Below are 57,671 nucleotides of genomic sequence, written 5' to 3'. Positions count from 1 at the left end.
ATCGCTTCTATTGCTGTCCTTATCGGTCTCAAAATCGCTCAAAAGCCATCCGATTTGGACCATCCTTACGGTCATTGGAAATCAGAAACTGTTGCTTCGTTGGTTGCATCTTTTATAATGATGGCTGTTGGGCTTCAAGTTTTGTACACAGCAATCTCTTCTGTATTCCACGGAGGAAAAGAAGCACCAGATTTACTTGCAGCCTGGACAGGAATTTTTTGTGAAGTCGTGATGTATTTTGTTTTTCGTTATAACAGGAACTTGGCTCAGAAGATTAATAGTCAATCCGTTATGGCTGCCGCAAAGGATAATCTTTCTGATGCTTGGGTAAGTATAGGAACAGCAGTTGGTATTATCGGTTCTCAATTTAACCTTGCATGGCTTGACACAGTTGCAGCTGTTATCGTCGGTCTACTGATTTGCAAAACAGCTTGGGATATCTTTCGGGGTGCCTCTCATGATTTGACGGATGGTTTTGATGAGCAGTTGATAGGAGATTATAAAGATACAATTCTTAGCACCTTTGGTGTTAAAGGAGTTAAAGACATTAGAGCTAGGAATTACGGTAATTACGTTGTGGTGGATGCTGTTATACTTGTTAATTCTAATTTGGAATTACGAGATGCTCATGATATATCTACAAAAGTTGAAAATACATTAAAAAAAGAACACAATGTCTATGATGTTCACGTCCATGTCGAGCCGAATTAATGGGGGATATTGGGGAAAGTTACTTTCATAAGCACCTAAAAAAAAGAGACATATTACTGTCTCTTTATGTCCGTACTTAGATGAAAGAGAGGAACGCATTAACTTATTCGGTTGATAATAGGGCTATGCCTTACAAAGTTTTTGTAACTATTTTTATAAAAGAGCCAGTACTCCTCTGCCTCTTTCTGCTTAATGTCAAAGAAATGTGATGAATCATTTAGTGATTCTGTATAAAGTTTTCGGTTCGTCCGAAAATGTGTTGGCAAACCAACAAAGTTTTTTAAAAGGTACGGCGTTTTTTGATAATAAATATCTTCTCTAAATACCCGTCCATTAATGCTATAAATAGGGGCGCGAAACTTTTCTACCTGGAATCTACTCCTTTCTTGAATTACCTCCTGCCAAAATTAGGTTTTTTACTAAGCACCAATCATTAAGTAAATAGAATAATTTTAACTATCGCACCCGTTTTAGGAAAAACAACATCAATAAACAACTGGATAGCTTTTGAATAAGCAGAAAAGCGATTACTCAGGGTACTTATGTCACAGTTTCTTCGTACTCTTTTTGATCTTTAGTCAGTAAAGCATATCATATCGGATATTGTGGTTGAAAGAGCAGCACCATACTATTTCCTAACTTTCTTTTGATACGTATAGGGAAGAGACAAGCTTGGGGAACTTGTCTCTTTTTTGTTGTGACGTAATTTTTTTAACTATTTTATCGTTTTTTTATTCAGTGTCCTTCGTTCAATCTTGGACTTAAGATCATTCTCAATTCCTGCAATCTCCTGTAAAACCCAATCAAATGTTCTAATCTGATTAATATCATTAATTTGCTCTGCTTTATCTCTAGCTACTTGGACTCTTTCCTTTAAGATTTTTAATCTGTTCACTATAGACTTGCCTCCTTATTAATAATTTTCCTGTATTTCATTTACGTCATGATAAAAATGTATTACCAAATAATATGCGTTTTATGTAAAAATAATTTTATTTTTTTACACACTGCCTAGGTTCCATTTTAAAATCAGCGGTTCCAGCTGACCATAACCATTGGCTTTTTGATACACCACTTCTAATGTACATGCAATGGGTGAATGTTGGGGACCCATTTGAGTTTGCTAGAAACAGCATTGAAGCAGCACGGAAGCAGGTGTTTTCTAGGGTGCTATTTGGATGTTTGTAGAAAGTAACACAAAGGGCGCGTTTAATTGAGCTAGCTGTTCAATAAGACGAATATTGCGGCTCCATAAATTGCATCAATTTATTTAGATTCGAGTTAAACTGTACCTCATATACATTCAGTTGTCTCCCTCTTCTTGTACATTTATAAAAGGTTCCCCCCTAAATTGTTGAACACATATAATATTTTTTTAAAATACTGGGAATAATCCTTTGATTCAAATTAAACAGTGATAAATCAATGAAAGAGCAGTGCTAATTGCACCGCTCTTTTTATATTCCGTTTATTTTGTAATTTGCCCTGCGGGTACTCCAAACGAGAGTGACATCTTTTTTAAAACACAAACATTAATTGGTCCTTGCCGACTTTTTTATTGCTTGAATCAGTCAGTGCAATCTCTAACTTACTTTCCACCACTTCTTCTATCTCTGCAAACATCCTCAATCTCTTTTTATTTTCGCGTAGTTCGAGAAACTCCCTATTTCTTTTATGGATATCCTCAATGTATTCTCTTTCATAGGATGGTAGCTTCATATTGAAGGGAGGATATCCAAAACCTGGGTAGATCATCCATCCGTTTTTTTAATCTAATTGGAAAGAACTTCACTTGATAAATTAAAATAATTGGTTATCTTTCCGATGTAAAAAGTAAATAAATCGCACTATAACATTTCTATCTTGGAGGTCCTATGAATAATTTTGAACGCCGATTAAAAAAAATGGAGCTTGGATTAACCTCCTCCTCTACACCTATATTGATGGCTGACACCGGGCTGGTACTAGGGAGCCACCCTTTGTCTCAATTACTCGCTTCCGAATTTAACCATAATTTCGATGCGTATGATACTGCTATAGATTCTGTTTATAATGCCACCAGAATTGGTGGTTCGAACTATCATCATTTACTGGATGGGCAACATTCTTTATTAAGCTCAATCCACGCAGTAAAGGATGTAAAAGCGGATGATTCCTTCCTCACCGAGATAGCTCAGGCAAGTGAGCATTTGCTTAGGGACGTAGCTTCCGTTAGTGGTATAAATCCGTTTTTTACTTTAACCGGGGAACAGTTCAATTCAATCGCCTCATACTGCCAGGAGTTTGGAATCTCAAAGCCTTTTTTGGCTGATGCCCTGACACTAAATGGTCCGGAACTTATTGGTGGATGTCTAGCGTTAACCAGCAGCCTGATTATGGGAAAAAAAGCAGACCCTTCCCTTCTCTCAAATTTATCCGGTTCTTTTTTAGTATCGTCACTGGCTACAGCCAATCCCTTCCTATTGCCTGTAGCCGCGGGTGGAATGGCTTACTCGATTTATAAAGCTGAGGATAAAAAAGAAGCTCTTATTACAGCGGGAAAAGGTGCTATTGTATCAGGCTCTGCAATTGCAGTCGGAACAGTGATAGGCGGCCCTGTTTGGCTCGGATGTATGGTCGGTATCGGTACTGCGGTTGCTGTCAAATATGTACTCAATAATCCGGAAAAAGCCTTTACAAAAGTACAGGACCTTATTAAACCAGCTAATAGTATTTTCAGAAAAATTTCCTTACAAATTTCATAAAAGGAGCACCGGTATGGATATTACCCAACAAATTATCTCTTTGAGATCCTTTCAGGATGCGTTTAACAAAATGGCAGTTGAAGACCCTGAGATAGCTTTGAATATTTCCAGTTCACTTCAAAAAAGCGTCGATGAATTCCATAAGGTTTTATCCAATCCTTCCTCTACAGTTGCCGAGAAAAAGGTTGCCCTGCTTCAGGAACAAATCACAATCCAAGCTCAGGCAAGCAGATATTTAAATATCAGTGAGGAAATGGCCATTAAAGAAAGAAATTTACTTCAATATATACCCATGAGCACGCAGATATTTTTTGACGATTTATTCGATAAATTAGATAACTACTTTCATGAAAAAGGAGTGCTGATGCATAGGGAGATCGAGAGGGACGGTGAATGGTATTCAGGCATTCGCGATTCCGCAAAAAAGACAGGAACCATTTTAAATTGGGCCGTAAAAAAGGCGAATGATGTGGCTGTAGATTTAGGTGGCTCCAAGATTACCAGCAATGATAAGGTGATTGATGAACGTTCAATCGTGGAAAAAGTCATGGAAAAACATCTTTCCCCGAACAAGGTCGGAAATGAAGTCACAACCCTTTTAAATGAAGCGAGCAAAAGCTTTCAGGGAAATTGGGAAAAGATGATTAAAAGTCAGGTACCAAGCATGAATCGTTTATCTGCCTTTAGTCTTGCGAAACAAGCAAACAATACATTAACAATTGATTTTAAAATGGGAACTTCCGAACAAACTTTGGTAATCGGTATTGGTTCTGCGGTTGCCGGATCGATAGGATTGGCAATGGGCTGGCACACAATCACTTATGCATTGTTAAATGTATTTCCGCCCGTAGCACTATTTGCTGTTGTCGCATCCATTGCTGTTGGCTTTGCTACAAAACAAGAAGCTATCAAAAAGAGAAAAGAACAGATAACATCAGCCACCAGGCAATACCAGCAACAGTTTTTAACACAGTTCAATGTTACGCCTCTAAAGGAATTAAAGAATTTAACCCTGCAAAAGCACATGCTGATAATTAGCCAAAAAATAGTAACAGATACAATCAAGCAATGGGAGAAAAATTTATTTGGAAATTTGAATACCGAGCACTACCGATTGCTTGTAAGTGCCTTTACAAAGCACCTTCTCCTCATACAGGAGGAATTGGAATCGCTTGAAAATACATTAATTGTATAACTATTAACAATACGATCTATTTCTTCGTTTCAAGTGTCAATAACCCTTTAAATATCAAATAAAAAAACCTTCCGATTTTGAATTAACGGAAGGTTTTTTGCATGCTTATTGTTCGTTTGAAATGCAACATGCTGTACTGAATTAATTGAATTGTGCCCAGTATTAATCAATAATATATATCCCAACAGCATAAGTAGGAAAGAGCCACTTTCCAATAAGTAAAAGAAGGGAAAAGCAAATGCTGCTGCACATAAGGCACTGAAAATATAAATTGGGCGCCGACCAACTTTATCGGATAAGCTCCGAAGAAACCATGCATAGGAAAGGCTATTACGCAAGTAACCATGACTACCGCGAGCATCGTCTGTTTATCGATACCTATATCCAGTATCCAAACTTGTTAAAAAGCCCCAAAATGATACAGCGGAAATCTTGTCACCGTTACATAGTTTATAATATAAGAGAAGGAGACATAGACTGTCTCCTTCTTACCTTTATATTAAAAACCTCTTTTTTCTTGCGTATAGTAAAGCGAAACAATCTCTTTTATTATTTCTACAACTGAAGCTACAGACTTATCTGATATTCCATCCACAAAATTATGAGCTTTCCCAAATCCACCATCTCGGCAATCCAAAGCTGCGCATATTTTTATAAGCTCCACTTCATCATCAGGGTTATGAAGCATTTCTAGGTTTTCCATAACAAGTGCTAATGCGGCTGTAATACCGTAAGCTCCAATATTTGATACCGATGAAGGAAGCAAGTAGTCTGTAGCCATAACTGTTACCTTTTCATTAAAAGGAACAACTTTTTTAGTTTCATCATGGATTTTTCCAAACCCAATCTCGTTACCATTATCACCTACACCAATGGTCAGTTTATTGTTATCCCGCATTTTTGTTAACATTGATTCTAACGGAGCATCTTGGCCTGGACGAGTACCTCCAGTAGCAAAATGGTGATTCCCATCTTGGGCAGAACCTAATTTTTCTATAAAGATTCCACAATCTAATATTTCTGCTAACTTTTCATTATGTGCTACATCGGTTCTTGACAAAGAAAAGATATTTGCTGGGATTTGCAAATGTTTACATAGTTCTTCCATAATAGGAGCTACTTCTTTTTCCACACAATAGATTACTTCAGCTCCCCCAAGATGTAATGCTTTCCCAAGGGCGACGCAGCCAATAGGTCCATCATTTTCTCCATTAGGAAAATATTCCGGATGCCATACACCTGTAAATATGCCAATCTTACACTCTTCCTTCCCATCAAGTTTTTCCTTTAGAGCGCTGGCAATTTGATAGGTAATAGGTTCATTATGATCCTGTCTCACTGCGTCATACAGGGAAGCAACGACACCTCTGGGTAAATATTGTGACCTAATTTCTGTTGTAACCATTCTATCAAGATTTTCACAAATTACTTTCATGTTTTGTTCCTCCTATTTTTTAATTTATTATCATTACATATTTGAAGGTAGCCATAAAACTATTTGAGGGAATAGGATGATTAAAAGGGCTAAGAATAAGTACAGGAAAAAGTAGGGGATATTGCCTTTTATAATGTCAGTAAGTGGAGTCTTTTCCCCTGCAATACCCTGTAAGACGTATAAGTTTAAACCAACTGGTGGGGTGATCTGAGCAACCTCAATTAGTATGACTAACAAAATACCAAACCAGATAGGATCAAAACCCATCGCTTGCACTAAAGGCCAAAGTACCGGGAGAGTTAAAAAAATTAATGATAATCCATCTATTAGGCAGCCTAATATTAGGTACAAGAGGATGATTACGATTAAGAATAAAGCCGGTGAAGGATCAAGACTTACAACCCAGTCAGTTAGCCCTCTATTGATTCCTGACTTCACTATTAAATAGGAAAGAATTTGAGCTGCTACTACGATAAATAAAACCATACTGGTTGTTTTAACGGTACTAATTAATGATTGTTTGATATTTTCATAGGTTATTTTTTTATAAAATCCACAAATGATTAATGCAGCTACGACACCGAATCCTGCCGCTTCAGTTGGAGTGGTAAATCCTAAGTAGATCCCACTTGCGATTAACCCCACAAGGATAGTGAGCGGAAGAATACCCCCAATACTTTTGATTTTTTCACTCCATGTAGTTGGCTCCAAATCAGGAGTCAATTCCGGTTTGATTAAACACATAACAGCTATATAAATCATAAAGATTAGTGTTGCTACTAACCCAGGTACTATACCTGCAATAAATAATTTTGCAACCGATTCTTCAACCATTGAGCCATAAATAATTAAGGGTATACTAGGTGGAATCAGAATCCCAAGAGCTCCTCCTCCGCCTAACGAACCAAAAATCATTGGCCGGTTGTAACCTCTTTTTGTTAACTCAGGAACAGATACAGATCCTATAGCCGCTGCAGTCGCCAGGCTTGATCCACTAATTGCGGCGAAGAAAGAACAAGAAACTATATTCGTCTGTAACAGTCCACCTGGTAACTTTCTTAATAATACTGAAGCACTGTAATAGAATTTGTGACTAATACCACTTTTAAGTATGATGTCACCCATAAGAATAAATAAGGGGATTGAAGTTAATTCAAAATTATTAACACTATTCCAAGCTATAAATCCTAGTGCTTGGAACGAAGTAGGGTCACCAAGCAAATACAGGCCTACCAGCCCTGTTGCACCTAAGGCAAACGGTACCCAGGTTCCTAAACAAAGGAGTAACAGCAAGATTCCTACATAGCAAATAAATAACATATACCATTCCACATTTTTTCACTCCTTTCCCCTAATGCTCTTTTTTATCTTTTCTACATATAAAATCAGAATCTGAAGAACAAAAAACACAATGCCTATTACCATAACAAACTGGGGAATGTAAAGAGGTGTCCTGCTTATAAAGACTGATGTTGCCTTTCCAATAAAGGATTGATAGAATGTGGCCCAAATATAAACAAGAAGGACTAAGGTGAAAGCAATGGCAATTGTCATGCTGATTATATCTGCTATACTTTTCCATCTTGCTGAAAATCGATCATATAAAATCGTAATCTTTATCAATCCGTTTGACTTAAAGGTAAAAGATAGCCCCAAGAACAAAATGGCAACATTGAAGTATCCAGTCATCTCATCTGCGATTAATGTCGACTTATCAAGGAGCGAGCGGCTTACAATCTCTATAAATACTAGTATCGTCATTGCAATTAGTGCGATTATAGCCATTACAAGATTAAATTTTGTTAGTGATAATACAATTTTATTTATATAATTCCATGTTGTTTTCATTGTACTTATCCCCCCCATCGTTAAATTGGATGGAAAGCTGCCTTAAATTTGACTTAAAGCAGCTTCCTGCCACTATAGTTACTCTATTGAAGTTAAAACCTTATCCAGGGCTTCTTTCATAAGTGGAGTGGAACTCCATTTTTCCCAGTAAGGTCTAACGATTTCTTGAGCTTTAGCAAAATCTTCAGGCGAAGCCTTATAGATTTTTACTCCTTTATCAGTAAGTCCTTTTATGGCTGTATCTTCATACCCGATCGCTTCTGCGTTTCCTTTTTCTTCCCATTTTTTTGCTTCTTCCTCAACAATCGCCCTTGTTTCTTCTGGCAATTCAGCGAGTGCTGCGGAGTTTACAAGCATAAAAGCGCCAGAACCTGAAAACGGTAAATCATAACCCCAATCTAAAAATTCATCCCATTTGGCATCATGTGCTCCGGTCGCTCCAGTTATAGCGGCATCAATCACCCCTCTTTGGATTGCCGCTGGAACTTCCGAAAATGCTAGTGAGACAGGAATAGCTCCTAGTTTTTTCAAAAATTCCTGTTGTTCGGGTGCGAAAGTACGAATCTTTAATCCTTTCAAGTCTTCAAGCTTTTTAACCGGTTTTCCCTTACCCCATATTCGTTGAGGAGGATCCTGCAAGAAAAACAGCACTTCTATACCATGGTCTGCTAATTCCTTTTCCGCATAAGGCATTACAGCATCTACAGCTTTCTTAAATACATCCATATTTTCAGAGGCTAGGAATGGCCAAGTTGGAATAATGGCTGCTTTAACGTCCCCAGCAATATAACCTACCGGTGCATCAGCCATTTCAATAGACCTATCACCCACTACACGCACTGATTCCATGCCTTTATAAGGAAGTTCTCCAGGAGGACGAGGTACAATATCTAATTTACCGTTAGTCCTTTCTTTTACTGCCTTCGTAAATTCGGTCATATAAACCCCAGGTCCTTGATCTAAACCAACATGGAGGTTGAAATCCCATTCTATAGCTTCACTGGATTTTGTATTATTTTTATCAACACTAGCTCCATCCTTACTATTTGAAGAAGCGCCTCCTGCACAAGCAGATAAAGCAAGCATAGATATCATCAATAACGGAAAAAGTATTTTTTTCATATCTTAGAAATCATCCTCCTAAAATTTCTACAATGAACGAACCTACACCGTCTGCTTAATACTTATAGCTCTTACTTGATAGCAATTGCGTCAATTTCAACAAGGGAATCTTTTGGAAGTCTTGATACTTCGACACACACGCGAGCAGGATAATGACTTTTAAAATATTGCCCATACACTTCATTCATTTGTTCAAAATCATTCATATCTTTGATATATACTGTGGTCTTTACTACGTCATCCAATTTTAAATGGATATCACTTAGAATGGATTGTAAGTTTTCTATTGACTGTTTCGTTTGTTCTGCAACTTCATCAGGAATTTCGTTACTTTGAGGATTAATTGGCAGCTGTCCAGAGATAAAAACCAGTTCCCCCGCAACAACAGCATGTGAATAAGGACCGATTGCTTTTGAAGCACTCTTGCTGTTAACTATTTGTCTCATTCTTTATCACCCCTTAAAATTTTCAATGATAATAAATTATTATTATTATAATTTAATGTTATGAAGTGCATTTGATAAAAATGTTCAAAATATTTAAATAATTTAGACTCAACTTATTAGTGAAGATTAATAGTATTACTCTCAATGTAGAGTGCATAACATTTAGGATACTACTATTAGTCTTTTAACATTTCGGGGGTGTAATGCTTGTCGCAAGATAGTGCAAAGTTACAGAAATATAGTAAACTGGTCGATTTTTTAGCTGAAGTATTGGGCAAAAATCATGAAGTGGTTTTGCATGATTTAACAAATCTTGAAAATTCAATTATTGCCATAAGAAATAATCATATAAGTGGACGGCAGGTTGGTGGACCTGCAACTAACTTGGTATTAAATGTAGTGAAAAATAAAAATTTGCAAGAGTTAGATTTTGTAACTAATTACACAGGTCAATCCAAAAATTCAGACAAACTTCAATCTTCTACTTTCTTTATTAGAAATGATTTAAATAATATCATCGGGATGTTATGTATCAATTCTGATTTAAGTGCTTATCATCAGTTGATAGATTCAGTGAAACAAATAACTGAGCATAAAATAAAAGCTAGTCTAGATATAGATCAAATGAAAATAATGGAGAATTTAAGTTCATCAATTGAAGATTTAACAACGAGTTCTATTGATGCAATTCTAAGTACGAAAGCGGTTAAACCCGGTAGAATGACACAAGAGGAAAAAATTGATATCGTGTATGAATTGAATAAAAAGGGAGTTTTCTTACTTAAAGGCGCAGTTAATGAGGTAGCGAGGATTCTTAAGGTGTCAGAGGCAACGCTGTACAGATACTTGCAAAAAGTAAAGGAAAAAGATTAAAGATATAAAAAGATTAGTTTTTCACTGAGAAAGCCGTCATTAATTAGCAAGACAGCAAGTCGAAGTTTAAAATCTAAATTTACCCGGTAAATAAATTAATACGTTTGTTATAACGCAAAACAGTCACTCGTGCTTGAATTACTGTTTTTTTTGGACAGCATCTGTATTGTATAGAGATTTATAATTTGCCCACAACAAAAGCTCTCTTAATACCCGATTGTTTTACTTACATGATCAAACAGCATAACTTTCAGACAGCAGGAACCTATGAATCATACATCAATCATAGGATAATTCCTGCTCTTGGTCATACCGTGTTGTCATCATTAACTCCTATTCTTCTCCAAAACTATGTAAATGAGTTACATGATGAAGGTTTAGCTGGCTCAACTATCACAAAAATTTACAACATCATGAAGAGTTCTTTGGATTATGCAGTAAATATGGAACTCTTGCCTTCTAATCCGATTAAAACGATACAGTTACCAAGTGTAAAAAAGAAGAAGGATAATGTATGGGAAGTTGCTGAAATGAAAACTTTTCTAAATACAGCAAAGCAAGACCGCTTTTATTTAGCCTTTCACCTAACAATTATGACCGGAATGTGGCGGGGAGAAATACTGGGATTGCGTTGGAGAGATGTTGATCTTGAAAAGGGAGTATTATATGTTCGACAAACCCTTAGTAAGGACGGAAAACAATTTCTCACTGGCGCTAAAACTAATAGCGGTATAAGAGGTATTACACTACCTGAAGAAACTCTCTCTGCTTTACAGTCACAAAAGGTTAGCATAGCTAAAGAGAAGTTAAAGTGCGGGCCAGTTTATTTGGATAATGATCTAGTAGTTTGTACTACAAAAGGGACACCAGTTAATCCGAATAACCTAAAACGAACTTTTCTTCGACTGGTTAAAGAAGCAGGCGTCGCTGCCATTCGTTTTCATGATTTACGCCATTCGCATGTTACCATGCTTCTTGCAAAAGGTGTACACGCCAAAGTTATTTCAGAGCGTTTAGGACACAGCAACATTAAAACAACGCTTGATATATACTCCCACGTGTTACCAAGCATGCAAGAAGAAGCGGCAAATCAAATTGATGCTTTTGCTAAATCTAACTAACTTACTATGGCACCAAAATGGCACCACTCCCTCTAAGAGTGCCATTTTGAGTGCAGTCAGTAAAAAACAAAAAAGCCCCAAACCCTTTTATATCAAGGGATTGAGGCTTCTAAAAAGGATGACCTGTGACGGGCTCGAACCGCCGACCCCTACCCTGTCAAGGTAGTGCTCTCCCAGCTGAGCTAACAGATCGAAATATGGTCTAAATCGCGCTTACTAAGTAAGTGCCTGACTTAGAGTACATATTTAATTATATTGATTTGTTTAGAAAAGTCAATAGTTTATTTAACGTTCGTTTTTCAAGAATAGTATTCGGATTATGAAAGCTGCTGCAAGAATATATAGAACGGAAATTCCGGCATTGGTATAGAAAGTGGCATCCGGCTGGTAGTTGTCTCCCTTGGCAAGAGGATCTATCATGAACCCTTATTGGCGGCAGTGCCCATAGCAGCCATCCGAACACTGCTGGCAGCTTCTCGTGCAGCTGTTCATAGGCTAAGGAAACGGACAGAAATAGTATGGCAAGCGGCCAAACATATTTCTCTCGAGCTAATTTTGTCCCCATGAAGAGACTTCCGGCAAGTATGCCTAATAGCCCCATGAACAGATGGCTGAATAATGATAACCCATGATGCTCAAGCTCCAAGGTTCCCCTATAGCTCACAGTTATAATAGGAAGAAAATGGGCCAGCAAAAATAATGGGACAATAATGATGGCACTCGATATCCACTTTCCGTACAGGTAGCGGTCCTTCTTTTTCAAATGCAGGAGAAGCAAGTGTTTTTCTGTTTCTGTTTCAAGCTTGAATATGCCCATTGTGATCCATGCCATTATAAGATAGAGGACAAGGGCCGAGCTTCCGTAGCTGCTTAGGATAGGAACATTTTTATAGGCATACAATATAGCTACCCAAATGATAAAGGCCGCAGCTGGCGGAATGAATGTAAGCGAACGGATATAGTTTTTCAGCTGATAGCTGATAAAAGCTTTCATAGCTTTCCCCTCTTTTGCCTTACATCTCTAACGCTGCCTCCATTTTGAAGCAGCAGCAATAACAATTCATCTACATTTACTTCAGCCACCGTAAATTCGGATGCCCCGTTCTGTTTTTTCACAGTTGCCTGCAGATCTTTCCATAACGCCTCATTGATGTGGTCTGGCACCTTGGCACTTACGGTAAACATCTGCTCTTCAGACGTTGGGAACGCCCCGTCAATCCGCAGCCTGCCCCCTTCCAGTACGAAAACCCGGTCTGCCAGAAGGTCTGCTGTTTCCTTTTCATGTGCTGTAAATACAATGGTGTGTTCATTCTTAAGCTCTTTCAAAATATCCAGCAGTTCATTTTTCGAAGCAGGGTCAAGGCCTGTCAGTGGCTCGTCCAGAAGCAGCAATTCATTATCAGAAAGCAATGCCTGAATGATACCTGCCTTTTGCATCGTACCTTTGGAACACTTTTTGAGCGGGGTTTGAAGGAAAGATTTTATCTGAAACCGCTCGGCGTACACTGCTATTCTTCTATTTATTTCAGCACCGTTTATGCCGGATATTTGTCCCATCAATATTAAATATTCCTTCAGCTGAAAGCGAATTCCTTCCGGAAAATGTTCAGGTATGTACCCGCATGACTTAGGCTCGTTCAGCCTTCCCCGAGCTTGCTTCATATATTCCTGCAATCAGCTTCAGCATACTGCTCTTTCCTGAACCATTATGGCCAATAAGAGCGACCGCTTTATTCTGTTGCACTGTACAGCTAATTCCGCTTAATTTCACAGTTCCGTCTATTTTCTTTTCAGCATTTTCCGCCAACAATAAGTCCCGTTCCATACATCCACCCTTTACCATAATTTTACTAAAACTAATAAATTTTAAAGTATCAGGCATTTTATTCGTATTGACTTTGATCATGTTGATAAACTACAGAAAAGGAGATGTTTTCTATGTCATTAAAAATACGAATTTATTCTGATTATGTTTGACCGTTTTGTTATATAGCGGAGGCTCCGCTAAAGGATGCAATAAAAGGTAAAGATGTTGAAATTGAATGGATGCCGTTTGAATTGCGGCCCTATCCGGCTGAAACGGTTTCCCTGAAGGATCCCCGATACCGCCAAGGCTGGGAGCAATCCATTAAACCAATGGCCGAACGGTTCGGGGTAAAAATGAACATGCCGAAAGTTGATCCCTCTCCTCATACCCATCTAGCCCATGAAGGTTTCCGCTTCGCAAAGGAAACGGGAAAGGGCAATGAATATGTCGAGGCCGTACTCCGGGCTTACTGGGAGGATGGAAAGGATATCGGGAAAATTGATGTTCTGGCAGACATAGCCGAATCTGCTGGCGTGGACCGTAATGGGATCGTAGAAGCACTAAAGGAAAGAAGATATGAGCCGCATCACAAGCAGGCATTAAGGCATGCCTATTACGAAGCCTCTATTACTGCGGTGCCAACCTTCTTCATCGGAAGACGCCGAGTTCAGGGCCTTCATACGAAAGAATCGCTTGAAAAAATTATTAATGAAGAAACAGCAGCTAACGAAAGCTAAAGCAAATCTGCTTTTTGACTAGCCAATATTCCTTAATAAATCTTGCCTCACTTGAAACCCGGCTGGGCCACCGGCCGGGTTTTGGACTGTAATCTAGAAGGTTAAAAGCAGATTCAATCACAAATTTTAAAAAGGATTTTCATATTTACTATAGAATATTAATGAATTGAATAGTATCTTTCATTAAGAAAATGAGCTGCAATAAAATGCGAAAAATATGAAAAAAACAAGGAGCATACATATGACAGATTTCCAAAAACAATTAGAAAAGTACGCAGAGCTTGCGGTTAAGGTGGGCGTTAATATCCAGAAAGGCCAGACGCTTGTTGTCAATTCACTATTAGAAGGTGCTGAGCTTGCCCGCCTTATCGCAAAAAAGGCATATGAAGCGGGAGCAAGCAATGTAATCGTAAACTTTAGTGATGACACTCTTTCCCGCCTTAAATATGATATGGCTTCAGATGAAGTTTTTACAGAATATCCAGAACACCGTGCAAAGGAACAAATTGAACTTGCAGAAAAAGGAGCTGCTTTCCTTCATATTTTATCCTCAAGCCCAGCTTTGCTTAAAGGTGTAAAACCTGAGCGAATCGGCAGCTTCCAAAAAGCAGCAGGTGCAGCACTTAAGCAATACCGCCAAATGGTACAGTCAGATAAGGTCAGCTGGTCCATTATTGCGGTTCCTTCCCAGGCATGGGCAGATATGGTTTTCCCTGAAGAGCCTGCACAAAGCAGAGTTGACCTGCTATGGGAAGCTATCTTCAAGACAGTACGCATCGATAAAGAAAACCCGGTTGAAGCGTGGAAAACTCACAATGAAACACTGCACAAAAAGGTTGATTACCTAAACGGAAAACATTATAAAAAACTTCATTATCGTGCACCGGGAACTGATTTAACAATTGAGCTTCCTGAAAAACATATCTGGGTGGGTGCCGGAAGCGTCAACAAAAAAGGCATTGATTTCATGGCAAATATGCCAACTGAAGAAGTTTTCACTGTTCCATTAAAGACAGGTGTAAACGGTACAGTTTCCAGCACAAAGCCGCTCAGCTATGGCGGTAATATCATCGATCACTTTATGATCACGTTCAAGGACGGCCGGATAATCGATGTGAAAGCGGAAGAAGGCGAAGAAATTTTAAAGCAGCTTGTAGAGACAGATGAGGGTTCCCATTATCTTGGCGAGGTGGCGCTAGTGCCATTCAATTCACCCATTTCCCAGTCAAACATTCTTTTCTATAACACACTATTTGATGAGAATGCATCGAACCACCTGGCAATCGGAAGCTCTTACTCCTTCTGCCTTGAGGGCGGCAAGAAAATGTCACCTGAAGAGCTTGCTGAGCACGGCTTGAACGAAAGCTTGACGCATGTCGACTTCATGATTGGTTCTGCCGAAATGGACATCGACGGAATTAAAGAAGATGGCACAATTGAACCTGTATTTAAAAATGGTGATTGGGCGTTTTAACCAGCAGGATACAAAATTAAAAAGGGACTGCTCCTATAGTGATCTATAGAAGCAGTCCCATTTTTTACTTAGTGAAGAGGCTTTCATCTTATAATAGATCATCCCACTCCATTAAATCTTCCCGGTGTAATTCGTGAAGCCTGAGGTCTTTTTTGCTGTTTACAATTGCATGTTCTTTTTCTTCTTCAATCTCAGATGGAATTTTAAACAGCCTGTTCATGTCGGATGGAAGTGCTTGATGGGAAACTGTGATGGAAGGAATAGGTGTTTTGAGCTTTTTATGCGACGCAAGGTGGTAACCCCATAAACCAAAGGAAGGAACGGTAATATTGTATGCCTGCGTATGGAGTCCGGCTTTTTTCAGCGTTTCGCCTATGCTCCAAAATACCGTTGGTGTATCTTCGGGTGAATTTGACTGGCACACCATTACTCCTTTTTCGGATAGATGTTTTGCCACCTGGCTGAACAGCTCATGAGTGTATAATTTACTAATAAACTCGTTATCTGGATCAGGAAAGTCAATGATAATCACATCATACGGCTGATGATCTTCCATAATATATTGTTGGGCATCACGAACGTGTACTGTCACCTTTTCATTAAGCAGAGATCGGTTGTTGTGGGCGAGCATAACGGGGTGCGTTGTTGCAAGCTGGATTATAACAGGATCAATATCTACCAGATCCGCATGCTTTACACTCGGATATTTAAGAACTTCGCGCATGGCAAGCCCATCCCCTCCGCCCAAAATCAGGACTCGTTCAGGGGCAGCCGCCAATTCCATTGCCGGAAATACTAACGCTTCATGATAGTGCCGTTCATCCAGCGATGAAAACTGGAGTTCCTGATCTAAATAGAGCCGTAAGTCATTCGTTTCAACCAGCACAATCTCCTGAAATTCGCTTGCGCCCTTATAAAGCATTTTGTGTTTACTGTTCAATATTTCTTTTAACTGTTTTCTATCCCAATTATTGCCGCGACCGTTTGATAGCCGAAACACTTCTTTTGCTTCTGTTATGCTTGCTGCTCCTGCTTCTTCCCCTAGCTCCATATTCCTCAATGCAGGACCATTTTTTCCCTCACCGCGTGAAAGCTCACAGATCGAGGCACGTGTAGACTGAAATTCTTTTAGAAGTTCCTCTATGGCAGGCAAAAGTTCTTTATCCCCGCAAGTATAAAGATCAAGCGCTGCATAATTATGCTCAGGCCATGTATGAATGGATAGGTGGGAGGTTGAAAGCACAATAACCCCTGTGACTCCCTGAGGTGTAAAGGAATGAAAATACACAGACAAAATTTCCATACCTACATCATTAACCGTTTTTATTAGTAATTCCTTTAATCTGCCCTCATCATTAAGAATGTCCGCTTGACAGCCATACGCATCGATAACGAGATGTTGCCCTTTCGTATCCATCAATCCACTTCCCTCTTTATATAAAATTGTTGCTCCACTATATATTTGATACTTTATGTTCCTGTCCCATCATGGGTTTGTACTATTTCCCATTTTCTTAGTAAAAAAAAGCCCTTTTTACCTGTCCAGCATACCGGATTCCTGCAGTAGGCCTCTATCATACTAGTACAAATGTCTGTACAAGACATTCGTGGATTTTTCTATTTATAGGGAAAACGCTTAGGACAACTGTATTTATAGACTCATATAGATAGAGTACAAACAGTTACTAAAGACATTTGGAAGAGGTGATTTTTATTAGTACTGTAATAAAAGTCCAGGGCAGGTATAAGGTATGGCTCAATTGACTTCGCTTTTGACAATACTGTCATTTGTATTAACAATGATTTTTATATTTTGGAGACCAAAAGGGGTTAACGAAGCGATACCGGCGACGATTGGAGCTGTACTGATCTTTCTATGCGGGAGTGTCTCATTAGCGGACATTACTGATATAGGTTCGAAGGTAACAGGAGCTGCCGTAACAATTATGGCAACTATGGTAATGGCTATAGCTCTTGAAGGGATAGGCTTTTTTAACTGGGTTGCAGCAAGGATGCTTAAGGCAACAAAAGGATCTGGCATCCGGCTTTTTTGGCTCACGAACATGCTTTGCTTTCTAATGACCCTAGTTCTGAATAATGATGGAAGTATTCTGATCACAACCCCAATCCTGCTTTTAATCCTAAGGAATTTAGGATTGAAAAATCATCAAAAGCTTCCTTATCTCATTTCCGGTGCTTTAATTGCCACTGCATCCAGCGCACCAATTGGGGTTAGCAACATCGTGAACTTGATTTCCCTAGAAATTATCGGCATGGATCTTTATCTTCAAACAGCCATGATGTTTGTGCCAGGAACTCTCGGTTTGCTTTTTCTCACCTTTCTTTTGTATCTAATATTTAGTAGAGAAATGCCCAGGAAGATTCCCTACTTCCCTAAGCCAATAGATTATTCACAGTTATCAACCTTTCATCCGTTGCAGTCAGGGCCTGACCATCAAAAAATGCGAAAACAGACAAAATTAATGGTATCTGTACTTGCGTTCGTGCTGCTTGTCAGGATTTCTTTATTCATCGCATCCTACTACTCCATTTCAGTTTCATTGGTCTCAGTCGTCAGCTCCCTCATCCTATTAGGCTGGCGGTGGTGGTATTTAAAAATCAGCCCTTTTGATCTGCTGAAAAAGATTCCCTGGCACATTTTCATCTTTGCTTTTACGATGTATATCATAGTGTATGGCCTTAACAATATTGGTTTAACTGCCCTCTTAATCGACTATATTGAGCCGAGTGTCAGCTCTGGCCTGTTTAACGCAACTCTTGTAATGGGAACTCTTCTTTCAATACTGTCTAATCTTTTCAATAATCATCCCGCCCTGATGATAGGGACAATGGCGTTAACAGAAATGGGGCTTGATCCAATCACATTAAAAACGATCTATTTAGCCAATATTATCGGCAGTGATATAGGCTCCCTGTTATTGCCAACCGGTACATTGGCCACTCTTATATGGATGCATATTTTAAGGGGGAATCAGGTAAAAATTTCCTGGGGAAAATATATTGCAGTTACGATATTGGCCATCCCACTAACAGTAATCTTTACTCTAACCATTTTATATGTCTGGATCGAATTAGTATTCTACTAAAAACGCGGGTATACAACGATAGAAAAGAGGCTGACTCAGTGGACCCGACCTGAGCCAGCCTTCTATAGTGACAGGAATATTTTAGTTTCATAACCTGGCGCTCCGCATCCTAAAGCAGAACATGCAGGATCGACTGGGATATGAGCGAGTTGTGGAGTTGTGATGGCTCTTTATCACATCCAAGGCTGCAATGGCCATTGATGGCTCTACAGGGTTGCATTGGTTCTTTGATCACAACAAAAAGTTTGTGACAGTACTTGTCACAAACTCGAGGCCGACTAAAATCGCCACTGTAGTAGCTAATACTTTGTTACAACCTTCCTCCTGTGGCGAAATCGGCACTGGCACATCCTCACAAAGCTAACGTATTGTTTCGTGCGATGAATCGCTGCTGTATTGTTCCTTTTCCTGTATGCCGGGGCTTTAATTTCCTGCGGAAAAAAGTTACAGGGCGCTGGAGTGGGGGATAGATATACTACTTTCTTTATCCAATATTCCGAAATTTTTAATTTCCTTACACAGCAATAAAATCCCACATCTGGTTTCGAACCTTCTATTTTAATAAAATAACCTTTTTATAATAAAAAGGCCGCTACAGCGGGTCATGTTTATGCTCCATTGCGAACGGCCTGATTCCAGGATATGCATGTGATAATTTAATTTCAGGTTATGTTATGAACTGTTTTTAAATGCATCAGTTTCCAAAATAACGTCTTGCCTTCTGCATTTACAAGCTCGGCAATATTATTGTTAATATTTTTAAGGAGTCCGACTTTATTAGGATCATGGCCTAAATCAAAAACAAGTAAATGGCCTTCAAACTTTTTCAGCTGTTCCTCAAAGGATCGAGCCAGAGTCATACTGGCAGGAACCACTGGCAGATCGGCATTGCTTAGTGTATATGGTGTTAGATTATTGGTATAAGGGGTCAACCATTTCAGGTGCTGCATGGAGATACAAAGTGTTTTAAAAACTGGAGAGTAAAATACAATGTAATCGTTTAAAACACTCGTAATATAACCATGTATGGACATGTTCCCGGTTACGAAAATCTCCAGAAATTGGCCTTTTGCATTGTTTAGTATTTTTCTGTATGAAATGGATTCTTTTTCATTTTGAAAAGGCATGGTATTCGTCGGCTTTTGGGTTACTTCTTCAATCCCCTTGATTTCCCGCTTCTTAATATTGTGCAGGTGCAACAGCGGGATATAAAGATATTTCTCCCCATTAAATAAGACCAATATGTCCAGCCCAATGTCTATAAGTATCCCTGTAAAGAATGTTTTCCCTGAAATCTCCAGCTGCACATCCTTGCCCAGAAAGCTTTTTAATCCAGTCATTATCATCACTCCTTTCCTATTGGATGTTAGAATAATGGTGTATCAGCATAATCGCTAATACACCATTAGAAGGGTGTGCTATTTTACTTTCCGCTTGGTGCTTTACTGCAGATGCATCCAACATACCATGAAGTTAGTTTCTGGTTAATCTATAGGAGGAAGTTCTTTGTCTCCTTGCTGACCTTCTTGCATTTCCATTGTTATTATCGGAGCTATCATCCTGATATTGGTTGCTGCTGTTACTATTTTGGTTTTGATCTTGGTTTTGGTTTTGGTTTTGGTTTTGGTTTTGCATATTTTTAGCTGAACCTTTAGGTCCTGAGCTGATGCTTCGGATATGATAAGGGTGAATGCGGAGAACTTCTTGATTGCTCACCACTGTGAAATGGCCGCCAGAGTTCTCAACTAGTACACCTTCCATTGCTTCGGCTCCGCCGCGGTTAATCGATACCCAATTATGCTCCATATGCTTAAATACATCCTCAAATTTCGATGCACTTATTATATCTGGGTACACGACATTCTTTTGCTGATTCTTATCATTGTTTTGGATTATGCTCACACTTTTAACGTGATCAATATTAAAGTAGACTATGCCATCATCTTTAGTAAAAACAGCTATGAAATCACTTGTAGCTTCAAGCAGCATTCCCTTCTTCGATTCTGGGCCGCCTTGGTTGATTTTAACATTCTCATTCACCATCATGTTCAGCAATTCTGCAAAGCTGTCAGCTTCTAAATAATCAATCTGGCTGTTGCTGGATGGTAATTGCTGAGTGGAATTTGTTTTGGAATCTTCACTGACACTCTTAACATGCTGGGCTTGGTAATAGATAATTGAATCATTTTGTTTGTTGTTATTTTGATTATCATTATTGTTATTGTTATTGTTGTTTTGTATAGAGAGCGCAAAGTAATCTGATTTTACATCTACTAACATGCCCTTTTTGGATTCTGGACCCCCGCGGTAAACAGTTACTACTTTGCCTTTCAAAGCTCCAAGAAAAGAATGGTACGCTTGCACTTCGGATGCCATCTCAACAGTTTCATTAGCAGCATTAACTTCAGTTTCATTACTAACACTCACTGAATTTTCATTAGTACTCATTATTATCCTCCCTGTCCTTTATCCATATAGGTTATTTATAATGCATTATACGTATCCAGATTCTTTTTGACCTAGTCATTAGCCCATTTGTGGAGGTGCAGCTTTCAAATACCTAAGTCCAAGAATGCTTTTTCAAGAAAGAAATGCAGCCGCTACCTGTCTCCAAATCGGGCAAAAACATTGATATGCCGCAGTAAAATCCACAAAAAACCTGCGGACGCAATACATGTCCACAGGCGAAAGAAATTTATTATAATTTGAAAATTTTATACGCACGTCGATTACTTTCGGAAATCTTGTTTTGCATCATCTTTCTTCTAGAAGTAAATCCAATGCCCATCAACCTTTTTGCGGGACAGTCCCTGCGTTTTAGTTCGGAGCTCAATAAACTTTGTTAAAAAAGCAAGATTGATACTTGAAACCATTTGTTGTTCTGGCAAATCGGAATCAACCCTGTGAATGGCATATTCCAAAGCAGGAATTGCCCAATTATGGAGCGCCTCCCGGTACAATTTATCCCGGAATTTGTCCTCTTTTTCATGCAATGCGTTCCAAAAACCAATTTCTTCATCCAAATCTGCCAGCAGATCTTCATGCAGCATCTCCCGGACCCTTTCAGGAAGCAAGTATTTATTTTCGCGGGAAAGATTTAAATTGTACATCTTGTTAATCCCGATGTATCCATTTTCACTGTAGTTATCTCCGTATATAAGTTCCATAAACCGGTACCAGCGGTTTTTAGTCCCTTTTCGGACTTTTTTAGCCTTCTCCAGATACGGCTTGATCTGGGATTTCACCATATAAGCAATCATCTGCTCCGGCTCGGTTAACTCATATGGTACATAGTTTATGGAAAGCTGCGAAATGATCCGGTTAATAACCGTATCGTCATTAGTGGTTTGAAACTCCTTAATTGCCTCTCTAAAATCCATATTCTGCCCACACTTTCAATTTTGACATTAACCGGCTAAATAGGAAGAGTTCGGGAGTGTTCCTATCGTTAATGTTGCCTCGGTATTAAGCAGGGGTAGTCTAATTTCCCAAGCTTGTCCGGAGACACACAGTATATCTCTTTTTTTACCGGCAATCACTGTTGGCCGAAATATCCTCCCTAAATACCGGCCAGTAAGGATCCGCTTGTTATTTTGGTATCGTTTGTTAAGTGCATATAATTTGCGGTATTTTAAATTTATTAACACGGAGCTGAATCCTCAGAAGAAATCTGCCTTCACTTTGACATTTCTTAACCCTGCCCCCATATGGCCATCTTTCAATGAAAATACAAATGTCCAAGCACCTCAAAATATTAAATGCAATGCACATTGAAGGTGAAACGTACAAGAGACTATACAGCTTGTTTTACTGCTTTATTTTCAAAAAAAAAACGCCTTCCCGCAGGAAGACGCTCAAGATTTTAATAAATAACATTGGTGAATCAGCTGGTGAAAGTTTGTTCTGAAGTATTGGGTTTGTTTTTATCTTCCTTTTTAATAAAAATCTGCAAGGCAATCATTACCGCAAACAATATCAGTCCGGTAATATCAGAAATCCGTTCTGGATAAATCAGCAGTAAACCAGTAATAACCGCCAAAATCCGTTCAACTGCCATCATTCTCCGGAACCAATAGCCGATCATACCAGCGCCGATGGCAATCATTCCGCATATGGATGTAAAGACTACCCATGCAGTGCTGTACCAGGTTGTATCAATCATCAGCATTTCCGGTGACAATACGAACACATACGGAATGATAAATGCTGCAATAGCGAGCTTTGAAGAGATTATGCCGGTACGGATCGGCTCACCGCCTGAAACACCCGCAGCTGCAAAGGCAGCCAAGGCAACTGGCGGAGTGATGTCTGCAATGATACCGAAGTAAAATACGAATAAGTGGGCAGACAAATCAGGTACACCCAGCAGAATAATGGCAGGTGCAGCAATCGTTGAGGTAATTACGTAATTCGCAGTTGTTGGCGACCCCATACCGAGAATTAATGATGCAATCATCGTAAAGAACAACGTTAAGATCAATATACCTTTTGGTGAAGAAGTCATTCCTGCTGCAAGGTCAATCAGCCCGTTTGCCATTTTAAGGCCAAGGCCGGTTTTTGTTACAACACCTACGATGATTCCTGCCGCTGCTGTTGCCGCAGCAACACTTAGTGCTGTCCTCGCACCATCTACCAATGCTTCAATAAACCCGCTAATCCCAATGCGTGTTTCTTTGCGAATAGCACTGACAGCTACTGTTATTAAGATGGCCCATAGCGCCCCCCGCATAACGCTGATATCTGTCATAAGCAGCGCGACTATGGCGACAATCGGGATTAACAAGTATAGCTTTTTTAGCACTTCGTTGCGATCAGGAAGTTCTTCATCCTTCAGACCGCGTAGCCCGAGCCGTTTTGCTTCAAAATGAGTCATAATCCAAATTCCGGCAAAGTAAAGAATGGCAGGGATAGCCGCCGCTTTTGCAATATCCCAGTAGGTAATTCCCCCTCCGATGAATTCAACCATTAAAAAGGCTGCTGCTCCCATAATAGGCGGCATTAACTGTCCGCCTGTAGAAGCAGACGCTTCAACAGCTCCGGCAAATTCTTTTTTATAGCCAAGACGCTTCATCATTGGAATTGTAAAGGCTCCTGAGGTTACTACGTTAGCAACGGAACTCCCGCTAATCGTACCTTGAAGGGCACTTGAGAAAATAGCAACCTTTGCAGGGCCCCCAACTCTTTTCCCGGCAATCATGACAGCGAGGTCATTGAAATATTCTCCAACACCGGTTTTGATCAAAAATGCCCCGAATAAAAGAAACACAAAGATAAAGGTTGAAGACACACCAAGCGGAGTACCCAGTATACCCTCAGTGGTAAAGAACATCGTCTGAACCAGACGTTCCATAGTTAAGCCTCTGTGAGCCAAAAATCCAGGCATATAAGGTCCGTAGAGAGCATATGCCATGAATACGGCCGCGATAATGGTAATTGGCAAACCGACTGTTCTCCGGGTAGCCTCCAGCACCAGAAGGATCGCAACGATACCTACCGTGAAGTCCATTGGCGTAAGCCTTCCGACCCGCATGACCAGATCTTCCATCATGACCGGCCAATAAGCACCCACCCCGACTGCCAAAATGGCCAGAATCGCATCATACCATGCAACTCCGCCTTTTTTTCTTAGCTTCTTGCTTGCAGGAAACAGCAAAAAAATTAAAGAAAGGCCAAAACCAAGATGGACCGATCGCTGTAACTGAGCCATTAATGGCTTAATTGCAGCGGTGTACACCTGAAATATAGAAAAGGCGAGCAGTCCAAAAAAAGCAATTTTTGCCGAAATTCCGGTAAGTTTCCTTGTTCCGGCCTCCGGATCGTACTTTTCCATTAGTTCCTGCTGTTCTTCCTGTGTTAGTGATTGAAATTTATTTTCTTCCAAGGATATTCACTCCTCTCAATTGCTGCCATAAAGTAAGCTGTTTCCATTTAATCCTGACCCACGTGCCAGGCTCAATGCTGTCTTTCAGCGGAAATGAATGATTTTTGTATAAAAGCGTATGGTTCGCCCTTACTTTTCCAATCCGCAGATCAATTTGAGGAAAGACCCTATTCATATTTCCTATGTAATATTTGCCGTCTTTCTTCGTAAATGTCTCACCTTCACCTGCGTTTTCAGGCATTCCAATTCCGAAATCCTCGTACACCAATTCAACCTGCTGGATTTCTCCGGTATCCTTCAGCTTATAAGTTTCAACCACCTTGGAAAGATGGATCGAATGTGTATACATTATGCTGAACCTTTCTCCTTTTTTAATCGGGAGAAAAGCCAATACTTTGTCCGATTTTTCAAACTGGAAAACCAGTGCTGACCGATAAGGAACAAAAAGCGCCGCAAAAGAGAACAGCATAATAAGTAAAATGTATGCGTACCGCTTTTTCATTCCCGCTCGTTGTTCCCTGGCCATAACTGCTCCTTAACCAAAAGATAGACCGATTGCATGAACCGGTCTACCCGTTTTTTTAATTATTTAACGCCTTTTTCATCAAAGTATTTCTTTGCGCCAGGATGTACATCAATCCCTACACCGTTCAACGCGTTTTCAACCTTGATTAATTTGCCTTTTGCATGTGTTACTTTATCCATATTTTCATATAGAGCTTTTGTCATATCATAGACAAGCTGTTCATCAAGGTCATCCCTGACAACCAGCATTGCCTGTACGGCTACTGTCTTTACTTCTTCTTTAATCTTGTAAGTATTAGCAGGAACTTTATCTTCCGCATAATATGGATATTTCTCAATCAGCGCTTTAATTTTATCATCAGCAATCGGAACGATTACAACTTCCTGAGTAGCTGCCAAACCTTCAACTGCGCCCGTTGGAGCTCCTGCTGTGATAAATGCAGCATCAATTGTTCCATCCTGGATTCCACCTGTAGATTCATCGAATGATAAGTTTTGAGGCTTAATATCCTTCATTGTCATGCCATGAATCTCTAGGATTTGCTCAGCGTTCGCATATGTACCTGAACCTGGCGCACCTACGGAAACTGATTTACCCTTTAAATCTTCTACTTTCGTAATCTTTGATTTTGCTAAAGTCACGATTTGAACTGTTTCAGGATAAAGAGACGAAATAGCTTTCACATTTTCAACTGCTTTGCCTTCAAACATAAGCTTTCCTTCCGTTGCATAAGAAGCGATATCCGTTTGAGTAAAAGCAATATCAGCATCTCCCGCTTTGATTGCTTCCATGTTTTCAGCAGATGCACCTGAAGACTGGGCTGTTGTTTCAGCATTTGTGTTATCTGTAATGATATCAGCAAAAGTTCCGCCCAAAGGATAGTATGTACCGCCTGTTCCGCCTGTTACAAGGTTAAGGAATTGCTTTTTGCCGCTTTCGCCGCCTTCTTTACTTTCGCCGCCTTTTCCGGATGTTTCTTCCGACCCGCCTCCTCCGCATGCCGCCAAGATCATGGACAGAGCGAGCAAAAGGATCGCTGGAAAAATAAAACTCTTTTTTTTCATTCAATTTCCCCCTTTTTAATAGCATAAAAATGTACTATTTTATCTTACCATATTAATCCTTTTAGTTGTTGTACAATTCTAATTTTAACATTAATTTAGAACATTTTTACTAATTAATTCAAATTGTACCTCTTTTAGCAAATGTGAAAAACCGGCGGCCTCATTGGCGCCGGTTTTACTATTAGCCACATTTTTTCATTTTGACAAATGCGTTTTCAGAAAGGGCTTCCTCTTCATCTCGTAATCATTGGGTCCTCAGTTCTTCGCCCCATTGAAAATTTATACCTGCTGTAATTGATTGCCTAGTATATCCTTTAGTCTGCGGTCAAACATCTTTTGAATTCTATCTTTTCCTTGTACTTCCACTGGAGTTTCTATCTCTCTTCCATTTACGATTACTTGCTGGTCATAGCGGATTAACATGGCAGGAAGATACTCTTCATAAACTCTTCTGATTCTTTCGGCATGCTCCGGTTTTCTGGAGAATTGTTTCAGCATTCTTAGTCCAAATCCGACGTGACGCCCTTCGTCCCTTTTAATGTTTTTAAACGCCTCCCTTAAACCAGGCAGGAGATTATACTGTCCCCAAACTGCTTCATAGACATCATAGCCAACCATTGCCTGAACACCTTCAATAATCCCCTGATAGTGGGCCATTCCTTCTACCATCGCTGCTTCTCTTGACTCCGGGCCCTCTTCAATGGCTTGGATAAGCTGTTTGCCCCTTGGGTCGAGGGTATCATGGACAATATTCTGGACTTTATTTTCGCGATCCACTCCCAGCACTTCTTTAAAGTATCGTTCAAAAAACTCAGTATGCTTAAATTCCTCCACTAATTGTGTGCTTAAAAAAGCTTGTTGATGAGTTGTCGGCGCCACCATAACCCAGGGACAAAATTGGACAGCAACATTTTCCTCCGCATTCCAAAACCCCGTGCAAAAATGGATAAGGTAATCCCTTTTTTGTTGATCCATTGTGGCAAAATGCTTTTTGTCTTCTGTTAAATCGATCTCCTGCGGATCCCATGTCCCAAATCGTATTGCCATACGATAAAGAGAATAAGCAAGCTCATCAGCTTTTCTTCGATCTTCGTGGTTTAAATCCTGAATGTGTTCTAATTCTTTATCCACCTGTTCATAATTCAGACGATCTTGAGATATGCTCATACTTTCATCCTCCTGCAATATATTTTTTATTCAAAAGGAAAAATCCTTTCGGCTAACATACATTGGTTGGTGTCTTTCAGGTATCACAGCCAGCTGCGGAGTGTCTTGCTCCTCCTTATATCCTTAGAAAATGGTCGCGAGCAGCTGCTGAATTTCCTCGACTGATGCTTCACGCGGATTAAACTTCCACATTCCGCTCTTTATAGAGTCATGTGCAATTCCTTCCAGCTGATCTTCCTTGACATTTACATCCCGAAGCCTGGCTGGCAACAAGACGTCATTCCTTAATTGCCTTACTTCCTCTAAAACCTTTTCTGCAATAGACCTTTTTGATAGTTTATTATCTTCAAAAAGAACTCTTCCAATGTCTTGGTATCTTTCTATTGAAGTTTCCAAATTAAACTCCATCACTCTTGGCAATAAAAGTCCAATAGCTACTCCATGGCTAACATGTGCATGCCCGCTTATTGCACTTCCGATTGCATGGGCCAGCCCCAGATATGATTGATTAAAGGCAATCCCTGCCAACAGGCTGGCTTCAGCCATTTTCGTTCTTGCTTCTATATCCGTACCATCAAGAACTGCCCTCCGGAGATATTTATGGGCTGTTTTCATGGCTGACAGTGCCAGTGCATCACTCGTCGGCTGTGCTGCTTTTGAAACGAACGTTTCCGCAGCATGGGCAAAGGCATCAAACCCGGAAGCTGCTGTTATACTTGCAGGAGCGGTCATTGTTAATTCCGGATCAACAATGCTCAAATCTGGTGATAAGAAGGGACTTACCACTGTTACTTTTCTATTTTCTTCCCAGTCAGAAAATACAGCAAAAATGGTAACTTCACTTCCTGTACCGGAAGTAGTGGGTATCGCAATAAGCGGAATATTTGATGGCTCTTTAACAATATTGTTGCCTGCATAATCCCTGATCGACCCGCCATTTCCAGCCACTACCCGAATACCCTTTGCGGTATCAATTGGGCTGCCGCCTCCGACTGAGATGATCAGGTCACATTGAGATTCCTTAAACACATGAGCTGCTCTATCTACCGTTTCGACGCTTGGATCCGGTTCTACATCACTATAAACCTCATAAGAAATCCCCGTTGATTCTAACTGATTTATTATCCCCTCTAGAAGGCCTGCGTTCAGAACTCCTTTATCGGTTACAATAAACGCCCTGCTAGCTTGAAAGGGGAGATCTCTTAATACGTCTATTTTCCCAAAGCCAAAGTGGACTTTCGTCGGCAAATGAAAAGTAAATGATTGATTCATTCACAAAGCCTCCTTTTCTAATCTTCAAAATCAATATTGATATGCTTCGTTTCCGTGTATTCGAAAAGGCCTTCAAGCCCTCTTGTACGCCCTAAGCCGCTTTCTTTATATCCTCCAAATTCTGTTGAAGGGTAATTTTTGTTATACGTATTGATCCAGACTGTACCTGCATCAATTTTCTTTGAGACTCTCAAAGCCCTATTAATGTCCTTCGTCCATACACCGGCTGCCAGCCCAAAGATCGTTCCATTTGCAAGCTGTATCGCCTCTTCTTCATCCTTAAATGATTGGACGACTAGAACAGGGCCAAATATTTCTTCCTGGCAGATGGAGGATTCAAGCGGGACTTCATCAAAGATAGTCGGCTCCATAAAAAAGCCTTTATCATAATCGCCGCCTTTTAATTGGGTGCCGCCTGTTACAAGCTTTGCGACTCTTTTTCCCTCTTCGCAATAGGTAAGGACCCCCTTTAGCTGTGACTCTGAAATGACAGGTCCCATATCAACGGTTTCATCCATTCCGTTTCCTACCTTTATCTTTTCGGCCTCTATTTTTAACTGACTGACCACTTCTTTATGGATTGATTCGTGTACTAGCAATCTTGAGCCTGCAAAACACATTTGCCCGGCAGTTATAAAAATTGATTTTGCAATAACCGGTACAGCCTTCTGAATATCCGCATCCGGGAAGAGAATATTGGGAGATTTTCCGCCAAGTTCAAGTGCTAATTTTTTCACTTTATCGGCTGCAACCTTTGCCAGCTGTTTTCCAGTGGTTGTGTCTCCAGTGAAGCTAATAGCATGAACATCGGGACTTTTAGAGATTTCCTCGCCAATCAATGCTCCAGGTCCCGTAACAATGTTAACAACTCCTGGAGGAAACTCAGCAATTTCCTCAATTAGCCCAACTAAGGCCACACTTATTAAAGGTGTCCGGCTTGCCGGCTTTAGAATAACCGTATTGCCTGCAGCCAAGGCTGGTGCAACCTCTCGAATCATTAGCATAGCCGGCCAATTCCAAGGTGAAATGATTCCAACTACGCCAATTGGACTTTTATCTACAATTCCATAGGAGGATTCAGATAGATTAATAGACCGTCCAAAAACACTTCGTGCCATTCCAGCAAAATACTTAAGAGTATCTATACATGAACCTATTTCTATACGCGATTCTTTCAGCGGTTTACCATTCTCTTTTGTGAGGATAGTTGAGATTTTCTCTTTGTTTTCCTCTAATCTATTTGCCCACTTCATCAATGCGTCTGAACGTTTAACCGCATTGTATTTCCAATCACCCGTTTCAAATGCCTTTTTAGCGGATTGAATCGCTTTTTTAATATCCTCCAGGCCCGATTTCTGTGCAACACCTACTACCTCTCCTGTTGCCGGATTAATCGCTTTCATTGTCTCCCCTGTTTGTGATTCCTGCCATCTTCCATCAATAAAATTTTTTACCGCTTCCGTTGTTAGCAGCATGCCTTTTAATCTCCCTTCGTTATTTATTCAAAACCGATCCATCTTTCAAATTCAATTACCCTGATTCCATTTTGAAATTATGTCCACTTCATTGCTTCCCGTAACTTCAAAAACATCATTTTTCATTAAAGATATGTAATTCATTGAAGTCAAAAACATCTCTTTTAAAAGAGAGGGGGATTATCTTTCCCCCCTCTAATTGGCTACTTTAAATTTCCTTTTGTTTCCGGAATGATCAGGGAGCCAACTATATAAAGCAAGTAGAGGCCGATGAAGAAATACATCAGGGTATGAGGGATATTGCTGACATTTCCGCTTGCTAAAGTAACGAATGTCGGCATCATTCCTCCAACCGCAAACCCCATGTTCCAGGAAAGGCCGGTACCTGTTGACCGAATGGAGGTTGGAAATCTTTCATTTAGAAAAATTAATACAGGGGCATAGGAAGCATTCCCTAAAAATACAACGCCGATAGTATATAAATAAATTAAAGTAGTAGAGGTTGCGTCTGCTAGTGAGAGGTAAAAGAAGGGAAGTCCAATGATGTTTAAAACACCTATCACCAGGAAGGTCTTCTTTCTGCCGAATTTTTCACTGAGATGGCCCGCAATAAGGGCTGCAATAATGGTCACTATGCTTGAGACAATGAGAATTCCTGATTTAGTTCCTGGAGTTACTTCATTTACTACGCTTAAGAATGTTGGAATAAAACCGGAAGTCAGATAATAACTGGCACCGCCGCCGATAACAATCATTAAGTTAACCAACAATATGCCCCCGTAGACCGTAAATAAGGTTTTAACCGGCTTTTGTTCGATTGCTGGTTTGTTTGCATTCTTATCTTTTTTCTTCTCCTGGAGTTCCTTCCATAATGGTGATTCATCTAAATTGCGGAAAACAAACAATCCGGCAATTGATCCAAATATTCCAGTAAAGAACATGACTCTCCATCCCCATTCACTGAATGCTTCTCCGGGGAAAAGAGCGGATACAATGGCAAATGTGATAGAAGCGAATAAGGCGCCTAACCCTGCTCCGCCCCCACCAATAAGACCTGACATTAAGCCTCTTAGCTTTGGAGGAGCCGATTCTGTCCCAATGGTATGTGTTGAAGCAACAACACCACCAACAAATATCCCTTGTACAAGACGGAGAACCAAGAAAATGATTGCGGCAAATACACCAATTTGCGGTACAGTTGGCAAAAGTCCGAAAGCAGCTGTACTTAAACCCACCCCAACGATGGCAACTGTCATTGATTTCTTCCTTCCGTTCTTATCTGCGAAGGAACCAAAAATAGCTGAACCAAGCGGACGCATAAGCAATGTCACGGCAAAGGAAGCATAAACCGCCGCCAGAGAAAGTGTCGGATTATTGCTGGGAAAGAAAAGTGCACCAATTGTGGGCGTTACATATAAAAGAAGAAAAAGGTCATAAAGATCAAAAGACCAGCCTAATAATGAAGCCATAGTAGCCGATACTAATTGACGGTTATTCGTTGTTTCATTAGCAGCTTCTGAAACAACTTGCGGAATTGCCGTATTCGACATAAACGTTCCTCCTATCATCCTAATAATTCAAATATTTCTATTTCGGTTAACTTAATGTTAAATGTACAGGCCAAAGCTGTTTTAAACTGAAAGCGGTTACAATTTGTAATGAAGATGTTTTTATAAAGGATGACTAAATTTAAATATCACCTACTTTCTTTCATAAATACTAGCACCTTAAAAAATCTAACTTTTCTAAATATTAATATAACTGCCCTGTCCATGGTTTTAAATTTTTGCTTTTGTGTTTATAAAATATGTTTATTTAAAATCAGCTCTGCATTTCAATGTGTTGGTGTCATCCGAAACCCATCATCCAGAATCCGAATCATTTGATATTTTTTAAATAGCGGTATAAGACTTTTTCTTCTTGAATCACTTTCTTCATAATGTAAATATCCGCAGGAATAAAGGGTAGATGAATCTATCCTTTTTATATCAGTCAATACATGGTTTGACTTTTTACAGGCTTCTTAGCAAATGCTGTGATAGAGCCTTAAAACAAGACTCGAAAAAACCGGCAGCCTCTTGGCGCCGGTTTTTCTATTAAGCCGATCATTTCGTAAAATTTTACAAGTGTTTATCTCTTTCAAGGTGAACGGATTGAATCGATTTATCAGGATTGATATATTCTTCTAAATTGCACTCATTATAACCAGGTATTTGAACACGCAAGTATTGCATCGGTTCACTGTTTAATGGAACTGTACAGTCCAATCCCATCTTCGAGCCTACTCCATCTCGGGTAGACGGATCAAGCTTGGAACTCTGGGATTCATGAACCGTGACTAAATCTCTGTCCGCTTGAAAGCGGGTAGCGATGGCCCATTCTACCTCTTCCATATTGAAAATATCAACCTCTTCATCGGTAACTACAACATGTTTAATATCAAAACTGTTTGCAAGAGCAGCTAAAATTGCATTTTTCGCTTCTCCTTCATTTCGTTTTTTTATTGAAACAATCGCATGATAGCGACATGTACCACCAGGACTCATATGCACCGCTTTTACTGACGGAACGGTCTGGCGAATGCTTTGGAAAAGACTCGCCTCACGGGGAATTCCACCAAGCAAAAGGTGTTCATATCCCGCAGGAACAATCGTATAAAAAATGGGATTGTTCCGGTGAGTTACCGCTGTAATCTCAATTACCTCCTTGTCACTGCGAGGCCCATAATATTTTGGGAATTCTCCGAAAGGTCCTTCTGGCTCACGAACATGTGGAAGAATATTACCTTCTAATACAATTTCCGCATAAGCCGGGACATCAATATCAACCGTTTCACAACGAACCACTTCTAATGGTTCTCCCCGAAGAGCACTTGAGATTTCAAGTTCATCTATTCCAAAAGAAGTGCTTGCTTGTGATGCCAGTAAGGTGATCGGATCGACGCCAATTGCGATCGCACATTCCAGTGGTCTCCCCGCCTCTTCAGCCTGCTTATACAAATGAAAAGTATGGCGAGGCAAAATTAAGGCTCCTATCTTGTTTTCTCCGGAAATCTGGAGGCGGTGAATTGAAACATTCTGCTTGCGAGTAACTGGATCCCGAACAATAAATAATCCAGCTGTAATGTAATTACCCGAATCTTTCTCATGGTGAACCGGAATTGGAAACATCTTCATCAAATCGATATTTTCTAGAATAATATTTTCTTTAACAGGTGCTTCCTTTTCGTTAACTAGCAGACATGGTTCTGGAGCGGAGACTGCCTCTGTGAATTTGTTTATAACACCATATTGATCCACTTCCAAAGCTTCCGCAAAATCTTCACGTGTTGAACAAATTCCTGATACAACAGGAATTTGATAATCTTCTACGCTAGTAAAATAACTAGCTTTTTTTCCATCTAATTTTTTCGCAACAGCAGCAATCTCATAATCTAAACTGACATTTTTATCAATTGTCGCTAAACGCCCCGTTTTTTGCAGGTGGGTTAGCCATGTCCTAAATGTCTTTGATCTCATAAATGAATTCCTCCTTATTTTTAAGTATTCTTTTCTATTTGGCGATTGCACGCGGCTCTTTTTCAGAAACACTATTATTCTTGGTAAAGAAATGATCAAACAGCATGACAATTATAGGAGTAACCGCAGCGACATAGATATTATCTATTCCTAATGGATTACCGCCAAGATACCAGCCAGTTGTCAAAATTACGGAAAAAATCATTCCTAATACTGCTCCTCGTCCACTACTAAAACGCGGGAAATAGAACATCAAAACGACAATAACGGCTAAGGTGGTTCTTAGAGCTCTAGCAAAAAAGACAGTGCTCAATATTTCTGGTGCAAAAATCGCGAATGGAATTGGAATCAGTCCCATAACAATTGTTGCAATTCGTGCAAACCGCAGCGATTTCTTGTCAGAAGCATCTTTATTAAAAATGGGATTGTAGAAATCTTTTAGTAGAAGGGCAGCCGACCCAATAGTTGAAGCGGCAACTGTACCAAAGACAGCAGCAATTAATCCAGCTATAACCAGACCCGCAAGAAAAGGATTCATTAACGTTGTCATCATAGGGAAAGCTTCTGCTGGCGCAATGTTTGGAAATATGATTGAGGCAGTCATTCCAATTAGAGATGCAACGATACCAACGGGAATTACCAGGAAACCGGCATAAATGCTTGCTTTCTTGGCCTTAGCCTGGTCTTGTGTTGAAGATATCGCCTGGATTATATATTGAGTTGAAAAAATGGAACCGATATTTGCTATTGTCCAAGCAATGATTGTTGACACGCCGATCCCAGTCCAGTTCATCATCTCAGAATCCAGATTCAAGGATAACTCTGAAAATCCACCCGCCGCGGCCAAACCGAATGCAAGGGCCAATATTAAACCCATATACTTGAAAAAAGCATGAATTAAATTCGTATATGCAACAGCAAACATTCCGCCTAAAGAGACGTAGGCTACAGTTATCACCCCAACAATTATTGCCGCCATTTCATGCGGGACTTTCAAAATTGCTGATAATGTAGCCGCACCGCCAGCGTACATTGAAACATTAACTACTGCCAGGGCGTAGATCATAATTAGCGAGGTTATAATACGTGCACCATTCCCATACGTTGTGGCAATCGCTCCAGAAATTGTATACTCTCCACGTTCATGAAACTTTTTTGCCATAGTGTAAGCAAATAGCGCAAATGCCACTGCAAGTGTAATCAAATTCCATGATGCTGAAATCCCTGTGCTATAAGCAGTTTGGGCTGTTCCGATCGTTGAGCCGGTTCCAATAAACTCCGACATCATTAAAACTCCAATAATAACGGGCCCGAACGCCTTTCCGCCTGTCATATACTTGTCGGAACTTTTTGAGAATTTTTTTGTATAAAAACCAAAAAATGCAGTAAACAAAATATACACGACGACTATTCCTAGAATTAATATATTTCCATTAAACAGAGTAACACTCCTCCTTTTAATCAGGCTGCAAAAATCATGAATTAATCATGAATTCATTTTCATTTAGTCCTTTCCACCGTTCAAAGAGTTGGGCATCAATACCAAACTGATCTAACGCCTTCCCCACACTTTGATTAATGATATCGTCGATTGATTTTGGTTTATGATAAAAACTAGGAACTGGAGGGAGGATTATTCCGCCATTCTCTGTTACAGATTGCATAAGCCGCAAATGCCCTAAATGCAAAGGTGTTTCACGCAACATTAGTACCAATTTCCTTTTTTCTTTTAAAGTTACATCGGCCGCCCTAGTGAGTAAGTTATCATTAAAACTATTAGCAATCGATGATAGAGTTTTGATCGAACAGGGTGCAATAATCATTCCGTCAACTTGAAATGAACCACTTGAAATGCTTGCACCAATGTCTTTTATGTCATAAACAAAACTACACAGTGATATTACTTTTTCCACCGAGTAATCAGTTTCATATTCGATTGTTCTCTCAGCCGAAGAACTAAATACCACATGACTTTCTATTCCTAGTTTGTTTAAAGTTTCAAGGCACCTAATACCGTAAATAGCTCCACTGGCACCTGATATACCTACAACGATTTTTTTCATCCGCTTTTCCTCCCTTTTCCTCACCATTTTCGGGATAATTAACAAGCTGTCTTTGAACCAGAAATGGTAAATGTGTATGAATTTTTCCCGCCCCAAGCCTGCAGTAATGACGACGACAAATCCAACATTATAAGTGGATTGGGATTATGATCAATGATCGAACGAAAAATCCTTTTATAAGAAAGCAACGATTTAGGTTTTTAACCATTGGAATCTTTTCATAAAAATTTCTTTGTTTACACCTATCATCCAATTAATTCACATACAGTTTTTTGGAATTGCTCGCTTTATCTTGAAAGCCCCGGTCAAATGAGCCCCTACTTTATTGAAAGCGGTTACAATTAAAATTGAAAATGATATTATTTTGGAAGAATTACTAAACTGAATATCACCCTCTTTTTTCTTAAAAAACAGAAATCTAATTTTTCTAAATATTAATATAATTATTGTGCAGGTAGTTTTAAATTATTGCTTTTGTGTGTATAAAATATGTTTATTTGAAATTATCTCTGCATTGCCAATGTTTATGTTCAATCTGAAATGCCATTTTCAGTCAGAATCCAAACTTTTTCATACTTTTCAAAATGCGGCAGGAGATTATGTATCTCCTGATCACTTTCTTCGAAATTTAAATATCCCACGTAAAGTAGAGTATATGACTCTATCCTTTTTATATCTGTCAATACATGTATGACTTTTTTTCGTGCATCTTCTTTTGAGATGCTGTGATATTTACAAAAAGCCCACCATCTTTTGTTATCTGCTTCTACCATAAACATATGGTCTCGATTGTCCATATTCTCACTGCTTTCTATTTTTATTTAAGTGCATATTAGCCTTAGTGGAGATAGGAGCGGAATAGGCAAACCCCCACAGAACACTGTGGGGGTTATACCGGAAGCAATTCTTATCTGCCCGTAAAGTTTGGTTTCCGCTTTTGGTCGAAAGACTCAACGCCCTCTTTGAAATCCTCTGTGCCTCTCAACATTCCGTAGGCTCTTCCTTCGATTTCCAATCCAGCACTTAGCGGACCTTCTTCAGCGGCATTTAGCACTTCCTTACATACACGCTGAGCTAGAGGAGAGAATTTTGTTAATTCTTTTGCCAATTGTTCTACTTCCTGATCAAGATCAGCTTTTTTGACAACCTTTGTTAACAGGCCCCATTGGTATGCTTCATCTGCAGGAATTCTTCTTGCTCTCATGATCATATCTTTTGCTCGGGTAAGGCCAACCGCTCTTGCAACACGCTGTGTACCTCCGCTGCCTGGTATCATACCCAAATTCATTTCTGGAAGACCTAGAAGTGTATCATCAGCAGCGATCCTGAAATCACAAGCCATTGCAATTTCAAAACCTACACCAAAGGTATAGCCCTGAAGCTGTGCAATTACTGGTTTCGGAGAACGTTCCGGCGCCGCTACGTTCACTCTCAAGCGTGATAATTCCTCAGGGTGACTTTCCATGAACTGCTGAATGCTTCCGCCTGCGCTAAACGCTTTATCTCCGGCACCTTTAATGATGATTACACGTACATCATTATCTTTGTCCAGCTCAGTAAAAATTTCCGCAAATTGCTCCCGTGCTGTCATGCTGATGTAATTCATTTTCTCCGGACGATCAAAAATGATAGTTGCTGTTTTGTTCTCGGTATTTTTTTCAACGCGGATGTGATCTAAATTAGTTGCGATTGTCATTAGAAAATCCCCTTCCATTATCCGATTATTTTATTAGTATCCTGGTAAAACTCGTATTCTCCATCTCTAAGCTTCCGGCGAAGTATCTTGCCTACCGGGCTTTTCGGGATCTCGGCCACAAAAACATAATTGCGCGGCCTTTTAAAATTGGATAGCTTTGAGTGTTCCTTACAGTATTTGTCCAGTTCCTGAACCGTAAGAGCCGGATCATTCGGGACGATATATGCGGAGACAATCTGTCCCCAGCGCTCATCATCTTCACCAACAACGGCTACTTCTGAAACCATAGGGTGTTTTGCTAGAGCATCCTCTACTTCCAGAGGATGAATGTTTTCTCCTCCGGAAATGATCATATCATCAACTCTGCCGACAACAAACAGATCTCCTTCGTCATCAATAACACCCAGATCACCGGTAAAGTACCAGCCTTCCCTTATGGCTTTTTGGGTTGCCTCCGGCCGGTTCCAGTATCCTTTAAACGCTTCACTGGAAGTGAGATTAACAATAATTTCCCCTATCTCCCCCTTCCCGACAATATCAGATGGAAGCGAGTGGCCATCAGCATCTGCTTTTACGATTCTGATATTTTGCTGAAGCCCGGGCTTACCTGCGCAGCCTGGTTTCAGCCCAACATTAGGACAAATCGTAAATGTGTACACCTCGGTGCTGCCGTAATGGTTTACAAACACTTCCGGCTTTAAAAGATTTACACATTTTTCTGTCAGAGCTGATGTCATGGACGCTCCAGCATAGCCTATTTTTCGGAGGCTGCCTAAATGATAAGTATGGAATTCCGGATGACTTAGAATATCATGGTATAAAGTAGGCACTAAATAAAGCGATGTAATTTCCTCGTTGCTTAATAGATCAAGAGCATCCTTTGCATCAAAGTCTGGCAGCACAACATACTTTCCATTCAGGAACGCTATGGAAAGCAGCGAACGCATCCCCATCGTATGATATAAGGGCATTGTTCCTAATGTGCTTTCACCATCTGTATACTGATTTTGAATAATGTGCGCCATTGCAGCTGAATATTCATTCTTATGGCTTCTTGGCACTCCTTTCGGACGCCCAGTCGTTCCTGAAGTATAGAGCATAAGAGCAATATCTTCATCATGAATATCAGGTTTACTAAAGGAACCTACACTGCGTTCAACTAATTCATCGTAATAAATATCTGCTCCCTCTACCGCCCCAAGCCCTATCAATATAGGTTTCTCCTGAAAGGTAGCCTTCAGCACAGCATCCTGGCTTGAGCTTTCATAAACAACTGCTTTTGCTTCAGAATCATTTACACAATATTCGACTTCTTTAGCAGAGAGCCTGTGGTTTATAGGCGTGTAGACAGCACCAATTTTTTGTATAGCCCAATATAAAACAGCATTTTCAAGCCTGTTCTTTAAGACGATAACAACCCGGTCCCGCTGCTGGATTCCCATTCGTTGAAGGGAAGAAGCAACCTTAATAGCTTCCTTATTTAGCTGTGTATAAGTGTATCGTTTTGTTTCCTCCACTAAGGCTGTCCGGTTTGGATGACGTTCAACTGCAAAATCAAACATTGCTGACAGGTTCACATATTCAGCTCCCTTCTATTTATATGGCTTGTTTTTTGTCCTCCACCGTCTTCTCAATGGCTTTAATAATCCCATCATAGCCAGTACATCTGCAAAGATGGCCGGAGAGCATTTCTTTTATTTCCTTTGAGGATGGATCTGGATGCTTAGATAAGTAATCCTCTGTGGACATCAAAATCCCCGATGTACAAAACCCGCACTGCAATCCATGGCACTCCTTAAAGTTTTGCTGCAGCGGAGTAAGATTTCCATCCTCACTTAGTCCTTCAACCGTCCGGATTTCCTGTCCTTTTGCCTGAACAGCAAACATTAGGCAGCTTCTGACAGCTGAGCCGTTCACAATAACGGTACAAGAACCGCAGACTCCATGCTCACAGCCAACATGTGTTCCAGTTAGACCACATTTTTCGCGAATGAAATCACTTAATAGCATTCTGGACTCTGCTTCTTCACTATATGTTTTGCCATTGATGGTTACATCGATGATATGCATTCCCAACTTTATCAGCTCCTTGCTCGACTGTAGGCTGTTTGAATTGTTCTTTTTGAGAGAATCTTCGCCAAGTGTCTTCTATATTCCGCAGATGCATGTAAATCAGACTCCGGATCGACTGTATTCGCCACAATCTCCGCCACCTTATCCAGAAGAGTTTCAGACAGCTCTTCCCCAACCATTAACTCATTTGCCTCCTCAACCAATAGCGGAACGGCTTCTACTCCGCCTAGAGCGAGCCTTACCTTAGAGATCTTATTATAATCATCCAAAGTAAGCTGGCAGGCTGACGCAACTAGGGCAAAATCACCGTGGCGTCGGGAAATCTCATCAAAAGCATAGCCTGATCTGCCTTTCCAAATAGGTATATGGATTTGCGTTAACAGTTCAGTTGGCATAATATCCGTCGTTAAATACGTTACAAAAAATTCTTCAAGTGCAACGGCTCTTGTCTCCTCCTTAGAGGAAATGTGAACAGTTCCGCCAGAGGAAAGCAAGGCCAGAGGAATTTCTGCTGTTGGATCGGCATGAACAAGGCTTCCTCCAAATGTCCCTCTGTTTCTAGTTTGGACATGGCCGATAAATGGGACAGCTTCGCTTAATAATCCGCATTTTTCTTTAATAAGCAAAGAATGTTCTACTTCACTTTGTCTGGTTAAAGTGCCAATCTTTACATTATCATCATCAAAATCTATAAAATTAAGATCTTGTAAATGATTGATATCTATTAAGCAATCAGGTGCAGAAAGCCTCATATTCATGATTGGTACCAGGCTCTGTCCGCCGGCAATTATTTTTCCGTCGAATCCTGATTCCTCTAGCAAAGAAAGAGCATCCTCTACTGAAGCGGGACAATAGTAATCAAATTTTGCTGGCTTCATGGTTTATCCCCCCTTAGGCACTCGTTTCTATGCTTTTTAATTCCTTACTCAGCTTTTTGAAAAAATCCTGGATAATTAATTTAGCCACACCGCCAAGCATTCTTTGGCCAATCATTGCGACCTTGCCGCCAATTTCTGCTTCATAGGTATAAGAAAGCTGTGTTGTATTTTCATCAATGGGAGTCAGGTCGATAACCCCCGCAGCCTCAACATTTCCGGGTCCTCCTTCGCCTTTTACAATAAGCTTGTAGTGGCCCGGTCTTTCGATATCAGCTATCTCGATGGTTGATTCATATTTTCCTTTAACAGCTGCTATTCCAATTGATAAATCCGCATTATATTTGTTTTCTTCTACCAGTTCGAGCTTCTGGCAGCCCATAATGCATTTTTTCAATACATTGGGATCAAGTAAAACATCCCATGATTTTTCTATGCCTGCATCCAATTTCAAACTTCCGCTTCCATTCATTGTCCTTCACCTCTTTTAATAATTTCTAACCAATTGTTTAGAGAGTTTATCCCATATTTTATTAGGTGTTAAAGGGAGTGAATCAATTGTGATGTTATAGGGTCTTAATGCATCATTCACTGCATTGGCAATGGCCACTGGAGCGCTCATTGTATTTCCCTCGCCAAGCCCCTTTGCGCCTAATGGCGTAACCGGTGACGGTGTCTCGATGTGTTTAATCGTTACTTTTGGAATTTCAGGTGCTGTTGGACAAAGATAATCCATGAATGAACCTGTTAAAAACTGGCCTTTCTCGTCGTATGCAAGTTCTTCGAATAAAGCTCCTCCAAGACCATGTACTAATCCTCCATAAATCTGGCCATCAACGATCAGAGGATTTAGAAGTTTTCCGGCATCATGGACTGTAAAATAATCCAGGATGTTAACTTCTCCTGTATCAGGATTGATTTCAACAGTAACCATATCTGCAACAAAACCATAGGTAATGGATGAATTAATTAGATCATTTTCATCCGGCGGTTCAGCAATTTTTGCAGTATAGTAGTATGTTTCATAGATTCCAGGCTCCATGTCGTCCGGAAGGGATAGAGGATTCCAATGTGCTGATCCGGCAGCCCTCTTGATCGGATATTTTTTTGATGGATCCTTTACCGACTTAATGAGAGCGTTTTCAATTTCCAGTTCATCTTCCGGTACCTGCAATTGGTGTGCCGCTATTTTAATAAGTTTTTTCTTCACCTTGTGGGCTGCATAATATACAGCACTTGAACCTAAGGAAGCAAATCTGCTTGAGTAGCTTCCGGAGGCAATGGACCAGGCACTTGTTGAGGTGTCCAGCTCAGCAACCACATTAATCTGATGAACGGGGATTTGCAGCACATCCGCGACAATTTGTGCGGCTACTGTCTCATGCCCCTGCCCTGAAGGCGTGGTACTGATTCTTACATTTACACTGCCCGTAGGATCCATTGAAATCGTTGCTGCTTCAGCACAGCCGGATTTAGGCAGAGAGCCTGCTCTTTCTTCAGGCGTTAAGGCTACTGTAATATAACCCATGTTAGATCCTGAAGGTTCAACGATGCATGCAAGGCCTACGCCAAGTATCCTTCCCTCTTTTGCCGCCTGCTTTTGTTTCTCCCTGAATTCCTGATATTTGCCGGTATCCAGTGCAAGCTGAAATGCTTTTTCATAATCTCCGCTGTCATAAATGCCGCCCGAGGCCGTATGATAAGGGAATTTTTCCTTTTTTATCAGGTTCTTCTCGATCACTTCGGCTGGATCCAGCTGAAGTTCAAAGGCAATTTTCTGCATGAGCCGTTCAAGCGGGAAGTAAAGCTCCTGGCCCCCGTATCCCCTAATAAGGCCTGTTGGCAATTTATTGGTCATTACAACATAACCATCAATCATTAAATTGGGAATATCATAGGCTCCTGTAGAGTTCGCGTGTGTGCGATATAGACACGCTGGTTCTGGGGCCCGGATATAAGCTCCCACATTATCCATCATTCTCATCTTCAAACCGAGGACTTTTCCGTCATCATTGACGGCAGCTTCAATATATGTCACACGATCTGTACCGCTGGAGCTTGCAGAAAGATGTTCTTGCCGGTCTTCAATCCACTTAACTGGCACTCCTGCTATTCGGCTTGCTACTGCGCAAAGAACCATGTATGGGAAGGTTCCCGCTTTTATTCCGTAGCTTCCTCCTATATCCTTCGGGACAATGATTCTCAGACGGTTGCCGGGAACCTTCAAGGCTCCTGCCATTACAGCCTGAATGACAAATGGTCCGTGGAAATTCGCATGAATTGTGTACTGGTCCGAGCTGGATTCATAATGAGCAATCATTCCATAAGTCTCAACCGGAGTGGCTGAGTATTTCGGAAATAAAAATTTATCCTTGATAATCCGATCAGCGGATTCAAACGCATCGTTGCAGTCACCATAATGGAAGCTGCGGTGATTGGCTATGTTTGAACCTACATTTTCATGGAGCAGCGGAGCATCTTCCTCCATGGATTTTTCAATATCCACAACCGGCTGGAGCGGCTCATATTTCACCTTCACCAATTCGGCAGCATCTTCGGCAATGTATCTGTTTTTTGCAATTACCACCGCAACAGGTTCCCCAACATAACGGACTTTATCGATTGCAATTGGATAGTATTTTACTGGAGCACTTACCCCAACACTGAAAGGATTTATAAATTTCTCAACGTCTTTTCCGGTAATAACCGCTTTAACACCTGGAACCTTCCGAGCTTCATCCACATCTATAGATAAAATATTAGCATGCGGATACCCGCTCCTCACAATCGCTGCATGGGCAGTATTTGGCGGTGTGCCAATATCATCAATATACTTTCCTTGTCCCATTAGCAGCCTGGCATCTTCTACACGGCTGACCGGGGTTCCGATCATTTTGTCCATCTTGCAGACCTCCTTCCGAAGTAACTTTTGATAATCTTCCGGCGTATCGATATCTGAAGTGATTTTCTTGTCTATTACTGAATTACAAACTTCCTGCTGGTACTTTTTAATAATCGATCTGCCCCCTTCATCGCCTGAAATCTTCATAAGGCAGGAAAACAGCTTTCTATTAAATAAGACCGGATGCCCCTTTTGATTCTCATAGGATGCCTGAACGATTAATGGAGGTTTCTCCGGTTTACTATAATCCTGAATAACCCTGTTGATTTCCTCTGAGGCAATCAAAGGCTGGTCACCCACAAGAAACAGGGCTGCATCCACATTCTCAGGTACAGAAAGTATCCCGCATTTAACAGAAGAGGACATTCCCTGAACGGCATTCTCATTCAGTACCAGCCGATCTACCCCAGCATTTTTTGCTTCTTTTAAGAGTTCAGCATTGTCAGGATTGACTACTACGGTTAACCCGGATAAGTTAGACATCATGCTGTGATCTATAACGTGCCGCAAGATCGATTTTCCTTTAAAGGGGAGCAAAAGCTTTGCAGAACCCATTCTTCTGGAAAAACCTGCAGCGAGAATAATCCCCCAGACTCCTCTGTTAGCGTCTATAATAAAACCCCGCTCTCCCTGTTAATCATGGGCAGATTTGTCAGCTCAGTCAGCCTTAGGCCTGTGCCTCCACGGTACGTGATCATGATTTCGGCTATGATGCTAAACGCAATTTCCTCCGGGGTCTTTGAACCTATATCCAATCCTACAGGGCTATGAATCTCTCTGAGCATAGGGTTATTGAGCAGGTTTTTACTGGTGCTGATTATTTCGTTTGTTCTTTTTCGCGGTCCAAGCAAGCCGATATAGGCAGCCTCTGAGTGGATAATATCCTCAAGAATAGCTTGGTCCTGAATAAAGTTGTGAGTCATCAAAACAATGTAGGTATTTCTATTAATTTGAATATTGGGAACACTTCCGGCAGGGTAAACTATTAATTCATCTGCCTCAGGGAAATTTTCAGATGTTACAAAGGCTGGTCTGTAATCCAGCACTGTCACGTGCCAATTTAACGTCTTAGCCAGCCTGACCAGCGGTATTGCATCTGGCCCCGCTCCGAATATTGTTAGCTGGGGAATAGGAGCTGTATACTCATAAAAGACTTCAAGATTATGTTCCCCGCCAATGTAAGATAGCCTATTTTCCTGATTAAATCGGTTCTCTGTATAGTTTTTTTCAATTTCTTTAAAAGTAATTTGCTGCAAAATTGGTTCTTCTGGGTCAATAACCCACTTCAAACCAATTAGTGATTTTTTGGACGAATCTACAATAGTAATACTGTGGAGAGGTTTACGCAAAACATTCGAAAAGTATGAATCTATTTTTTCCGCTTTTTGCAAATCATCTCCAGGAATATACGGTTCCAGGAAAATATTCATTTTCCCATTACAGCCTAAGCCAAGACCCCAAACTAGATCGCCTTCATCCTGAAAATTGTAATGAACTGTTTGAGGTACTCCGGTGTTTAAGACTTCTTTTACATATTCCTTTAGGTCGCCTTCCACACAGCCTCCGCTTAAAAGTCCGGTTATTCTGCCATCCTCACCTATAAAGCATTTAGCCCCTGTTTTCTGATAAGTAGAACCTGACGTTGAGATTATTGTGCCGATTACGCCTTTTAAACCGTTTTGGCGATATTTCTGTATTTCCTTAGAAATGGCAAGCACCTTTTCACCTCCCGCTTTTCTCTGCTAAGGGCATCCCCACTTCCCAATGAAATTGATCCCGGTATTCGCTAGGGGTCTTTCCTACTATTTTTTTAAAAGCGGTTGCAAAATAACTCGAGTTTGCAAAGCCAGTGTTATTTGCAATCACTTCGATCGGAAGAGATGATAGCCTAAGCATGCTCTTGGCTTTCTGGACTCTCGTAAATGATAAATATTCAACAAAGGTCATGCCGGTTTCTTCTTTAAACAAGCGACTGAAATAAGAAGGGCTTAAATATACAAGTTCAGATATCCCTTTTAACGTCAGCGACTCCCCATAATTGATTTGAATATATTGTATTGCGCTTTCAATAGGATTTTTAATATCCGATATAAACTTTCCTGCCCTATTAAGCCCATGTTTGACCTCCGTACTAATTTCCGGAGCCAATACCCTATCAAAGGTTTCGATCAATTCATTTTTTGAAAGAGGTTTCAATAAATAGGAAGAAAATCCAGAGTTAATTGCCTCTTGTGCTAATTTAAACATCTTCAGCTGAGAGGCGACGATAATCGGTAATGAAGGGTACAACTGCAATGCTGTCCTGCCAAATGTAAGGCCATCCATATCTGGCAAGGAAAGATCGAGAATGAGTGCGCTTGGCTGACTCTGCTTGAGAAGAAGCAATCCTCGTTGTACGGTGCTTGATTCATAGATTGATAAGAAATGATATTTGCTTTCCCTTACAATATCGCAGATTTCTTTTCTTGCTTGTTGATCATTATCTACTATTAGCAGTTCCGACACTCTTTCTCCCCCTTAACTAAATATTAATCAAGTTGCCTGAAGAAAAGTTTCACTATTATGCTTAAATATTTTTAATATCATCTTATTTTCTGACTATTTTAAATACTATGGATAGTTTTCTTACTGAAGTTTCAATTTTTTGTTCTTCTTGTTTTAAATTTTTGTTCAGGTTAATAATATTCGTTTGTTTATAGTTCTTCAATATATCAAATGAAACCTGCATTTAAAATTTTGGATAAAAAGACATAAAGGATTGGCTTCATTATAAAGCTGTAACAATGATTTATCGTTTTCTAAAAATGCTGCTGTGTTCACTCCACACGGATCTTGTTTTTCTTTTTTCACATATTGCAGATTTATCCGATCATTTCTTCATTCTCTTTTATTTGCTTCTCTTTTTCAGAAAGAGCTTCCTGTTCATCTCTTAATCTATGGGCCAGCCTGGAAGCTGCGCTTGCAGCAATGCTTGCTACCATATCATCCAGGAAGGTATGAACTTTGTTTCCTTTTTTGGTATCCAAATCCCTGATGATTCCTATTTTGTTTTTGTCTAAGTGTCCAAACGTTGTAACGCCAATACTTCCATATCCCAGTACTGCTCCAAAGGCGATGGTTTCATCAACCCCAAATAGCCCTTCATCGGATTCAACAATGCTTTGGAGCGGCTCGGATAATTTCCCCTGTTCTGCCAGCATGTCCAATTCTACGCCAACCAGGATGGCATGCTGGATCTCCCTCTTCACCAGCACTTTTTCCACGCTTACTAAACATTCTTCCAGCGTTAAATCATTATTATAAGGAAATTGCATTTCATACACGATTTCAGCAATCGCTTCCAGAGATACACCACGCATTTCGAGCGCTTTCAATGCGGCTGCTGTAACCTCTTTGCTATGTACACGCCTATTAGCCATTCCTTCCATCTCCTTTAAAACAGCTTTTTCATTTAATTATATCATTTATGCTAGAATAGTTGGTGGTAAGCCCTTACAACTTTTTAAAGGGGGAAATAAAAATGAGCGTAGCTAAGGGGACAATTAAGGAGTACTCTTTGTTCAGCAAAGAGCTTGGAGAAGAAATGGAATTGCTGGTATATCTTCCTGCTTCTTTTTCTACATTATATAAATACAGTATTTTAATTGCACAGGACGGAAGAGATTATTTCCAGCTTGGCAGAATAGGGAGAACCGCTGACGCCCTTCTTCATGATGGCGAAATTGAAAATCTGATCATCGTAGGAATCCCTTATCGAAATGTGGATGACAGAAGAAGCAAGTACCATCCCGAAGGTGACAAACATCAGGCGTATATGCGCTTTCTCGCACACGAGCTTGTCCCGTACCTGGATCAAGAGTTTCCGGGCTATCATATGGGGATGGGCCGCGCGTTAATTGGCGATTCCTTAGGAGCCACCATTTCACTGCTGACTGCATTGCGTTACCCGCATACCTTTGGGAAGGTTGCGCTGCAGTCTCCTTATGTGGATGAACATATAATGGAAGCAGTCCGGAACTTTAAAGAACAGCAGCTGCTGGAGCTTTATCATGTGGTTGGAAAAAATGAAACCGAAGTGCCAACTACCGATGGAAAAACGAGGAATTTTATAGATCCTAACCGGGAATTGCAGGCATTATTCAAGTCAATGGGATATTCATGCTTTTATGATGAATTTGATGGTGAACATACTTGGAAATACTGGCAGCCTGATTTAAAAAGGGCATTAATGGAAATGTTTTAGGTAGGGTTACATCTGCTTTGGTTTTTAACATTACCTCGTTTTCCGAAAATTTGGTATAATAATGTAACACATGAATTACTTGCTTATTACTCAGGATACAGGAGGTTTACTTATGAAATATGGTGTTGCTATCTTTCCATCGAAAAAGCTTCAAGATCTTGCGAATTCTTATCGGAAACGGTACGATCCGCATTACGCCTTGATTCCTCCGCATGTTACAATAAAAGGTCCTTTTGAAGCAACCGATGACCGGATTAAAGAAATTGCCGCAAAGCTGGAAGAAATCACTAGCCAGTCAAAGCCATTTACGTTGAACGTACTTAAGGTTAGCTCATTTCAGCCGGTTAATAATACAATTTATTTTAAAATCGAAATGACAAAAGAATTGGAAACACTTCATAACAGCCTCCATGGAGAAGATTTCTTCAACGATGAATCGGAATACTCTTTTGTCCCTCACATCACGATCGGCCAAAAGCTATCCAACGATGAGCATTCTGATGTCTTCGGCCAGCTGAGAATGCTGGACCTTAGGCACGAAGAACAAGTTGACCGCATTCATTTGCTTTATCAGCTTGAGAATGGTTCATGGACTGTTTATGAAACGTTCAGGTTAGGAGAGGAATAGGAAAGTGAAGGTTAAAACTGTTGCCAGCCAAAAAGAGCTGGAGGACGCATTTATTGTTCGAAAAACTGTTTTTATACATGAACAAAATGTTCCCGAAGAAGAAGAAATCGATCAATATGAAAATGATGCCGCCCACTTCGTGCTTTATGACAGCAATAATTCTCCAATTGGGGCTGGACGGTTCCGCACACTGGATGGAATCGGAAAAGTAGAAAGAATTTGCGTTTTGTCTGACTCCAGGGTAAAAGGCGCCGGCAGGGCAATCATGGATCATATCGAGGAATATGCGAAAGAAAAAGGCGTTCAAAAGCTTAAGCTGAACGCACAAACTCACGCAATTCCTTTTTATGAAAAGCTTGGATATGACACAGTATCTGAAGAATTTCTTGATGCAGGGATCCCGCATAAAGCAATGGAAAAAAAGATCTAAAACAGTGAAAAGGAGGATTGCCGGAAAAGCCGGGTCCTCCTTTTTTATAATCAACCAGGGTAAAATGAAAAAACACGGGTCACTCGATTAGCGGGATCGGGCCGGTTTGGCATTTGGCTAAATAATTTAGAATTAAGATAGATTATTTTAGATTTTAATAGATTATTTTAGATTTTGATAGATTTTTTTAGGAATCGGATAATTCTCACTTCAAAAGTTTTTCTGATCTAGAAATAGCCTAGCCAAGTGCAGCCGGAACAGCATTCCGTCAAACTTCATTCATTTTCAGGTCGGTTCCTTAAGGAATTAAAAGAAATTTCACCCATATTTATTACGTTTGACTAAAATGAAAACAAAAAAACGACCAGTATCACCCTGATCGTCCATTTTGAATAGCATTGTTCTACCCTCGGCAGACTTGACTTTCGCCTTGACATTTTCCGAAACCATCCGTTTATCACGATTACACGACAGTATTAAAATTTCCGCCTTTACCGGTCATTTCCGCCGTAGTCCGGTAAATGATTTCTTTTGCTACCGATTTTTTGCTTTTGCCCTCGAACAAGTAATAATCTCGGACAGTTTCTTTTTTCTTCTCAATTTTCGCTTCAGCTTCTGTATCATCAATCTGCTCTTTAATATAGTGGTCGAACTTTACTGGCTGGATATTATGAATACCTTGCACCGGCCTATTGGTCCTTTGGTCGTTTTCTACACTTCGATTGGTGTATTGAATGTAATCATAATGCGTAAACGGTATTATGTATCCCATGGTATCCACCTCTCCCTTTTTAACGCGATTCGGGCAATACTGTTAATTTTTTTTACCCGATCTTCCGCCCAGATAAACACTATGAACATGTTCTTTTTGTTTATCATATGTTTTGATATGATAAATATTGACGAATTTTTACTACAACGAGGTTTTTTATCTATGAAAAAAGCTATTTATCAAAACAATACGGTTGATCTTGCCTATTTATGTCCGGAGCGTCTTCAGTCCCTGTACGAAAACGGGAAAAAGGGCGAGCTTTCCTGCCTGCATTGTAAAAGCCCTGTAAAGCTTTACCTCGGCATCCAAGAGGAACCGCATTTTTACCATATTTCTAAAACAGAAACGAATTGTAACGATTTTATTAAAGAAAGCTCTGCGCCTATAGCGGTTCATCCACAGGAAGATAGTTATGTGGAACAAGGTGGCTTTCGGATCCCGAAATCCCGTGCAATCATCAAGGAACAACAGGCAGCGGCTGCTGCATTTGCAAAAAGCCGTCCGATTGCTGGAAATCCGCCGCACATTGAAAAAAGCTCCGCAAGCATTTCTTCCCCGCCAAATTATTTGTCTGAGCTAAATAGCAGCGGCGTTACACTTGATGGACAGCAGCTTCTGGCAGCCTCGGCAATCGATGGACCTGTCCTGCTGGTATCGGGAGCAGGCAGCGGAAAAACACGGGTGCTGACTGTCCGGACTGCCTTTATGATCACTGAGCTGGGAATCGATCCGCGAAGCATCATGCTTGTTACCTTTACTGTGAAGGCTGCAAAGGAAATGAAAGAAAGGCTCCTTAGTTATCCCCAGGTTGATCCTTCAGCTGTTCAAAAAATAGTGTCCGGAACCTTTCATAGCATCTTCTTTAAAATCCTCATTCACCATGAGCCTGCAAAGTGGCGGAGAGATTTACTGCTAAGCCGCGATTGGGAGCGTCAGGCGATACTTCAGAAAGCTGGACGCGAACTGGAGCTTGATGAAAAGGAATTTGCTTATGACCAGGCACTGCAGCAAATTGGCCTTTGGAAAAATACATTGATATTCCCGAATGATGTAAAGCCTGAAACAGAATGGGAAGAAACTTGCAAGATCCTTTATGAGAGATATGAAGAGCATAAGCAGCAAACCGGATCCTATGATTTTGATGATATGCTGGTTGGCTGCCATAATCTTTTTAGGGATAACCCGCTGCTGCTTGAAAGATACCAAAACCGATTTTCTTATTTTTTAATTGATGAGTTCCAAGATATCAATAAAGTTCAATACGAGCTTATCCTTTCCCTTTCCAGGAAAAACAGGAATGTTTGTGTGGTCGGTGATGATGATCAGTCCATTTATTCTTTCCGCGGGAGCGACCCATCCTTTATCCAGAATTTCCCCAGTGACTTTCCGGGTGCAAAAGTGATCAAGCTTACTGAAAACTACCGCTCTTCCCATGAAATTGTTGCCACAGCCAACCGGATTATTAAGAGAAATCAAAACCGGTTGAGCAAAGCCATGCGCGCCCAGCATAATTTTGGTGCCCCGCCAATGCTGTTTTATCCTTATGATGAAGAACAGGAAGCAACCATGATTGTCACAGATATCCAAGAAAAAATTGCAGAAGGTGCACGCCCCGGTGACTTTGCCGTACTGTACAGAACCCATTCCATGTCCCGAGCCATGTTCGAACGGCTGGCAGTTTCAAATTTGCCGTTCAGAATTGAAAGTGATGCCGAATCCTTTTATAACCGGCGTATTGTAAAAGGAATGCTGGCTTTTCTGAGACTTAGCCTGGATCCGGATGATCCGAAAGCTGTTTCAGAGATTATTTCTGCTTTGTTCCTGAAACAGAGTGTGCTTCAGGAGATAAAAGCACAAAGTATTTTGCAGGATTGTAATTTGATTGAAGCATTCTCTTTTATTAAAACGGCTCATGCATTCCAGCAGAAAAAGCTGAAGGCTCTGCCAAAGCAAATTCAATCACTCCGCAGCCTTTCTCCTATAGTTGCCCTTGAGGTTATTGAAAAAGAGCTGGGATACCAGGAGTTTGTAAAGAAACGGGGTAATGAAGGCAACATCGAAAAAGGGTCCGATGATGTACGTGATCTGAAGGTGGCAGCAAAAAGATTCGAAACGATAGCTGCATTCCTGGAACACGCCGACCATATGAGAGCAATGAATTCCGAGGTTAAACAGCTTTCAAAGCATTTTAGCGATGCCATCCAGTTAACGACGATACACCGGGCTAAAGGTCTCGAATATAAAAACGTTTATGTACTGGGTGTTGTCGATGGTGGACTTCCTCATGATTATTCGCTGGAAGCCCTCCGCAAGGGTGACAGTTCAGCACTTGAAGAAGAACGCAGGCTTTTATATGTAGCAATGACACGCGCGGAGACTGAGCTTTACCTTTCCGTTCCGCAGACAAGGAGAGGCAAAACCGCACATCAATCCAGATTATTGAAGCTTTAATTTTTTTATTTACAGGCAAATGTAACAGCTGCCAAAAATGAAGGAGTCTGGCCCAAACTAAAGACAGACTCCCTCCTTTTTATTTCTTGTTCAGCATTTGTGATAATGTGCCAAAATCGAGCTGTTTGCCATCCTTAACAATGGTTTTAATAATTTTTTCTTCCATTTCTTTATTGACAGGTTTATTAGCGATTTTCGAAACACGCTGAATTATGCTTCTCACTGTTTTTTCATCTTTAAAATTGGCACCCTGCAGAGAATTAGCCAGGTCAAAAACGTCCTTCATATTGACACCGGTCTTCTTTTCCATATTCTTAAAAAAGTTGTTATCCATTCACGAACCCTCCTTCTCTGTATTGCCATCTTATGCAAAGAAGGAAAATATGTGATTGCAGCTTTCGAAATCCAGATTTTACAAAAACAAGGACCTTCAGTGAAGAAATTTACTTCAACCCCGTGAAAAATTTTTTATTCCAAGAAAACTTGTATGATTTCCATGAAAAAATTTATTATTCCGTGAAAACCGGCATGAATTCCGTGAAAAAATTTTTATTCCTCGAAAAACGGCTTGAATTCCGTATAACATCCACTATGTTATTAATAACTTTTAAACTTGGATGAACCCAGTGCAATTTCCCCCTGAAACCGGTATGATATAATTTTTCTCATTAAAAATTTCACCTGTCAGTTCTTTCATATGTATAAATAAATAACGGAATAGGGCCGGCAGCCCATTCCGTTACATTTGATTAGTAGCTGAAGGAAGCTCCAACGATAATTAAAAGAATAAACAGCACTACGATTAGAACAAAAGAACTGCCGTAGCCGCCGCCATAACCACCGTAACCATAACCGCAGCATCCCTGTCCGCCATATCCAAACATGCAATGTCACCTCGCTTTCGCTTAGTACACTGTTAAGATATGTAACGGCGAACCTCTATGTATGGGCGGTGTCCTATATACTCATGCCCAATTTCATGGCAAGCGTTTACGAGTACAATGTGGAGCGATTCACCGCCGTTATCCTTTCGGCCTGAATACAAGAGCCCCTATAAAACCAAAGACTATTGCTGCTGAGATACCAGAGCTTGTGACTTCGAACATTCCGGTCAACACACCCACCAGCCCATGCTTTTCAGCCTCCTGCATGGCTCCGTGAACAAGCGCATTGCCAAACGATGTGATTGGAACTGTTGCTCCAGCCCCTGCGAAATCCATAAGCGGTTCGTAAAGGTTCAATCCGTCCAATATTGCTCCGATTACGACCATTAAACTTAATGTATGTGCAGGAGTAAGCTTTGCCACATCAAATAAAAGCTGTCCAATTACACAGATCACACCTCCAACGATAAAAGCCCAGAAAAACATTGGGAACATTCCGCTTCCCTCCTATATATTTGAAATAAAAAACTCCATTGCGATTTCTAAATAATTTGAAGCCTCGGTCAGCTTTCAATTTACTCGACTGAAAAAAACGTGCAGTTTACTCAAATAGCTAGCAGAAATAAAGTAAAACTGCCAAAAGTAAAGGATTAGCCCTCCAAAACCGGTCCTCGCGGGCCGAAAGTGTATTTGAACCTCTTAGCCAGTTCATCAATTTCAATTTACTTGCGGAAGTAATGGAATTACTGTCCCAAAATACACTGTTACTTGCCGGGAATGAAAGATTTACTGTCCAAAACCTGTATTTTACTTTCCAAAGCTGTTTGAATACTATCTAAGGCAGTACCTCAGAATCAGTTACTCGCCAAATTTGATAATCACCCGTTAAACTTCCCGGCTAAAATTAAACGCCAAGTTTTCTAAAAGAAAGAATTATTCTTCCATCTGGTTTGTTCCAAATTCAATTGCTACTGCGTGCGCGATGGTCGGTATAGAGTCTTTTTGCTGGAAAGACAGCGGTGACAGCAGGGCACCTGTTGCTACGGCCAATATCCGCTTATATTTTCCTTGTTTCATTTGGTTGAAAATATGGCCGTAGAGTACAGTTGCCGAGCAGCCTGCACCGCTTCCTCCGGATTGGACTTCCTGATCCTCGTTATATATCATAAGCCCGCAATCGCGAAACTTATCTTTATGAAGAGTTAGCCCTTCTTTTTTCAGCAATTCATAGGCGGCTTCTCTTCCGATTGTAGCAAGATCCCCAGTGATCACTAAATCGTAATGGTCAGCTGACAGCTCTAAATCCTTGAAATGTGCAAGAATCGTATCGGCAGCCGCCGGGGCCATTGCTCCACCCATGTTAAAAGGATCCTTAAGCCCTTTGTCTACTACCCTGCCGATAGTTGCATGCGTTACCCGCAGCTGAGGCTCCGGATGGTTTTCTCCTGATGAAAGTAAAGCCATGCCAGCCCCTGTAATCGTCCATTGTGCTGTAGGCGGCTTCTGCCCGCCGTATTCAGTTGGGTACCTGAATTGCTTTTCTACAGCTGCATTGTGACTGGATGCTCCTGTCAGAACATATTTTGCTGCACCTGAATTAATGATCAGCGATGAAAGCGCTAGCCCTTCCATTGATGTAGAACATGCCCCGAATAAACCGAAATACGGAATTCCAGATGTACGCGCTGCAAATGAGGTAGGCGTAATTTGGTTAATCAAATCTCCGGCGAGGAAAAACTGTACATCCTGTTCAGTGACGCCGCCCTTTGCCAATGCTTTCTCCACCGCTTTTTCCACTAGCAGCCGGTGCGCCTTTTCATATGTATCCTGTTCCATCCAGAGATCGTCATAAAGAAAATCAAAATCATCCGCCAGCTTGCCATTCTTTTCGAACGGTCCACCGATAACTCCAGTAGAGACAATCAGCGGTTTATTATTAAAGTGCCATGTTTGCTTCCCTTTTAGCATCATTTACCCTCCAATCACCATCAGGACAATTGTTTTTATCAGTGCCACAACGAATGCAGAAAATACCCCAAAAACAATTACAGATCCTGCAAGTTTAAAAATGTTCCCGCCAACACCTAGTACCAGCCCTTCCGTACGATGCTCAATTGCAGCTGATATTACCGCGTTGCCAAATCCGGTGACCGGGACTGCACTGCCTGCGCCACCAATCTGTCCGAGGCGATCATAGACACCGAAGCCGGTTAACAGCAGGGCAATGAAAATTAAAGTTGCTGTTGTTGGATTTCCAGCCGTCTGCTCGGTAAAATTAAAAAAATAAATATAGAAATACATGATGGCCTGTCCAATCAAGCATATAGTTCCGCCGACTAGGAAGGCTCTGATACAGTTTTGCCACAACGGCCTTTTCAGCTCGTACTTTTTCTGAAGATCTTTATAATCCTGTTGGTTAATCTTTAAATTTTCCTTATTTTTATTTGCCATATTCAGAACCTCCTTTACTATGTTTGTTCCTTTTGTAATTTAATTATGCTCTTAAATTGATCGTTCGCTTTTTTCCTGGAATACTTCGGATTTTTTAATTTTTCGTTTAACTCTACAGCCTCGAGGAAAATTTTATAATCGCTGGAGACAATAAAATTTTCTTCAGGGTATTTTTTCTCAAGTTTTTTTGTTAGGGTGCTCTCAATCTTTTTCATCTTGAATCGCTTGAGATGGCGGACTTTATAAGCCACCAGGACTTCCTTTTTGCCTGTAATAATTGCAGCGTCGTAGATTTCCGGCTGCTTTAGAACCTCTTTATGAAGTTTCTCGGCAAATGCAAATTCCTCACTTTTTTCATCCAGTACAGCTGGGTGGGGATTCGTCGTCCTTAATAAAGACAATCGTGTTTCGGTACTCTTGCTCTTGCTTTGTTCAGAGCATCCTCCCACCGCAAAAAATAGCGCTATGGATATAGCCAGTTTGATAATACCGGACACATTCTTAACAACTGTGACTGCCATAATACACACACTCCTACATATATTCACTTTTTATATTGTTCTCCTTAAGATGGAATATATGCCCCAATATTTTTGAAACAAAAAGAGAAATAGGAGGAGTTCCTATTTCCCTTGTATGATTTATTTATACTTTTTCTTTTTGCCGCATCCGCAGCCTTTTTTCTTTCCGTCAGATTGCTGCTGCGGCTGAGACGTTGCTGATTTTTTTATTCTTTTTATCACGAAGCTCGCCTCCAATCGTGTTACCCCTACACTTTAGTTTATGTGCACGTACAAATGTTGTTTACACCCTAACCTATAAATTTCGGCACATTTTCTTATTCCTGTATCATATGGTGAACCGCAGTTTCAATTAGCGCCGCGAGTCCCGCTACAGCCAGAACAACTAGCACCGGACCGAAAAACCCAGGTATAAACAGGTACAAACCGTAGAAGATCATTGATACCCATATTCCTGTACACCAATAACAGCTTAATAGCCGACCAATAAATCCTCTTATCCCATTTTTTTTAGGCACGATATATATTTCCGTTTCGCCCTGCTTATTGATTTCTTCCTCCTCCTCAAAAAAAGGAGCCCTAAAAAACTCTGTTATGGAGTCAAACACAATTAATCTTGTCATTCGGAAACTTGCCAGTGAAAGCAAAAAGAAATCCAATACATTTTCGATCAAAATATCACCTCCATTTAATGATTAATAATCTTTCCACCTAATCCGTCCTGTGTAACAGAAAAAGGAATGCAATCTCCAAAGAACATCCCTTAATAAATCAAATTTAAAATAACCGAAATAGGTTTTTGACTAAAAATAGGCTATTTACCGATACCATTTATCACTGTTCAACATACTCTGTAAGTGACATAAGTCAATAAATTTTACAGGAGGAATTTTGAATGGGTTGCGGACACGATAAAGATACTAAAAACTGCGTATGTGATACACTGGCGGCAGTAGCAGCTGCTCAAGATATGGTTGATAATAATAACGGCTGTGATGCGAGCTGCGAAATCGCTATCGGTGAACTTAAAGGTGAAGTTCTTGGAGTAACAACACTTTTTGACACCATTCCTCTGCTGCTTACATGCGGCTGCGAGCCTTTTATGGCAACTGGTGCTTTAAGAGCCATGAACGATAACAATCACAAAAATAACATGGCGCTTTATGACGTATTCCAAAGCTTCTTATTCCGTGTAAATGAAGTAGACACAGACACTTGCTGTGCAACACTTGAACTACTTGATATTGACAACGGAAAAGGCGATGGCCGCGGCGGTCAAGGCGGTCAAGGCGGCGGCAAAAATAAATTTGGAGATTTCGAAAATTTCATTAAAGATCTTCAAAAAGCCGACATGATTGTTCGTACACGAATCTGCATAACTGTTGACTTAAATTGCTTCTGTGCTGTTACATGCCTGCCTCCAGTTGCTACAGTAAATCTATAAAGGAAATGAAAGAAAGGCTACTGCTCAAGTAGCCTTTCTTTATAGATTTAATATCGCGACTGTTTCAATTTGCCTAATATCACATTTAATCGGCCTCTTTCCATATCCCTGCTTTATAAAGACCATTTCTCCTGTCTTTTTTTCCAGCTGTCCCCGTATTACCTTACCATTAATTCTAAATTCACAATAAGGCTTCGGAACAATGGGCGGAAATTTTGCAAGATATTCAATCATTTCTCCCTTTGTCATCTCACTCATCTTTTTCTGCTTTTTCATCGGGACTTTATCGGATATTACCTTTCCTTGAGCACCCGATGTACTCAAGACTATTCCTTGATCTGAACCTTTAGAGGCTGTTTTCTCCTCATTGGTTGAGGCAGCTGAAGTCAGTCTTGCAAGAAAACTTTCCTTTAAAGCATTTTTATTACTTTCATTTTTCACAGATCCCTCATCTTGCTTCACACTTGCTTCCAATTCAACCTTTATAAGCGCTTCTTCCTCTTCCCTTGCCATTGCTTCCGTCTCAGCTTTTATTCGCGCTTCTTCTTCTGCTTCAGCTCTTAGCCGTGCTTCTTGAGCCCTCGCTTGAGCTTCTTCTTCCGCTTTTATTCGCGCTTCTTCTTCCGTCCTCGCCCTTGCTTCTGCTATCACTCTTAGCCGCGCTTCTTCTTCCGTTCTCGCCTGAGCTTCTTTCTCTACTCTTAACCGCGCTTCT

Annotated in this window: 56 protein-coding genes and 1 tRNA gene (1 of these 57 running past the window's edge); 14 read left to right on the top strand and 43 right to left on the bottom strand. The window is 40.5% G+C overall.

Going from position 1 to position 57,671, the window contains the following annotated elements; translation table 11 throughout:
• Nucleotides 1-711 carry the 3' portion of a cation diffusion facilitator family transporter gene (locus CVD28_RS18555; protein WP_180954219.1) on the top strand. Its footprint begins 129 nt before the window's first position, so 711 of the gene's 840 nt are visible here — the last part of the coding sequence; its start codon lies off the left edge, out of view; its stop codon occupies nt 709-711.
• Between the two features lie 715 nt (nt 712-1,426).
• Here CVD28_RS18555 and CVD28_RS18550 read toward each other — a convergent pair.
• Nucleotides 1,427-1,606, bottom strand: coding sequence for a hypothetical protein (locus tag CVD28_RS18550; protein ID WP_101594911.1), 180 nt, complete (start codon nt 1,604-1,606; stop codon nt 1,427-1,429).
• 125 nt (nt 1,607-1,731) lie between these two features.
• Between CVD28_RS18550 and CVD28_RS18545 the strand changes: the two genes are divergently transcribed.
• From CVD28_RS18545 to CVD28_RS18530, 3 genes are all read left to right on the top strand, one after another.
• Nucleotides 1,732-1,899 (top strand): DUF1259 domain-containing protein, encoded by a 168-nt coding sequence (locus CVD28_RS18545; RefSeq protein ID WP_101594906.1) that lies wholly within the window; start codon nt 1,732-1,734, stop codon nt 1,897-1,899.
• Between the two features lie 686 nt (nt 1,900-2,585).
• Nucleotides 2,586-3,455 (top strand): hypothetical protein, encoded by an 870-nt coding sequence (locus tag CVD28_RS18535; RefSeq protein ID WP_101594897.1) that lies wholly within the window; start codon nt 2,586-2,588, stop codon nt 3,453-3,455.
• Between the two features lie 13 nt (nt 3,456-3,468).
• Nucleotides 3,469-4,650: a hypothetical protein gene (locus CVD28_RS18530; protein ID WP_101594894.1), complete on the top strand. Its 1,182-nt coding sequence runs from the start codon at nt 3,469-3,471 to the stop codon at nt 4,648-4,650.
• A gap of 499 nt (nt 4,651-5,149) precedes the next feature.
• Here CVD28_RS18530 and CVD28_RS18520 read toward each other — a convergent pair whose 3' ends face one another.
• From CVD28_RS18520 to CVD28_RS18500, 5 genes are all read right to left on the bottom strand, one after another.
• Complete coding sequence (locus tag CVD28_RS18520) at nt 5,150-6,085, bottom strand: glutamate cyclase domain-containing protein (protein ID WP_101594891.1); 936 nt, start codon at nt 6,083-6,085, stop codon at nt 5,150-5,152.
• Between the two features lie 33 nt (nt 6,086-6,118).
• The gene (locus CVD28_RS18515; RefSeq protein ID WP_101594885.1) at nt 6,119-7,417 is read right to left on the bottom strand and encodes a TRAP transporter large permease; all 1,299 of its coding nucleotides are present in this window, start codon (nt 7,415-7,417) and stop codon (nt 6,119-6,121) included.
• Nucleotides 7,418-7,423: 6 nt separating this feature from the next.
• Nucleotides 7,424-7,933: a TRAP transporter small permease subunit gene (locus CVD28_RS18510; RefSeq protein WP_180954218.1), complete on the bottom strand. Its 510-nt coding sequence runs from the start codon at nt 7,931-7,933 to the stop codon at nt 7,424-7,426.
• A 78-nt stretch (nt 7,934-8,011) separates the two neighbouring features.
• Complete coding sequence (locus CVD28_RS18505) at nt 8,012-9,055, bottom strand: TRAP transporter substrate-binding protein (RefSeq protein WP_101594879.1); 1,044 nt, start codon at nt 9,053-9,055, stop codon at nt 8,012-8,014.
• A gap of 71 nt (nt 9,056-9,126) precedes the next feature.
• Nucleotides 9,127-9,501, bottom strand: coding sequence for a RidA family protein (locus tag CVD28_RS18500; protein WP_101594876.1), 375 nt, complete (start codon nt 9,499-9,501; stop codon nt 9,127-9,129).
• Nucleotides 9,502-9,708: 207 nt separating this feature from the next.
• Here CVD28_RS18500 and CVD28_RS18495 point away from each other — a divergent pair, with 207 nt between their 5' ends.
• Both CVD28_RS18495 and CVD28_RS18490 read left to right on the top strand, forming a co-directional pair.
• Nucleotides 9,709-10,374 carry a helix-turn-helix transcriptional regulator gene (locus tag CVD28_RS18495; RefSeq protein ID WP_101594873.1) on the top strand — a complete coding sequence of 222 codons (666 nt, stop codon included), beginning with the start codon at nt 9,709-9,711 and terminating at the stop codon, nt 10,372-10,374.
• A 185-nt stretch (nt 10,375-10,559) separates the two neighbouring features.
• Nucleotides 10,560-11,495, top strand: coding sequence for a tyrosine-type recombinase/integrase (locus tag CVD28_RS18490; RefSeq protein WP_257985914.1), 936 nt, complete (start codon nt 10,560-10,562; stop codon nt 11,493-11,495).
• Between the two features lie 119 nt (nt 11,496-11,614).
• Here the strand turns inward: CVD28_RS18490 and CVD28_RS18485 are convergent.
• From CVD28_RS18485 to CVD28_RS29120, 4 genes are all read right to left on the bottom strand, one after another.
• Nucleotides 11,615-11,687: transfer RNA gene (locus tag CVD28_RS18485), tRNA-Val, on the bottom strand.
• A 58-nt stretch (nt 11,688-11,745) separates the two neighbouring features.
• On the bottom strand, nt 11,746-12,489 hold the full coding sequence (locus CVD28_RS18480) for a hypothetical protein (protein ID WP_101594869.1): 744 nt from the start codon (nt 12,487-12,489) through the stop codon (nt 11,746-11,748).
• Complete coding sequence (locus tag CVD28_RS18475; protein ID WP_101594865.1) at nt 12,486-13,157, bottom strand: ATP-binding cassette domain-containing protein; 672 nt, start codon at nt 13,155-13,157, stop codon at nt 12,486-12,488. The genes CVD28_RS18480 and CVD28_RS18475 overlap by 4 nt, the downstream gene beginning before the upstream one ends.
• Nucleotides 13,123-13,320 carry an ATP-binding cassette domain-containing protein gene (locus tag CVD28_RS29120; RefSeq protein WP_308315103.1) on the bottom strand — a complete coding sequence of 66 codons (198 nt, stop codon included), beginning with the start codon at nt 13,318-13,320 and terminating at the stop codon, nt 13,123-13,125. The genes CVD28_RS18475 and CVD28_RS29120 overlap by 35 nt, the downstream gene beginning before the upstream one ends.
• A gap of 164 nt (nt 13,321-13,484) precedes the next feature.
• On the opposite strand from CVD28_RS29120, the gene CVD28_RS18465 reads away from it, so the two are divergent.
• Both CVD28_RS18465 and CVD28_RS18460 read left to right on the top strand, forming a co-directional pair.
• Nucleotides 13,485-14,039 (top strand): DsbA family oxidoreductase, encoded by a 555-nt coding sequence (locus CVD28_RS18465; protein ID WP_257985923.1) that lies wholly within the window; start codon nt 13,485-13,487, stop codon nt 14,037-14,039.
• Between the two features lie 241 nt (nt 14,040-14,280).
• A complete protein-coding gene (locus tag CVD28_RS18460; RefSeq protein WP_101594855.1) occupies nt 14,281-15,513 on the top strand; it encodes an aminopeptidase in 1,233 nt (410 codons plus the stop codon).
• Nucleotides 15,514-15,601: 88 nt separating this feature from the next.
• On the opposite strand, the gene speD is transcribed toward CVD28_RS18460, so the two are convergent.
• Nucleotides 15,602-16,930, bottom strand: coding sequence for an adenosylmethionine decarboxylase (speD, locus tag CVD28_RS18455; protein WP_101594851.1), 1,329 nt, complete (start codon nt 16,928-16,930; stop codon nt 15,602-15,604).
• Nucleotides 16,931-17,264: 334 nt separating this feature from the next.
• Here speD and CVD28_RS18450 point away from each other — a divergent pair, with 334 nt between their 5' ends.
• Entirely contained in the window at nt 17,265-18,620 is a 1,356-nt protein-coding gene (locus CVD28_RS18450; RefSeq protein WP_101594848.1) for an arsenic transporter, read from the top strand.
• Between the two features lie 662 nt (nt 18,621-19,282).
• Here the strand turns inward: CVD28_RS18450 and CVD28_RS18445 are convergent.
• The 23 genes from CVD28_RS18445 to CVD28_RS18340 all read right to left on the bottom strand — a co-directional run bounded on the left by CVD28_RS18445 (nt 19,283) and on the right by CVD28_RS18340 (nt 46,551).
• Nucleotides 19,283-19,960: a DUF2642 domain-containing protein gene (locus tag CVD28_RS18445; RefSeq protein WP_101594843.1), complete on the bottom strand. Its 678-nt coding sequence runs from the start codon at nt 19,958-19,960 to the stop codon at nt 19,283-19,285.
• A 133-nt stretch (nt 19,961-20,093) separates the two neighbouring features.
• Nucleotides 20,094-21,068 (bottom strand): spore coat protein, encoded by a 975-nt coding sequence (locus CVD28_RS27565; protein WP_142384797.1) that lies wholly within the window; start codon nt 21,066-21,068, stop codon nt 20,094-20,096.
• 317 nt (nt 21,069-21,385) lie between these two features.
• Entirely contained in the window at nt 21,386-22,000 is a 615-nt protein-coding gene (locus CVD28_RS18440; RefSeq protein WP_101594839.1) for a hypothetical protein, read from the bottom strand.
• Between the two features lie 503 nt (nt 22,001-22,503).
• Nucleotides 22,504-24,450, bottom strand: a complete 1,947-nt coding sequence (locus tag CVD28_RS18435; protein ID WP_101595480.1) for a TRAP transporter permease — start codon at nt 24,448-24,450, stop codon at nt 22,504-22,506.
• A 37-nt stretch (nt 24,451-24,487) separates the two neighbouring features.
• Nucleotides 24,488-25,027 carry a DUF1850 domain-containing protein gene (locus CVD28_RS18430; RefSeq protein WP_257985913.1) on the bottom strand — a complete coding sequence of 180 codons (540 nt, stop codon included), beginning with the start codon at nt 25,025-25,027 and terminating at the stop codon, nt 24,488-24,490.
• Between the two features lie 59 nt (nt 25,028-25,086).
• The gene (locus CVD28_RS18425; protein WP_101594836.1) at nt 25,087-26,091 is read right to left on the bottom strand and encodes a TAXI family TRAP transporter solute-binding subunit; all 1,005 of its coding nucleotides are present in this window, start codon (nt 26,089-26,091) and stop codon (nt 25,087-25,089) included.
• A gap of 279 nt (nt 26,092-26,370) precedes the next feature.
• Nucleotides 26,371-27,258 carry a R2-like ligand-binding oxidase gene (locus CVD28_RS18420; RefSeq protein ID WP_101594833.1) on the bottom strand — a complete coding sequence of 296 codons (888 nt, stop codon included), beginning with the start codon at nt 27,256-27,258 and terminating at the stop codon, nt 26,371-26,373.
• 123 nt (nt 27,259-27,381) lie between these two features.
• Complete coding sequence (locus tag CVD28_RS18415; protein ID WP_101594830.1) at nt 27,382-28,530, bottom strand: iron-containing alcohol dehydrogenase family protein; 1,149 nt, start codon at nt 28,528-28,530, stop codon at nt 27,382-27,384.
• Between the two features lie 17 nt (nt 28,531-28,547).
• Nucleotides 28,548-30,005 (bottom strand): aldehyde dehydrogenase family protein, encoded by a 1,458-nt coding sequence (locus CVD28_RS18410; protein WP_101594827.1) that lies wholly within the window; start codon nt 30,003-30,005, stop codon nt 28,548-28,550.
• Nucleotides 30,006-30,208: 203 nt separating this feature from the next.
• The gene (locus tag CVD28_RS18405; RefSeq protein WP_101594824.1) at nt 30,209-31,555 is read right to left on the bottom strand and encodes an MFS transporter; all 1,347 of its coding nucleotides are present in this window, start codon (nt 31,553-31,555) and stop codon (nt 30,209-30,211) included.
• 570 nt (nt 31,556-32,125) lie between these two features.
• On the bottom strand, nt 32,126-33,523 hold the full coding sequence (locus CVD28_RS18400) for a UbiD family decarboxylase (protein ID WP_101594821.1): 1,398 nt from the start codon (nt 33,521-33,523) through the stop codon (nt 32,126-32,128).
• Between the two features lie 34 nt (nt 33,524-33,557).
• A complete protein-coding gene (locus CVD28_RS18395; RefSeq protein ID WP_257985922.1) occupies nt 33,558-34,856 on the bottom strand; it encodes a sodium:solute symporter family protein in 1,299 nt (432 codons plus the stop codon).
• A gap of 142 nt (nt 34,857-34,998) precedes the next feature.
• Nucleotides 34,999-35,586 carry a UbiX family flavin prenyltransferase gene (locus CVD28_RS18390; protein ID WP_101594816.1) on the bottom strand — a complete coding sequence of 196 codons (588 nt, stop codon included), beginning with the start codon at nt 35,584-35,586 and terminating at the stop codon, nt 34,999-35,001.
• Nucleotides 35,587-36,116: 530 nt separating this feature from the next.
• Nucleotides 36,117-36,383, bottom strand: coding sequence for a hypothetical protein (locus tag CVD28_RS18385; RefSeq protein WP_101594813.1), 267 nt, complete (start codon nt 36,381-36,383; stop codon nt 36,117-36,119).
• Between the two features lie 110 nt (nt 36,384-36,493).
• A complete protein-coding gene (locus CVD28_RS18380; protein ID WP_101594809.1) occupies nt 36,494-37,282 on the bottom strand; it encodes an enoyl-CoA hydratase/isomerase family protein in 789 nt (262 codons plus the stop codon).
• 17 nt (nt 37,283-37,299) lie between these two features.
• A complete protein-coding gene (locus CVD28_RS18375; RefSeq protein WP_101594805.1) occupies nt 37,300-38,859 on the bottom strand; it encodes a class I adenylate-forming enzyme family protein in 1,560 nt (519 codons plus the stop codon).
• Nucleotides 38,860-38,878: 19 nt separating this feature from the next.
• Nucleotides 38,879-39,352, bottom strand: coding sequence for a (2Fe-2S)-binding protein (locus tag CVD28_RS18370; RefSeq protein WP_180954234.1), 474 nt, complete (start codon nt 39,350-39,352; stop codon nt 38,879-38,881).
• Nucleotides 39,353-39,363: 11 nt separating this feature from the next.
• A complete protein-coding gene (locus CVD28_RS18365; protein WP_101594797.1) occupies nt 39,364-40,233 on the bottom strand; it encodes an FAD binding domain-containing protein in 870 nt (289 codons plus the stop codon).
• Between the two features lie 13 nt (nt 40,234-40,246).
• On the bottom strand, nt 40,247-40,702 hold the full coding sequence (locus tag CVD28_RS18360; RefSeq protein ID WP_101594793.1) for an SRPBCC family protein: 456 nt from the start codon (nt 40,700-40,702) through the stop codon (nt 40,247-40,249).
• A gap of 15 nt (nt 40,703-40,717) precedes the next feature.
• On the bottom strand, nt 40,718-43,687 hold the full coding sequence (locus tag CVD28_RS18355; RefSeq protein WP_101594790.1) for a molybdopterin cofactor-binding domain-containing protein: 2,970 nt from the start codon (nt 43,685-43,687) through the stop codon (nt 40,718-40,720).
• 53 nt (nt 43,688-43,740) lie between these two features.
• A complete protein-coding gene (locus CVD28_RS18350; RefSeq protein ID WP_101594787.1) occupies nt 43,741-44,850 on the bottom strand; it encodes an XdhC family protein in 1,110 nt (369 codons plus the stop codon).
• A 4-nt stretch (nt 44,851-44,854) separates the two neighbouring features.
• Nucleotides 44,855-45,637 (bottom strand): response regulator transcription factor, encoded by a 783-nt coding sequence (locus tag CVD28_RS18345; RefSeq protein ID WP_101594785.1) that lies wholly within the window; start codon nt 45,635-45,637, stop codon nt 44,855-44,857.
• A gap of 356 nt (nt 45,638-45,993) precedes the next feature.
• Nucleotides 45,994-46,551: a phosphatidylglycerophosphatase A family protein gene (locus CVD28_RS18340; protein WP_101594782.1), complete on the bottom strand. Its 558-nt coding sequence runs from the start codon at nt 46,549-46,551 to the stop codon at nt 45,994-45,996.
• Nucleotides 46,552-46,652: 101 nt separating this feature from the next.
• On the opposite strand from CVD28_RS18340, the gene CVD28_RS18335 reads away from it, so the two are divergent.
• The 3 genes from CVD28_RS18335 to CVD28_RS18325 all read left to right on the top strand — a co-directional run bounded on the left by CVD28_RS18335 (nt 46,653) and on the right by CVD28_RS18325 (nt 48,433).
• Complete coding sequence (locus CVD28_RS18335; RefSeq protein ID WP_101594778.1) at nt 46,653-47,375, top strand: alpha/beta hydrolase; 723 nt, start codon at nt 46,653-46,655, stop codon at nt 47,373-47,375.
• Between the two features lie 112 nt (nt 47,376-47,487).
• Nucleotides 47,488-48,003, top strand: a complete 516-nt coding sequence (locus CVD28_RS18330) for a YjcG family protein (RefSeq protein WP_101594774.1) — start codon at nt 47,488-47,490, stop codon at nt 48,001-48,003.
• A 4-nt stretch (nt 48,004-48,007) separates the two neighbouring features.
• A complete protein-coding gene (locus tag CVD28_RS18325; RefSeq protein WP_101594770.1) occupies nt 48,008-48,433 on the top strand; it encodes a GNAT family N-acetyltransferase in 426 nt (141 codons plus the stop codon).
• A 463-nt stretch (nt 48,434-48,896) separates the two neighbouring features.
• Here the strand turns inward: CVD28_RS18325 and CVD28_RS18320 are convergent, their stop codons facing one another.
• On the bottom strand, nt 48,897-49,205 hold the full coding sequence (locus tag CVD28_RS18320) for a hypothetical protein (RefSeq protein ID WP_101594766.1): 309 nt from the start codon (nt 49,203-49,205) through the stop codon (nt 48,897-48,899).
• 162 nt (nt 49,206-49,367) lie between these two features.
• Between CVD28_RS18320 and CVD28_RS18315 the strand changes: the two genes are divergently transcribed.
• Nucleotides 49,368-51,656: a UvrD-helicase domain-containing protein gene (locus CVD28_RS18315; RefSeq protein WP_101594762.1), complete on the top strand. Its 2,289-nt coding sequence runs from the start codon at nt 49,368-49,370 to the stop codon at nt 51,654-51,656.
• A 79-nt stretch (nt 51,657-51,735) separates the two neighbouring features.
• Here CVD28_RS18315 and CVD28_RS18310 read toward each other — a convergent pair whose 3' ends face one another.
• The 7 genes from CVD28_RS18310 to CVD28_RS18280 all read right to left on the bottom strand — a co-directional run bounded on the left by CVD28_RS18310 (nt 51,736) and on the right by CVD28_RS18280 (nt 56,186).
• On the bottom strand, nt 51,736-51,990 hold the full coding sequence (locus tag CVD28_RS18310) for a stage VI sporulation protein F (RefSeq protein ID WP_101594758.1): 255 nt from the start codon (nt 51,988-51,990) through the stop codon (nt 51,736-51,738).
• Nucleotides 51,991-52,405: 415 nt separating this feature from the next.
• A complete protein-coding gene (locus CVD28_RS18305) occupies nt 52,406-52,540 on the bottom strand; it encodes a YjcZ family sporulation protein (RefSeq protein ID WP_101594754.1) in 135 nt (44 codons plus the stop codon).
• A gap of 138 nt (nt 52,541-52,678) precedes the next feature.
• Nucleotides 52,679-53,035 carry a stage V sporulation protein AE gene (spoVAE, locus tag CVD28_RS18300; RefSeq protein WP_101594750.1) on the bottom strand — a complete coding sequence of 119 codons (357 nt, stop codon included), beginning with the start codon at nt 53,033-53,035 and terminating at the stop codon, nt 52,679-52,681.
• A 438-nt stretch (nt 53,036-53,473) separates the two neighbouring features.
• Nucleotides 53,474-54,508 carry a stage V sporulation protein AD gene (spoVAD, locus tag CVD28_RS18295; protein WP_101594747.1) on the bottom strand — a complete coding sequence of 345 codons (1,035 nt, stop codon included), beginning with the start codon at nt 54,506-54,508 and terminating at the stop codon, nt 53,474-53,476.
• Between the two features lie 3 nt (nt 54,509-54,511).
• Nucleotides 54,512-54,991: a stage V sporulation protein AC gene (spoVAC, locus tag CVD28_RS18290; protein WP_101594744.1), complete on the bottom strand. Its 480-nt coding sequence runs from the start codon at nt 54,989-54,991 to the stop codon at nt 54,512-54,514.
• Nucleotides 54,992-55,008: 17 nt separating this feature from the next.
• Nucleotides 55,009-55,512, bottom strand: coding sequence for a YhcN/YlaJ family sporulation lipoprotein (locus CVD28_RS18285; protein ID WP_142384796.1), 504 nt, complete (start codon nt 55,510-55,512; stop codon nt 55,009-55,011).
• Nucleotides 55,513-55,829: 317 nt separating this feature from the next.
• A complete protein-coding gene (locus CVD28_RS18280; protein WP_101594741.1) occupies nt 55,830-56,186 on the bottom strand; it encodes a DUF1360 domain-containing protein in 357 nt (118 codons plus the stop codon).
• 221 nt (nt 56,187-56,407) lie between these two features.
• On the opposite strand from CVD28_RS18280, the gene CVD28_RS18275 reads away from it, so the two are divergent.
• The gene (locus CVD28_RS18275) at nt 56,408-56,956 is read left to right on the top strand and encodes a CotY/CotZ family spore coat protein (protein WP_101594738.1); all 549 of its coding nucleotides are present in this window, start codon (nt 56,408-56,410) and stop codon (nt 56,954-56,956) included.
• Nucleotides 56,957-56,995: 39 nt separating this feature from the next.
• On the opposite strand, the gene CVD28_RS28220 is transcribed toward CVD28_RS18275, so the two are convergent.
• Nucleotides 56,996-57,671 (bottom strand): cell envelope integrity protein TolA (locus tag CVD28_RS28220; protein ID WP_180954217.1); only part of this gene is annotated, 676 nt, incomplete at its 5' end.

The sequence above is a fragment of the Bacillus sp. M6-12 genome, assembly GCF_002860285.1.
GTDB lineage: Bacteria > Bacillota > Bacilli > Bacillales > DSM-1321 > Peribacillus.
Note: the sequence above shows the minus strand (reverse complement) of the source record. Positions and strands in the feature narration are given on the sequence as shown.

Bases quoted from the DNA above. Each gene is read 5' to 3' on its own strand.
- CVD28_RS18385 (WP_101594813.1), bottom strand. From the start codon at position 36,383: ATGGACAATCGAGACCATATGTTTATGGTAGAAGCAGATAACAAAAGA.
- CVD28_RS18510 (WP_180954218.1), bottom strand. From the start codon at position 7,933: ATGAAAACAACATGGAATTATATAAATAAAATTGTATTATCACTAACA.
- CVD28_RS18330 (WP_101594774.1), top strand. From the start codon at position 47,488: ATGAAATATGGTGTTGCTATCTTTCCATCGAAAAAGCTTCAAGATCTT.
- CVD28_RS18505 (WP_101594879.1), bottom strand. From the start codon at position 9,055: ATGAAAAAAATACTTTTTCCGTTATTGATGATATCTATGCTTGCTTTA.
- CVD28_RS18370 (WP_180954234.1), bottom strand. From the start codon at position 39,352: ATGCATATCATCGATGTAACCATCAATGGCAAAACATATAGTGAAGAA.
- CVD28_RS18360 (WP_101594793.1), bottom strand. From the start codon at position 40,702: ATGAATGGAAGCGGAAGTTTGAAATTGGATGCAGGCATAGAAAAATCA.
- spoVAE (WP_101594750.1), bottom strand. From the start codon at position 53,035: ATGTTCCCAATGTTTTTCTGGGCTTTTATCGTTGGAGGTGTGATCTGT.
- CVD28_RS18500 (WP_101594876.1), bottom strand. From the start codon at position 9,501: ATGAGACAAATAGTTAACAGCAAGAGTGCTTCAAAAGCAATCGGTCCT.
- CVD28_RS18435 (WP_101595480.1), bottom strand. From the start codon at position 24,450: ATGGAAAAGTACGATCCGGAGGCCGGAACAAGGAAACTTACCGGAATT.
- CVD28_RS18430 (WP_257985913.1), bottom strand. From the start codon at position 25,027: ATGGCCAGGGAACAACGAGCGGGAATGAAAAAGCGGTACGCATACATT.
- CVD28_RS18410 (WP_101594827.1), bottom strand. From the start codon at position 30,005: ATGCTGCTAACAACGGAAGCGGTAAAAAATTTTATTGATGGAAGATGG.
- CVD28_RS18285 (WP_142384796.1), bottom strand. From the start codon at position 55,512: ATGGCAGTCACAGTTGTTAAGAATGTGTCCGGTATTATCAAACTGGCT.
- CVD28_RS18275 (WP_101594738.1), top strand. From the start codon at position 56,408: ATGGGTTGCGGACACGATAAAGATACTAAAAACTGCGTATGTGATACA.
- CVD28_RS18460 (WP_101594855.1), top strand. From the start codon at position 14,281: ATGACAGATTTCCAAAAACAATTAGAAAAGTACGCAGAGCTTGCGGTT.
- CVD28_RS18480 (WP_101594869.1), bottom strand. From the start codon at position 12,489: ATGAAAGCTTTTATCAGCTATCAGCTGAAAAACTATATCCGTTCGCTT.
- CVD28_RS18420 (WP_101594833.1), bottom strand. From the start codon at position 27,258: ATGAGCATATCTCAAGATCGTCTGAATTATGAACAGGTGGATAAAGAA.
- CVD28_RS18310 (WP_101594758.1), bottom strand. From the start codon at position 51,990: ATGGATAACAACTTTTTTAAGAATATGGAAAAGAAGACCGGTGTCAAT.
- CVD28_RS18315 (WP_101594762.1), top strand. From the start codon at position 49,368: ATGAAAAAAGCTATTTATCAAAACAATACGGTTGATCTTGCCTATTTA.
- CVD28_RS18395 (WP_257985922.1), bottom strand. From the start codon at position 34,856: ATGACAGGCGGAAAGGCGTTCGGGCCCGTTATTATTGGAGTTTTAATG.
- speD (WP_101594851.1), bottom strand. From the start codon at position 16,930: ATGGATACGAAAGGGCAACATCTCGTTATCGATGCGTATGGCTGTCAA.
- CVD28_RS18305 (WP_101594754.1), bottom strand. From the start codon at position 52,540: ATGTTTGGATATGGCGGACAGGGATGCTGCGGTTATGGTTACGGTGGT.
- CVD28_RS29120 (WP_308315103.1), bottom strand. From the start codon at position 13,320: ATGGAACGGGACTTATTGTTGGCGGAAAATGCTGAAAAGAAAATAGAC.
- CVD28_RS18425 (WP_101594836.1), bottom strand. From the start codon at position 26,091: ATGAAAAAAAAGAGTTTTATTTTTCCAGCGATCCTTTTGCTCGCTCTG.
- CVD28_RS18365 (WP_101594797.1), bottom strand. From the start codon at position 40,233: ATGAAGCCAGCAAAATTTGATTACTATTGTCCCGCTTCAGTAGAGGAT.
- CVD28_RS18400 (WP_101594821.1), bottom strand. From the start codon at position 33,523: ATGAGATCAAAGACATTTAGGACATGGCTAACCCACCTGCAAAAAACG.
- CVD28_RS18475 (WP_101594865.1), bottom strand. From the start codon at position 13,157: ATGAAGCAAGCTCGGGGAAGGCTGAACGAGCCTAAGTCATGCGGGTAC.
- CVD28_RS27565 (WP_142384797.1), bottom strand. From the start codon at position 21,068: ATGAGTACTAATGAAAATTCAGTGAGTGTTAGTAATGAAACTGAAGTT.
- CVD28_RS18450 (WP_101594848.1), top strand. From the start codon at position 17,265: ATGGCTCAATTGACTTCGCTTTTGACAATACTGTCATTTGTATTAACA.
- CVD28_RS18445 (WP_101594843.1), bottom strand. From the start codon at position 19,960: ATGACTGGATTAAAAAGCTTTCTGGGCAAGGATGTGCAGCTGGAGATT.
- CVD28_RS18535 (WP_101594897.1), top strand. From the start codon at position 2,586: ATGAATAATTTTGAACGCCGATTAAAAAAAATGGAGCTTGGATTAACC.
- CVD28_RS18405 (WP_101594824.1), bottom strand. From the start codon at position 31,555: ATGTCGAATACGGCAATTCCGCAAGTTGTTTCAGAAGCTGCTAATGAA.
- CVD28_RS18415 (WP_101594830.1), bottom strand. From the start codon at position 28,530: ATGAATCAATCATTTACTTTTCATTTGCCGACGAAAGTCCACTTTGGC.
- CVD28_RS18320 (WP_101594766.1), bottom strand. From the start codon at position 49,205: ATGGGATACATAATACCGTTTACGCATTATGATTACATTCAATACACC.
- CVD28_RS18390 (WP_101594816.1), bottom strand. From the start codon at position 35,586: ATGAAAAAAATCGTTGTAGGTATATCAGGTGCCAGTGGAGCTATTTAC.
- CVD28_RS18355 (WP_101594790.1), bottom strand. From the start codon at position 43,687: ATGGGTTCTGCAAAGCTTTTGCTCCCCTTTAAAGGAAAATCGATCTTG.
- CVD28_RS18380 (WP_101594809.1), bottom strand. From the start codon at position 37,282: ATGACAATCGCAACTAATTTAGATCACATCCGCGTTGAAAAAAATACC.
- spoVAC (WP_101594744.1), bottom strand. From the start codon at position 54,991: ATGGCAAATAAAAATAAGGAAAATTTAAAGATTAACCAACAGGATTAT.
- CVD28_RS18440 (WP_101594839.1), bottom strand. From the start codon at position 22,000: ATGGATTTTAGAGAGGCAATTAAGGAGTTTCAAACCACTAATGACGAT.
- CVD28_RS18335 (WP_101594778.1), top strand. From the start codon at position 46,653: ATGAGCGTAGCTAAGGGGACAATTAAGGAGTACTCTTTGTTCAGCAAA.
- CVD28_RS18530 (WP_101594894.1), top strand. From the start codon at position 3,469: ATGGATATTACCCAACAAATTATCTCTTTGAGATCCTTTCAGGATGCG.
- spoVAD (WP_101594747.1), bottom strand. From the start codon at position 54,508: ATGCTAAAAGGGAAGCAAACATGGCACTTTAATAATAAACCGCTGATT.
- CVD28_RS18340 (WP_101594782.1), bottom strand. From the start codon at position 46,551: ATGGCTAATAGGCGTGTACATAGCAAAGAGGTTACAGCAGCCGCATTG.
- CVD28_RS18520 (WP_101594891.1), bottom strand. From the start codon at position 6,085: ATGAAAGTAATTTGTGAAAATCTTGATAGAATGGTTACAACAGAAATT.